Origin of the sequence: Pseudomonas sp. W4I3, from assembly GCF_030816195.1 — a bacterium.
Taxonomy (GTDB): Bacteria; Pseudomonadota; Gammaproteobacteria; order Pseudomonadales; family Pseudomonadaceae; genus Aquipseudomonas.
Map to the genome: position 1 here is coordinate 2,589,353 of NZ_JAUSXS010000001.1, position 57,383 is coordinate 2,646,735.

Here is a 57,383-nt window from a genome sequence, read left to right on the forward strand (position 1 = left end):
CTCCACGCCACGTGCTTCGATTCGGTAGCGAATCACGTTGCCCAGCAGGCTGTGGCTGCGCACCAGCGCGTCGAGCTCGCCGCTGCGGCTCAGTTCGATGGCTTCGGGGCGGATCGCGATGCGCCCGCTGATTGGGCGTTGCAGCAATTGGCTGGCCTTGTCGGCGTCGAGCAGGTTGTAGTTGCCGATAAAACCGGCGGCGAACACATCCACGGGCGCCGTGTAGAGGGTCTCGGCATCGCCGCTTTGTACGATCTTGCCCTGGTTCATCAGGAAGATGCGGTCCGACATGGTCAGCGCTTCTTCCTGGTCATGGGTGACGAAAATCGTGGTCAGCCCCAGTTCGCGCTGAATCTGGCGGATCTGCTCACGCAGGTGCTTGCGAATGCGTGCGTCCAGCGCCGACAGCGGCTCATCCAGCAGCAACAGGCGCGGGCGGGTCACCAGAGAGCGGGCGAGGGCCACGCGCTGACACTGGCCGCCGGACATCTGATACGGGTAGCGGCCGGCCAGGTCCTTGAGTTCCACCAGTTGCAGCACATCCTGTACCCGCTTGTGGCTGTCGTCGGCGTTGACCTTTTGCATGCGCAGGCCGAAGGCGACGTTCTGCTCCACGGTCATGTTGGGGAACAGCGCATAGCTCTGGAACACCATGCCGATGTGTCGTTTCTGCGGGCTCAGGGGGACGATGTCCTGGCCATCCAGCAGGATTTTCCCGCTGTCCACCGAGGTCAGCCCGGCGATGCAGCGCAGCAGGGTCGACTTGCCGCACCCGGACGGGCCGAGCAGGGTGACAAACTCGCCCTTGGCGATTTCGCAGTTGATATCACTGAACACCGGAGTGCCGGTATAGCTCTTTTGCAAATGTTGGACGCTGACGAAGCTCATTGGCTTTTGTCCTTGTTCAAGATATTGGCGGCCCAGGTCAGCACCAGCACAAAAAAGAAATAGGAAATCACGACGGCGCTGGTGAAGTGGCCGCTGCTGTTGCGCATGTTGTTCAGGTACACCTGCAGGGTTTCGTAGCGGGTGCCGACTAGGATGTTGGCGAACACGAATTCACCGAACAGGAACGAGAACGACAGCAGCAGCGCCACCATCAGGCCTTTGCGCAGGTTGGGCAGCACCACCAGGATCGCGGCCTGCCAAGTGCTGGCGCCGAGCAGTTGCGAGGCGTCCATCAAGTCACGCAGGTTGATCGCCTGCAGGTTGTTGGTGATTGCTCGGTACATGAACGGCAACGCCACGGTGAAGTAGCAGCCGATCAGAATCCACGGCGTGCCCACCATCGCCAACGGCCCGGAGCCATACAGTTGCAGCAGGCCCACCGACGACACCACCGGCGGCACTGCGAATGGCAGCAGGATCAGGATGTTCATCAGCGCATCCAGCCTGGGGAAGTGGTAATGCACCACAAACAACAGCGGCAGAATCAGCACCACCGACAGGATCAGCGCGCCGACGCACACCAGCAGCGATTGCCCGAAAGCCATCAGAAAGCGCGGGTCGCTCCAGAGCTGCACATACCATTTAAGGCTGAACCCGGCGGGCAGGATGGTGGCCGACCAACTGCTGGAAATGGAGTAGACAAAGGTGCCTACCAGCGGCAACACCAGGATCAGGAACAGCAGGTATACCACCACCCGATGGTAGAGGGATGCCGGGCCGGCGTCAGCGCGAGACATGGTAGCTCCTCTTGAGCAGCAGTTGATGGACCACCGTGACCACGGTCATCAGCGCCACCAGCACAACGGCCAAGGCGCTGGCCATGTTCGGGTCCAGTGACACATCACCGGAGACCAGCCCTGCGATGCGGATCGGCAGCACGTTGAAGTTGCCGGTGGTGAGGGCGTACACCGTGGCGTAGGCGCCCAGGGCGTTGGCCAGCAAAATGACGAACGTGCCAAGCAGTGCGGGCGTCAACACCGGCAAGCCGATATGCCGCCAGAACTGCCAGCCGTTGGCGCCGAGCAGGGCGGCTGATTCCCGCCAGTCTTCGCGCAACGCATCAAAGGCCGGGTAGAGCAGCAGCACGCCGAGGGGAATCTGGAAGTAGGTATAAAGAATGATCAAGCCGGTCTTGGAGTACAGGTTGAAGTCCTGAATGATCCCCGCCTGCTTGAGCATGATAGTAATGCTGCCGTTGAACCCCAGCAGGATGATGAACGCGAAGGCCAGGGGCACGCCGGCGAAGTTGCTGGTCATGTTGGCGAACGCGGTAACAAAATTGCGCAGCGGCGAATCAACCCGGCGCAGGGAGTAACTGCCCAGCGTGGCGATGAGGATGCCGAAGACGCTGGAGTAGAAGCTGATCTCGAGGCTGAACTGGATCGCCTGCAGGTAGAACTTCGAACTGAAGATGCGCGTGAAGTTTTCCAGGCTCCAACCGGTGTCTTCGGTTTGCAGGCTGTTGATCAGCACCCACACCAGCGGCGCGATTTCGAACACGATAAAAAACAGCGCGAAGGGCACCAGGCACAGCAGGGCCAGCCATTTGCCGCGATTCATGGCATTCACTTGAGCAGCTCCCGGCAGACAGGCTTGTCGTGGGGCACGCCGAGCAATTGGCAGACGGTACCGCACAGATCGGTCTGTTTCGGTGCGGCATTGGCATCCAGGCTGAAGGCATCGCCCAGCACAAACAGCGGCACTTCACGCTCCTCCGGCAGCAGGCCGTTGTGGGAGCGGTCGTTGTTCATGCCGTGGTCGGCGGTGACCAGCACCTGGTAACCGGCGTCGAGCCAGCCTTGCAGGTAGTCGGCAAGGATGATGTCGGCCGAGCGTGCGCTGTTGCGGTATTGAGCGCTGTCGAGGCCGTGTTTGTGGCCGGCGTCGTCGATGTTCATCGGGTGCACCAGCAGAAAGTCCGGCGCGTGCGCAACACGCAGGCTTTCGGCGTCGGCGAACAGGTGAGAATCCGGGTAGTGGTCATTCCAGTAGAAATGCCCATGCTGGATCGCCAGCGTCTTATCGTCGGTATGACGGTCGCGGGCGGGGAGAAAAGGGCTGCGGTTATACAACTCGCTGACCCAATGGTAGGCCGCTGCGGCGGTGGTCAAGCCGGCCTCGGTGGCGTACTGAAAAATGCTGCGCTGGGTGGACAGGCGCGAGACGTTGTTATGGACGATGCCGCTCTGGATCGGCGCAACGCCTGTGAGGATGCATTCATACAGCGGGCGGGACAGGGCGGGCAGTTCACATTCCAGTGTGTAGAGCGTTGCGCGTCCTGCGCCGACATAGGCCTGCAAGTGCCCCATCGCGTGCCGGGCCACCTCGAAGTTCAGGCCGTCGAGCACGACAAGGATGACAGGGTGCTTCATGGGGGCTGGGGCTCCGCAACAGTTAGGGCTTGACTCGAATTCTCGGTAAAAACACCGGGCTCCAATGTGGGAGGGGGCAAGCCCCCTCCCACATCTGGACTTACTTCATTTCTACGATGACCTGCTCGTTCCACAACTGCGGCAGCTTCTTGGAAGTGGCTTCCCACGCATCAGCGTCCTTGATCGGCTGCGGGTTGGCCTTGGTGTACTGCTCGCCCGGGATCAGGTTCTTGGCGATGTCAGCCGGCAGCTTCAAGTCGGTTTCGGCGCGGATCGGACGTGCATTGCCTTTGGCCAGGTTGATCTGGCCCGCGTCGCTGAAGATGTATTCGCGGGTCAGCTTGGCGGCGTTCGGGTGTTTGGCGTACTTGTTGATGATGGTGGTGTAGCCGGATTTCACCGAGCCATCCGATGGGATCAGCACCACGTAGTCATCCGGGTTGGCCATCTTGGCTTTGTAGCTCAGGCCGTTGAAGTCCCAGACGATACCCACTTCGACTTCGCCTTTTTCCATGGTGGCGATGGTCGGGTTGGACAGTGAGAGGCGACCTTGCTGGGCGATCTTGGTGAAGAATTGCAGGCCCGGCGCGATGTTTTTCTCGTCGCCTTTATTGGCGATGGCGGCTGCCAGCACGGCGTTGGAGGCCTGGGCCGCGGTGCTCACGTCGCCCACCGAGACCTTGTACTTGCCGGTTTGCAGGTCGGCCCAAGTAGTGGGCACTTCAGAGCCGTGCAGCAGCTTCTTGTTCACGATAAACGCGATGGTGCCGGTGTAGGCCAGGGCCCAGTGGCCGTCTTTGTCTTTCGCCCAATCCGGCACCTGGGCCCAGGTGGACGGTTTGTAAGGCTGGGTCACTTCCTGCTTCACCGCAATGGGGCCGAAAGCCGCGCCCACGTCGCCGATATCGGCGCTGGCATTGTCTTTTTCGGCTTTGAACTTGGCGATTTCCTGGGCCGAACTCATGTCGGTATCGATGTGCTTGAGGCCATAGGTCTTGGCCAGGTCTTCCCAGGTGCCTTTCCAGTTGGCCCAGTCATCGGGCATGCCGACGCTGTTCACGGCGCCCTCGGACTTGGCGGCGGCTTCCAGGGTTTTTAGATCGGTATCAGCGGCCATGGCTGCGGTGCACATGGCAATGGTCGAGCCTAACAGTGATGCCAGGAAAAGCTGTTTCATCCGAAGCTCCTATGGGCGTTTTCAACGCGGCGTTTTATGCAGGCAGTGTGGTTGGTCTAGGTCAGAGCAATACCTGAGCCAATCTAGACGCGATGGATGACAGTTTCATGTCGATGTCGTTTTTGAAGCGCTGATGTCGCTCGGCGCAGACTCAGCGTAGACCATGCTCAAGTGCCCGTAGTACCTGGACTTGGCCGATGTATTGCAGGGTGTGCTGCAGGAGCATGACGCGGCTGTCATCTGTCGGTCATCTCTACTGCCTAGGCTGGCGCAGTATTGAGGCGGAACGTTTATGCAGCTTTATGTGCACTTGAATGGTGCTGGTCTAGTCCAGATGGGTAACGTTGATGCGTGATGAGGCAGTCAAGGCGGTAACCTCCATCGGGCTGGCGCTGCAGGAGCAGATTGACCACGGCCTGTTGCCGCCGGCCAGCAAACTGCCCGCCGAGCGCAAGCTCAGCGAGTTGTTTGGTACCACTCGGATTACCGTGCGGGAAGCCTTGTTACAGCTTGAGGCCCAGGGCCAGATCTACCGCGAGGAGCGCCGAGGCTGGTTCGTCTCGCCGCCTCGGTTGGCCTACAACCTGATGCAGCGCAGCCACTTTCACGCGATGGTCAGTGAGCAGGGGCGGGTTGCTTCGACGCAGGTGATTTGCGCGCGGTTGCAGCCAGCCTCGGCGGCGGTGTGTGCCTGGTTACAGTTACCGGCGCTGTCCAGCGTGATCCAGATTTGCCGGGGCCGGCGGATCGACGGGCGGCTGGTGCTGTACGTCGAGCACTACCTGAACCCCCAGTATTTTCCAGGGATTCTGGCGTGCGACCTGAATCAGTCGATGACCGAGCTGTATGCCCGCCAGTACGACTTGCACTACGGACGGGTGCGCTTCGAGATTGTGCCGACATCGCTGCCGCTGGAAGCGGCTTCAGCGCTGCGCGTATCAGTGGGCAGCCCGGGCTTGCGGATTGCCCGGGTCAACTATGACCAGCACCAGCGGTTGATCGACTGCGACCTGGAATTCTGGCGGCATGATGCGATTCATGTGGGGGTGGATGTGGTGTGATGCGGTGGCCCGGTACATTCAGGGCATCAGCGCCTTGATCACCTGATCCACATTGGTTTGCAGCTCTGTCACCGGATCGGCGCCGTCGACATTCAACACCACCAACTGTGAACCCCCCGCGGTGACCGCAGCCTTTACTGCGTCACTCGGCTGACGATGATGCAGGACAACGGCGACGTCGTTGGCCTTCAGGTCGGCACTGAGTGTTTGCAATGCCTCGGGCGTCCAGTCGGCGTCTGGTCGCGCATCGTTGCCCAGCACCTCCAGGTTCAAGCTGCTGACCAGATAGGCGAAGTGATCGCTCAGGCTCACAACGGTCAGGTTGTCGGCCTTGGCCAAGCGTGCCTCGCTGTCGGCGGCGAGTTTGAGCAGGCGCTGTTTGAGCGTCGCCAGGTTGGCGTCGATCTGTGGTTTGGCGCCCGGCGCCAGTCGGCTCAGGTCGGCCGCCAGCACATCGGCCATGCGCCCCATATTGTTGCTCGACTGCCATGGTTGGCTGTTCAAGCCATCACTGACGCCCGGCTGCACCGCGATGCCCGGCAAGCCGCCGTCCACCGGGCGTGCGGCGTCGACTTCGACAATGCGGATATTGCTGCGCCGCGCCACGGGGTAGAGCGGGTCATCGGCCCACAGCGAGCGCAGGCCGATGGCGGCGTCGGCATCCTGGGCCAGTTGGCTCAGCGCCGACGCACCGCGCCCGGTGAAATACGACACTTGCCGCGAACCGGGCAGGTTGGCCGGCGCCGCGCGTTCGAGCTGCACATCGGAGCCCTTGAGCAGCACCTCGGCGAGGCCGTAGGTGATCGGCAGCGAGGCGAGCACCTTGACCGGCTTTACCGCGTGGGCCTTGGTCAGCGCCGCATGGCCAAGGCCATGGTTGGCAACGAAGTCCTTGGTTTGAAAGCCATCCACGGCGGCGAACGCCGACGTGCTGATCATGCAGGCAATGGCCAGGGCCAGTGGGCGAAAGTCAGGGCGCATTATCCAAGATTTCCTTTGAGGCTGGGCACCGTACCGCGGGCGATCGCGGCGAGGGCGAAGGCGATACCGGCGACCAGAATAATCGCGGCGCCGGACGGGACAGGCAGGTCGAAGATGATCGGCAGCAGGATGCCGCACAGGGTGCTGAGGGTCGCGATCACCACCGAAACCCAGAAAAACCCTTTGAGCGACTGGCTCAGCAGCCGCGCCGCCGCCGCCGGAATCACCAACAGCGCACCGACCAGAATGGCGCCGATTACCTTGACCGCCGCGACGGTGATCAACGTCACCAGAATCACGAACAAGTAGTCCAGGGTCTTCACCGCCACCCCGCGCACCGCCGCCAACTGCGGGTTGAAGCTGGCGAGCATGATGCGGTTGTACAGCGGCAGCGCCAGGGCCATCACCAGTGAGCCGACCACCGCCAGCACCAGCAAGTCGTTGCCGTTGACCGTCAACACCGAACCAAACAGCACGTTTTCCAGGATGTGCACGTTGATCTTGCCAGCCAGGATCAACAGCAGGCTCGCGCCCAGCGCCAGGGACACCGACAGGAACACACCGATCAGCGTGTCCGGCGCCAGGCCGGTACGGTTGCGCAGGTAATTGAGCAGGATGCCGAACAGCAGGCAGTAGCCGAACAGGCTGCCGTACGGCCCGGTGTAGGGCTCACCCAGCAGAATGCCCACGGCGACGCCGGTCAGCGCGGCGTGGCCGACCGCTTCGGAGAAAAACGCGAAGCGCTTGACCACCACCAGCGTGCCCAGTCCACCCAGCACCGGGCCGATCAGCAGGCCGGCGAGCAGCGCGTTGACCACAAAGCCATAGGCCAGTGCCTCGGGCAGATAACCGGCAGAGGCCCAGCCCTGGACCAACAGGCGAAACGCTTCATAACTCATTGCGCCAGGCTCCGAGGGTGGGTGGAGAACAGGGTCAGCAGGCGATCAGGAGTGAGTGCCTGTTTGGGCGTGGCGTCGAACAGCACGCGGCGGTTCAGGCCGGTCACGTGGTCGGCCAGGCGAGCGACGGCTTCCAGGTCGTGCTCGATCCACAGCACGGTAATCCCGGCCAGGCGCCAGTCGTTGAGCAGCCGCTCGAACACCTGGATACCCGCCTCATCAAGGGCCGACATCGGTTCATCCAGCACCAGCAATTGCGGCGCCGGAATCAGCCCCTGGGCCAGCAGCACACGCTGGCGCTCACCGCCCGACAGCGCCCCCATGCGGCGCTTGCGCTTGTCCTGCATGCCAACCCGCTCCAGCGCCTCGCCGATCGCGCCGGCGTAGTGGCGGGACAGGCCGAGAAATGCCGGGCGCCGCTGGCACATGGCGGCCATGAAATCATCCACAGTCATGGGCAAACCCCGATCAAACTCCAAGGCCTGGGGCACATAGCCAATGGTGCCTGGCGTGGTCGGCCACTCCAGGCTCAATCGGCCCTGGTGCGGCGTTTGCCCGAGCAGGGTCTTGATCAGCGAACTTTTGCCACCGCCATTCGGGCCGACCAGTGCGTGAATGCTGCCGGGGCGTACCTGGAAGCTCACCTCATCGAGAATCACGGTGCGGCCCAGGGTCAGCGAGACCTGGGCAAAGTCGAGGGTCGGGCCACAAGCCAGGTTCAGTTGCTGCGCCGCTGTCATGTTCCCGACTCCTGGATCGCACGGACCACGGTATTGAGGTTGCCGGTCATCTCCACCTCATACTTTTGCGCGCTGTATTCGCCGTAGGAAATATGTGACAGCGGGTACAGCTTGACCCCGGACTCACGCTGGATCGTATCGACATAGGTGGACGGGAAATCCATCTCCGAGAAGATCACTTTCACGTCCAGGGCACGCAGTTCGTCGATGGTTTTCTTCAACTGGCTGGGGCTGGGCTCGATGCCGTGGGCCGGTTCGACCACTGCGGTGACTTCCAGGCCGAACTCGCGCAGCAGGTAGTCGTAGGCCGCGTGCACCGTGGCCACGCGCAGGTCCGGGTTGGGCGCGCTGGTCAGTTTGGCCAGGGCATCGGCGCGCATCTGGCGCAGGCGTTTGCCGTAGGCGCGGGCGTTCTGGGTGTAGGCGCGGGCGTTGTCCGGGTCGAGCTTGCCCAGCTCGCGGGCGATGTTGTTGACCTGGGCAATCGACGCACTGATCGACAGGAAGGTGTGCGGGTTGACCACCTTGCCGGCACCGCGCGCGGCATTGCCGGTGGCGGCCAGCAGGGGCACGTTCTGGTTGGCTTCGATCACCTTGATGTCCGGGCGCTCGCTGGTGGCGATCATTCGGTCGGCAAAGTCGTCATGGCCAACGCCGTTGAGCACGATCACGTCCAGGGTGCTGATGCGCTTGATGTCTTCGGCGCGCGGCTCGTAGGCATGGGGGTTGAACCCGGCCGGAATCAACGGCACCACGTCGGCTTTGTCGCCGACAATGTTGGCCACGTAGCTGTAGTAGGGATGCAAGGTGATGCCGATGCGCAGGCGTTTACCCGCCTCGGCGTTTGCCAGGGGAGCGAGCATCAGGCTGAACAGGCCAACCAGCAACAGGCGCAACAGGGGAGATGAAATGGACATGGGCACTCGGTCTTCTCGTTCAGTGGCGGTGCTGGCGCGTGACGCCAGCATCGAATTGCGCGACCACTTGCTGCCAGCCGGCGGCGATCAGCGCCTGGTCAGAAAGGTCGGAGGGGGCGGCCAGGTCTTTCCCACGGTTGAGCCAGATATCCGGCTCGGTGCCCTGCACGCGCATCAACAGCGAGCCGCTGGTGCCCGTTGCCTGGCTCAGCCCCAGGTAGGTCGAGGGGGCGAGCAGCTGCCAGCGATGATCGCCACGGCTGACGGAACTGGCGTCCTGGGCGAATGGCGCAAAGCCTTCTTCTGCCAATTGCTCCGGCGTCGGCAGTGCGCGCTGCTCCTGCTGCAGCAAATGGATTTCATCCAGGGTCACCCGCAAATCGGCGTAGATGCCTTGTTCGGCGGCGCTCAGGTCGCGTCGGGCATCCAGTTGGTGGCTGGGCAGCGCTGCCACTTCCTGGGTTTCACCGTGCAAGGCAACCACCGTTCCCGCCACCGCAAGGATGATCAGGCACAGCAACAACACATAGAGGGTTTCATGACCCGCGCCGGCCGGGCGCACGACGTTTACGGTACTCATTGCGCCTGGATATCCGCTTGGTCGATTTCCACCACGTGACCGGGGCCCGCATCGAACAGTACATAGAATTCGGACGTCGGTTTCTTGAAGGTCAGGGTCGAATCCTCACCGAGCTTGCCCGGCACCAGGATGGTCTCGTCGTAGCCGATCACATCCAGGGTCACCCCCGGAGCGCCGCTGCCGTCGGAGAAGCCTCCTTTGCATTGGATCTGCTCGCCGGGGATTTCCTTGCATTCGCACATCGGGTTGTGGGCGAGGGCAACGTGACTGAAACCGGCACTGAGCACTAGCACGCAACCGGCGCGCGTCAGGCGTTTGAACATCATGGTTTGACTCCTTGCTTGTTCAGCCAGGCAATGGTGGCAGGCGAGGCCTGGCTCAGCGGGATGGAACCCTGGTGCATGCTGCCGTCCCAGCCTTCCATGGTGACCCACAGTTCGGCGTCGACCGGCGTGCGCTCCGGCACCGGCAACACGGCGCCCATGCGGTAGGGCGTGCCAAAGAAGATCACCCCGGCGGCCCGCAGGCTTCGAGGCTTGCCGATGCGCAGGTAAGTGGCCTTGACCTGCTCGGCGCAGGTGGCGCACAGGGCGGCGTTAAAGGCTTTCATCGGGCCGGCCGGATCAGGGCTCGGGCCTTCGTTGCGAAACTCCGCGAGGGTCAGGCTCCAGGGGCCGACCTGAACGTCCCCGGCGACCCGCTCGCCGATCCCGGCATCGCCGCGAAACAGGGCGGCATCGGCGAAATACTTGGGCATGAACCCCAGCGGCACCAGCAACAGCAGAATGTTGAGATGGAAACGCCACTTCAACCACCAGTTTCGCAAGGGTGAAGAGGGTTGGGTCGCGACCTTGCTCATCAGTGAGTCTCCGAGGTTTCTGCCTGCAAGGCTGGGAGGGGCACCGGCTTGCGCTGGGTCTTGGCCTCGCGCTTGAGGGCGTTGAGCGTGGCCAGGGCGGTGCGCTTGGTCCAGATGAGCAAGCCGCTCAACACCATCATGCTCAGCACCAGGCCGAAGAAGGCCCAGATCAGCTTGATCCACAGGCCGCCAAAGTCACCGGTGTGCAGCGGGCGCATGGACTCGGTGACGAACTCCAGCGTGGTGCGGTCCGACAGCAGATGTGAGACGGCGACTTCACCGCTGTAGGGGTTCAATTGTGCGGTCTGGAACATCAGCGGGTACCAGCCGCGCCCGCCGATCTGCAGGTGGCTGTAGGCATTGAGCGGCAGGAACGCAAACGTGGCCTCCAGTCCCGGGATGCGCTGGGTGGCGATCTTGATTGCTTCGTCCAGGCCGATCATCGGCGCCGGCACGCCGGGTGCGGACAGCGGCACCTTCTCCCGGGCAATCACCGGCACGATGGGCTCGCTGGAGATGGAAATCTGATTGTCGGCCAGGGTCGCCTCGATCAGGAACCAGGTGCCGGTAATGGAAATGACGGCGATGAACCAGATCGACCAGATACCACTCAGGCGGTGGAAATCACCCCAGAAAATGCGCGCGCCATGGCGAATGCGCAGGGTGGGGCGCAGGAAACCTTTCCAGAAACGCTTGTACACCACCAACCCGGTAATCAACGAAGCCAGCAAAGGCAGGCCAAGCAATGACACCAGGTACCAGCCCCAGCTGTAGCCGTTGGTGAACGGCACCAGCCACCAGCCGTGCAGGGCGCGGGTAAATTGCTGGAAGTTGAATGGCGGGCTGATGCCCTGGATGGCGCCCGTGTAGGGGTTGGCATAAGCCTCGACCGAACGCCCGTCGGGATAGCTGAGGCCGACCGTCAACGCGAAGTGCGATTCGTCAGGGCGGATGATCGAACGCACGATGACTTGGGGGGCGTCGCGCTGGATGGCGGCGATCACCTGGTCGAAGCTCAGCGGTTGGGCATCATCCGATGGCTTGCTTGCGCGGATATCCGGGTTGGCGAGCCAGACGATTTCCTGGCTGACCACCGCCAGGGTGCCGGTGACGCAGACGATCAGTACAAAGAACCAGATGGGCAATGCCAGCCAGCTGTGTACGAGAAACCAGAGTTTTGAGCGTGACTTCTTCGACATGTGAATGAGGGTCTTGATCGGAGGGGCGATGGAGGCCCGGAAAAGGCCGGTCGTAGCTTTTGCTGACGCGACGGGCTGTATCTAAATTAAGACGAATGAGAATGAGAAATCCCTAAGGGGGAAATGAAAGAAAATGTTTCGGCTTCACAGAAAACGCGGTCGGCGCGGGCGATGGTCGTCTGGGGATTGCCGCCAGGTTGCGGCTGCATGCGAAACGCACGCCGAAAGCCAAGTTACATCTACCGGGCTACGTAGTTATATAAGTAGTAATAGCGCAAGGGTATAAATCGGATAATGAGAGGTGCAGTGTTATTTACTTTTTAAATGAACGAATTTGAACGATAAAATACCCCTGATTACGGGTGGTTAAGCGCAATCATGATTTAATTTCGGGGAAATTCAGCGGTGTTGTATTGACGGCGTAGAAACCATCCGCTTAAGTGGATGGCGGCCTGGAAGTCAAATAATTCTAAAAAGGAAGTTTAGTGCATGAGCGTTTCAGTCGTTTATCTGCGTCCCCAACTAATAAGTATTCATGCCTGTCCAGCGTGGCTGAACGAATCAGCCATTTAATCGTGACTTAAGTCGATTTTCATTGTTGCGAATACCGCTGTTCCCGCCAGGGAACGGCACGCATTCATATGCCTGAACAGAGAGTACCTACTCATGTCGATGTTTGATCAAGAAATTCACCGCTCGGTACAGTGGCAAGACTGGCGCTGGCAGCAGAAGAATGCCTTGCGGGATGAGCCGACACTTCGCGATGCGTGCGGTGGCTGGGGTGAGGAAACGACCGCGCATATCGAACACAACCTGCAAGGGCGCAAGATGCAGATCACGCCTTACTACATTGATCTGATCAAGCGTTCGCTGACCTCTGGTACGGTCATGGACCACCCGCTGTGGCGGCAAGTGGTGCCGTACTGGAGCGAGCAGATTGAAGGCGATTACGACGGCACCTCCGAGAATTGGGAGCTGGGCCATGAAATGAAGACGCCCATCTGCCAGCACAAGTACGACAATCGCGTCATCCTGCGCACCACTAATACCTGCAATGCCTACTGCCAATTTTGCTTCGAGGCGCTGCGCACGCTGCAGGTGGGCACTGAAAAGGCCAACGCCAGCAAGGACTCCTTCATGGAGTCGGTGGAGTACATCCGCGGCAACCCGGCCATCGAAGAAGTGATCCTCAGCGGCGGTGACCCGTTGATGCTGGCCGACCGCAAGCTCGAAGAGTACCTGGCCGCACTGCGTGGAATCAGTGACGAACTGCTGATCCGTATTCACTCGCGCGCCTTAAGCTTCAACCCGTTTCGCGTCACCGATGAATTGATCGCGATGCTGGAAAAGTACAAGGTCAACGCGTTCGGCGTGCACGTGTGCCATCCGCTCGAACTCAGCCCCGACTTTGCGGCGGCGGTCAAACGCATCCAGGGCGTGGTGCCGATTGTATTTTCCAATATGCCGTTGTTACGCGGCGTCAACGACGATGAAGCCACGCTGCATAAACTCTTCATTGATCTTTATCGTCTGGGTGTAAAGCCGTATTACTTATATCACTTCATGCCGTTTTCACCCGGTGCGTCGGAATACAAGGCGTCGATCAGTCAGGCCATTGCGATCATGGATCGCCTTAAACGGCGGGTGTCCAATATTGCCCTGCCGGAATATGTGCTGCCCCATGCGCAGGGCAAGTTTACGGTGCCACTGCTAGACTTTGAAAAGCCCGAGGATTTACCACACTTCGAAGTGCGCGACGGGAAGCGCCATTACCGTTTCCGTAACTGGGAAGGGCAGTGGTGCAGTTGGCAGGATGCCTGAAAAAACTTACGGACTGAGGCAGTATCGATCATGAAACAAGACGCCATTCTTTTTATTGATGTCGATGACAGTAGTTCCGTTCGTTATAACTACCGAGAGCCGCATTTTGCGGTGGCCCGCGCCCAGGGCCTGGTGTGTTTGACGGCGGGTATAGCCGGGCGCAGGCATGTGCAACGGCTCAGGGATGACAGTGATGGGGTGTTCCTGCTCGCTGCACTCAGCGAGGAGGCCATTCTCGAGGTGGTCGGCCAGCTCGATGAGCACTACCAGATTCGTGGAATTTTCTGTCAGGCCGGTCATCCGTCTGCGCAAGGCGAGGTCGGCTGCATCGTTGCGCGGGCTTGCCAGCGGCTGGGCCTGGTGTACAGCAACCCCGAGGCAGTTGCCGCGTGCAACAACAAGTTCCGGATGCGCAGGGCGCTGAAACAGCACGCCATTCGCTCCGTGCCGTTTGCACTGTGCAACAACGAACAGCAACTGCAGCAGAGTGCCGAGCGGGTGGGTTACCCGCTGATCGCCAAACCGCCGTTTGGTGGCGCTTCTGCGTTTATCAAGAAGTGCTCCAACTGGGTGGAACTGCAGGGCCACTATGCGCTTTTCGTCAGGGATCACGCCGCGGCGGCGTATGCGGACTTCTATGGCTGCGCCCACGCATTGCCCGAACGCGACGGCCAACGGCAGGACTACATTCCCGGACGCAGTATCCTGTTGGAGGGCTACATCCCCGGTATCGAAGGCAGTGTGGAATGCGTGGTGGCCGGCGCGCAGGTCCATCCACTGCTGATCAACGAAAAACTGCTGTTGACCGAGCGCAGTGGCACGGTCCTCGAAAACCTGCTGATTTCTCCACCGACCTCTTTCACTGCCAGCCAGTGCGAGCAGATCCGCGACTACGCCGTAGCGTGCCTGCACGCGGTCGGCCTGACCAACGCCGTGGTGCATTTCGAGTTCCGCATGACTGAGGAGGGGCCGGTGGTGATCGAGATCAACCCGCGTGTGGGCGGGCTCTATGTGAATGCGGCGTTTCGTGACCTGGCCGGTATCGATCCCTATCAGCTGTACCTCGCGTTGTTGATGGGCGAACCGGGTATCACTGCGCAGTTGGAGGCTGGCGCACGCAAGGTTGCGCAGGCGGGGCAACATTACGCGATGCTGGCGATTTACCCGCAGCGCAGCGGCCGGTTCGAGGGCATCGAGGGTGTGGAGTTCCTGGACCGTAATGCCGCGGTGCTGGAGTATGCCCAGCTGGAACCGGGGCACCTGATCGATGCGGATATCGAGGAGCACTATCTGCTCAAGTGCTGGGCCAAAGTGCAAGACGCTGCCCATGCGCGGGCGTTGCATGATGCGGTTATTGAGCAATTGCGCGTTGTCATCGACAACCCAGTGACAGGATAGCGATATGGACATCTCACAGATTTCGGCGCATCTGCGCGAGCATCATTACTGCCATCGCCGTGACTTCGCCGAAGTGGTCAAGGTTGGGGCCGCAGAGGCGCAAAGTTTTCGCGCATACTGGGCCAACCTGGTGCGGGACGAGGCGTTCAAAGCGTACACCCATCGCGAGCGACGTATCCTGCGCTATCGTTTAACAGCCTCACGGCAATTGCAGATCGACAGGAATACTGAATTCAAGTCGCCGGTCACCTACGCCGTCAACTATCGCCAGGGGGTGAATCACTTGAGCTATAGCGAGGAAGGTTTTATCGAACATCCGCTGATGCGCAAGCTGCTGGCCGCTGACCTGGCGGTGATCGATCCGCACTTGGGCGAACACAGCTACACCATCGATATCCACCAGTTCCGCGTGCGTGCGGATGCGCAGGCGTGCAGCCCCACCACCTCGGGAATTCATCAGGATGGCCTGGACTGGGTGTTCATGCATTTTATCGGCGAGCACAACACGGTGCCGGTGGTTTCGGAAGTATTCACCCATGAAACGGAGCAGAGTCGGGTGCTGAATGTGCCCATGGAGCAGTTCCTGGAAACCATCGTGGTCAACGACCGGGACCTCTACCATCGCGCCGGGGATGTACGGCCCAAGGTCGATTCGACACCGGCCTGGCGCGACATGCTGTTGGTCAGCCTGCGCAGCGTGCCCTCCAATGACGAGGCGCGGACTGCATGAGCCACGACCAACAGTTGCGCCTGTCGACTCGCAACGCCCGGCTGATCATTTTTGCGCGGGGCGTTTCCGACTTTGGCGCCTTTCTCAACATGGTGGCGTTGTCCACCTATGTCTACTGGCTCAGCCAAAGCGTGGTGTTCGTCAGTATCTTCCTGGCGTGCCGCGTAACCGGCGGCATTGTCGCCAGCCTGTTTGGCATCCCGTTTTTCAGGCGCTTCGCCGGGCGCGGCACATTGGCGGGGCTGGACCTGGCGCGCGCGCTGTTGCTGACACCGCTGTTGTTGCTGATCCCCACGCATCAACTCAGCCTGCTGCCATTTATTGCCTTTGGTATCGGCCTGTGCAATTCGCTGTTTGCCATTGGCCTCAACAGTCAATTGCCCACCTGGGTTGCCCTGGAGCAACGGGTGAACACCAATGCCTGGATCACCTCGGCGGCCGCCACCGGCGCCGTGTTCGGCAGTTTGCTCTCGGGCTTGCTGATTGCCACCGGGGGATTTGAGGCCGTGTTCGCGGTGAACATCGGCACCTATGTAATAGCCGCGTGCCTGGTCCTGCCGTTGCGTGCGTTGTACAGCGTCGCGGTCGCCGCGCATCGCGGGCTCTCGGCCGAATGGCATGAGTTGACCAAGGGGCTGCGAGGCGCGCCGGTGTTGGCCGCCATGTTGTTGATCAGCATGCTCGACACCCTGGGCAGCGCGGCGCATAACGTCGGTTGGCCGGTGCTGTCGCAGTACATTTCGCCAGATACGGCTAAAACGGTGATGGGTTATCTGCTGGCGGTGTGGGCCTGTGGCAAGTTCATCGGGGCACGCCTGGCCAGTGCGCTGTTGAAAGGCCGGGGCACATCCAGCATGGAGCGCCTGTTCATGTTCGGCGTCGCGCTGATGTCCAGTGGCTTTATCCTGACCTTCCAGCAAACCGAACTGTGGCTGGCGTTGCTGTTGGTGGTGTGGGCGGGGCTGGGGGATGGGCTGTCCGAGGTGGCGCTGGTCTCCCGTGCGCAAAGTGAACCGGATAGCTTGCGCCTGCCACTGTTCAGCTTGTTGACGCTGATTCAGATGGCGGGCTTCGGTGTGGGGATGCTGGTGGTCGGGCCGTTCTACGTGACCTGGACGCCGGCCCAGGTGATCGTGCTGTTCCATGGGCTACCGCTGACGGCCTTGTTGGTGATGACGCTCTGGCTGGGGTGCATGGCTTACCGGGGCAGGCCAAACGTGTCGGATACGCCTCCCACCGGTTAACCGCACCCGGTGGGAGGGAGCAGTCCCTCCCACCGCTGAGATGTAGCAGCCACCGGTAATCAGCCTCGGGCAAAAATCTGTATCTCAGTCAAAGGCTACGCGCGTTTGTGACGGGCAGATCAACCGGGCTCCAGCAACTGCGCCCCCGGCCCACGCTCACCGAGCTGGTCACCCAGGTTGCGCAACGGGCAGGCGTCCATCGACAAGCACCCACAGCCAATGCAGCCGTTGAGCTTGTCGCGCAGCAGCACTAATTTGTTGATCCGCTCATCCAGGTCTTCGCGCCAGCGGGCCGACAGGCGTGCCCAATCCTTGGCGGTGGGCGTGCGGCCATCGGGCAGTGCCTGTAACGCCTCGCCGATGGTTGCCAGTGGAATGCCCAGGCGTTGAGCGACTTTGATCACCCCCACACGCCGCAGCACATCCCGTGGGTAGCGCCGCTGATTGCCAGCGTTGCGATTGCTTTTGATCAGCCCTTTGGTTTCGTAGAAATGCAGTGCCGTGACCGCCACGCCGCTACGGGCAGCCAACTGGCCAACGGTGAGTTCCTTGTTGAGCATACACACTCCGATTCATCACTTGACCTTGACTTAACTGGAGGTTTTACCCTGCATGGCACTGGATCGCAAGATTCTGCTTACAGAGAAAGGGGAGTGTTCATGCAGGCATCAGAGAAAAATCGCAGCTTCACGCAGTTGATCGAATTCCAGATCGACCCCCGCCAGCAATCCGCCCTGGTCGCCGCCTTGACCGTCCAGAGCGAGCGACTGGCCGAGAGCCAAGCCGGCTTTGTGAGTGCAAGCGTGCAGGTCAGCGATGATGGGCGACGGGTACTCAACTACTTGCAGTGGCAATCCCGCGAGGCTGGCGAGGCGGCCTTCAGGCGCTTCGAGCAGGGTGGCGAGGATTTCTGGACGCTCATCCGGGTGCACCAGGCCAAGGCGGTGATCTTCGATTCGTTCCAGGTGTTGCGCAGTTTTGAGCGCAGCCATGACGATGCCTTGCACTGCCGCTTAAATGGATAGGTGCAGCATCCGCTCGCCCTGCAGGTTTTCTCCAGGTCGACGCTTGTTTACCGCCAACTCACCGATCTTGATCAGGCGCGTGCGCGTGACGTTGCGGCTCAAACCCAGCAGGCTGGCGGTGTGCACCTGGTTGTAATGACTGAAGCGGTAAGCCGCGCGTAACAGCGCATCCTCGACCTTTTCATGCAGGGCGCCGGCCTGTTCCTCGAACAGCTTCTGAAAGGCGCGCGCCAGCAATGCTTCGGCGCTGTTGTCGATGCCGTGCTGGCTGTCGTCCTGGCGCTCGATGCGCAGGTTGGACAGGCGCAAGTCGTCGCGTTCGATCACGCTGTTGCGGCAGATCAACAAGGTGTGGTGAATCACGTTCTCCAGCTCGCGAATATTACCGGGCCAGCTGTAGCTCTTGAGTTTGTGTTCGGCTTCACGGCTGATAGCGATCGGGCCATAGCCCAGGCGTTGGCTATAGGCTTCGATGAAGTGTCGGGTCAGCGGCAGGATATCGCCGGGGCGCTCGCGCAGTGGGCTGAGTTCCAGGCTGACCACGTCGAGACGGTAATACAGGTCTTCGCGGAAGTGCCCGGCGTTGATGGCTTTTTCAAGTTGTACGTTGGTTGCGGCCAGTACCCGGACATCGATAGGAATGCTCTTGCGCGAACCCAGGCGCACCACTTCGCGTTCCTGCAGCACCCGCAGCAGCTTGACCTGAATGGCCATCGGCAGATCGCCGATTTCGTCGAGGAACAAGGTGCCCCCGTCCGCCTCCTCGAACCAGCCCGCTTTGGCGCTGAGGGCGCCGGTAAAGGCACCTTTTTCGTGGCCGAACAGTTCGGCTTCGACGAGTGATTCAGAGAACGCTCCGCAGTTCACTGCCACGAACGGTCGGTTGCGCCGCGCACTGAGGTTATGGATATGCCGCGCCACCAGTTCTTTACCGGTACCGGTCTCACCGATGATCAGTACGCTGGCTTCGCTGGGCGCCACTTGCTGGATATGGTCGAGCAAGGCCTGGGATTTCGGGTCTTCAAACACCTGTGCCGTGGCGCGAATCGAGGTCGCGAGGGCGGGCGAGGGGGGGAGGGTCAACAACTGCATGGGCACCTCTCTTAGGAATAGAACGTGGGAATCGGCAGGGTCTGGTTCAGCGCCCAGTCACCCAGTTCGTGGAGTTTGTAATCCAGCGGGTCGTGCAGGGTTTGCGTGCGCAGGTTGCGCCAGTGGCGGTCCAGGCGCAGTGACGCGTGGGTGGAGCGCGCGCCGGTGACTTCGAATAGGCGGGTGCACAGATCCAGCCCCTGGCGCGTCGCGGCAACTTTTGCGGTAGCGATTGCAATAGCCAGTTTGCCGCGTTCCTGTTCGCTGAGGTTGGGCCCTTTGGCCCATGCCTGGTCGAACAGCTCGGCGGCGTGTTCCACCAGCAGGCGCACGCTTTGCAGCGCGACCCAGAAGTCGCCGTAGTGGTGCAGCACGTAAGGGTCCTGGCGCACGTCCTGGGCCATGGATTTATGCCACGCACGGGTTTCGGTCAGGGTGTAGTGGCGCGCCTCTTCGAAGGCGCCTTCGGCAATGCCTAAAAACAGATGGGTGAAGGTGAGCTGCGCGATCAACGGCCGCAGGCAGGCGAACGGCGTACTCAGGGGGCCTGGATCGAGCAGTAATTCGGACTCCCTCTACGCGCACCCGTTCGAAGCTGGCGCTGCCACTGTCGGTCTGGCGCTGGCCGATCGTGTTCCAGTCATCGTGCAAGGTGATCCCGCTGCGCCCGCTGGGGATGGCGGCAATCAGCAGCTTGCCCCCAGCGCGCTCATCCACGGCCGAGGCGATGAGCATTTCTGAATCGTTGGCGCCGGAGCAGAAACTCTTCTTGCCGGAAAATTCCCGCCAGCCGCCGAAGTCCTTGACCACCGTACGCGTGTCCAGCGGGTTGAGGGCATTGCCCCAGAACCAATTCTTACGCGCAGTTTGTTCGAACCACGGTTGCCATTGGTCCGGCCGCGAAAACAGGCGCACGGTAGCGAGCATCAGGTGATGAAAACCAAAGACATGGGCGATGGAGCTGTCGACCTTGGCGAACTCGCGCACGACATCCAGCGTCTCGCTCCAGCGCGCACCTAGCCCGCCGTACTGGCCGGGAATACTCAGCGCGAGCAGGCCACTTTGGCGCAGAGCGTCGCGTTCAGCTTTGGGTGTGCCGCCGCGTTCGTCACGCTCCACGGCGGTGAGCGCGAACTCGGCGGCCAGCAATTTGGCGGTCTGCAGTGCAGAAAGTGGCACGCTGTGGGGGTTAGCGGTCACGGGGGAGAACCTCAGTCGTGTGTGGCAATGCAATTGAAGGGTGGCGAGGGGCCTCATCGGTCTCAAGTGTTTGGCGCGCAGCGTTGGGGTGTTTATAGAGGGATTCTTATATTCCGTAAATTAATCGATTAACATATTTATAGATCTTAAAAGAATATAAGGCGTGCCTATCGGGCATGTCGCAACGGTTGATAGCAACTATCGAGGGCGGTGATTTTTCACTGGGAAGGCTCGGGAGTAGCCTGTGTTCATTGACTCGAAACCTCCTTTGCAGGGCCACCGCCATGAACCGCTTACTCGCTATCTCGCTCTTGATTGCCACCTCTGTCCTCGCCGGATGCGCGACTCATCCCTCGCCTGAATTGCGCCCTTATACCGCGCAAGAAACCAAGCAGTTGGCCCTGGAAGCGCTGAGCCGCCGTGGCTTGTCATTTGATGAGTATCAACAGCAGCGCGCGGCGTTGAACGGCCAGCCACAGAAGTCTTTCGGCTTTGATCATCAGGGCGAAATGAATGCCGAGCGCAGTGTGGCCTTGAAGGATCGCCCCAGTTGAGCGGTGCTGTTGCGGTGAAAAACCCGGGTTTCCCTCACAGGAATCTCGGGTTTTTTGTTTTCCATGGCGTGACTTCAGCCTGTTAAGCTGAATTTCAGGAGCGTTCCTACGCACATTTTCATAAAGTGGTCCTTCTTTAATGGCACTCGATCAGTTAAACCTGACGACCTCTGTTCTGTTCGATGCCCCCGCGACATTGCTCGCGGGAACACGCTCTGCGAGTTTCTAACGTCATGAATAAACGTCCGCTGTATTTCGACTATGCCGCCACCACACCGGTGGATGAGCGGGTCATTCAAGTGATGGTCGAGTGTCTGGGCTTCAATGCCAATTTCGGTAACCCAGCCTCCAGTTCCCACGCGTTCGGCCAAGCGGCCCGGCAAACGGTTGAGCAGGCGCGTCATCAGGTGGCCGAACTGGTTGGCGCCCAGCCCGAGCAGATCGTCTGGACCTCCGGCGCCACCGAATCCAACAACCTGGCGATCAAGGGCGTGGCCCAGGCGCGTGGCGTGGCGGGTGGGCATATGATCACCAGCCAGATCGAGCACAAGGCCACGCTCGACACCGCGCGGCAACTGCAGGAAGCCGGGGTGGCGGTGACGTATCTGGTGCCTGATGCCGATGGCTTGATCAGTGTCGAGGCCGTCAGTGAAGCGCTGCGTGAAGACACCTTTCTGGTGTCGCTGATGCTGGTCAATAACGAACTGGGCACGTTGAACGACATCCCGGCCATCGGCGCCCGGGTGCGTAAGCAGGGTGCGTTGTTTCACGTGGACGCGGCGCAAGGGGCGGGCAAGGTGGCCATCGACCTGGCGCAGTGGCCGGTGGATTTGATGTCGTTTTCCGCCCACAAGCTTTACGGTCCGAAGGGCATCGGCGCGTTGTACGTAGGACCTCGGGCGCAACAGAAGGTATTGGCGCAAATTCATGGCGGCGGTCATGAAGGCGGCTTGCGTTCAGGTACCCTGGCGACTCACCAGATTGCGGGCATGGGCACGGCGTTCGCCCTGGCGGCGGCGTCCTTTGCCGAAGAGAAGGCGCAGATCGTGGCCTTGCGTCAGCGTCTGTTGGATCAGTTGGGCCCGATTGCAGGTGTGCGCCTCAACGGCAGCCTTACACAGCGAATCCCTCATACGCTTAGCCTTACGTTCAGCGAAGGCGAATTCAATACCGGTGCGTTGAGTGCCGGGATTGCCTTCTCGGCGACTTCAGCGTGCAATTCGGCGAGCAATGCGCCGTCCCATGTGCTTCTGGCTTTGGGGCATGACGCACGCAGCGCCAGCCGTACCATTCGCTTAAGCCTGGGCCGGTTTACCACCGAGCGGGACATCGACGAAGCGGTACAACTGATCAAGTCGGCACTGGCCAGCGCACCAGCGTTCTGGGCCGTCTGAAATTCGATTCGCAGTCCATAACAATTATTAGTGGTTAGCAGGAGACACAATGAGTACGCAGCCTTTGACCCATGGAACGGTTCCCCAGCGCCTGGCGCATACCCGTGAGCTGATGAGCCGAGAGGGGATCCACGCCCTGTTGGTGCCGTCTGCGGATCCGCATTTGTCCGAGTACTTGCCGGGATACTGGCAGGGGCGCCAATGGTTGTCGGGGTTCCATGGTTCGGTGGGGACGCTGATCGTCACGGCGGATTTTGCCGGTGTGTGGGCCGACAGCCGCTATTGGGAACAGGCGACCAAGGAGCTCAAGGGCAGCGGTATCGAACTGGTGAAACTGCAACCGGGCCAACCCGGCCCGCTGGAATGGCTGGCTGAACAAACACCGGAAGGCGGTGTAGTGGCCGTGGATGGCGCGGTCATGGCCGTGGCATCGGCACGTACGCTGGGTGGCAAGCTGGCGGAGCGCGGCGCGCGCTTGCGCACGGACATCGATTTGCTCAACGCCGTCTGGCACGACCGCCCGGCGCTGCCGAACCAGCCGATCTATCAGCACTTGCCGCCGCAGGCTACCGTCAGCCGTGGCGAAAAGCTCGCGGCCCTGCGTGCCAGCCTGAGCGAAAAAGGCGCTGACTGGCATCTTATCGCCACCCTGGATGATATCGCCTGGTTGTTCAACCTTCGCGGTGGCGATGTGTCGTTCAACCCGGTGTTCGTGTCGTTTGCCTTGATCAATCAGCAACAGGCCACTTTGTTCGTGGCGCTGAGCAAAGTCGATGCCGAGCTGCGGGCTGCGCTTGAGCGCGATGGTGTGACCGTGCGCGACTACAGCGACGTGGCTGATGCGCTGCGAGCCGTACCGCCAGGGGCCAGTCTGCACGTTGATCCGGCACGCGTGACGGCGGGTTTGCTGGAGCACCTTGATGCCGGTGTGAAGCTGGTGGAAGGCTTGAACCCGACCACGCTGGCCAAGTCCCGCAAAAGCCTGGCTGACGCCGAGCATATCCGTCAGGCCATGGAGCAGGATGGCGCCGCCTTGTGCGAATTTTTCGCCTGGCTGGAGACGGCCTTGGGGCGTGAACGCATTACTGAGCTGACAATCGATGAGCACCTCACGGCAGCGCGTACCCGCCGTCCGGGTTATGTATCGCTGAGTTTCAACACCATTGCTGCCTTCAACGCCAACGGCGCGATGCCGCATTACCACGCCACGCCAGAAGAACATGCCGTGATTGAAGGTGATGGCCTATTGCTGATCGACTCCGGTGGCCAGTACCTGGGCGGTACGACCGATATCACGCGGATGGTGCCCATCGGTACACCGAGCGAGGAGCAGAAACGCGACTGCACGCGGGTGCTCAAGGGGGTAATTGCCTTATCCCGCGCTCATTTCCCCAAAGGCATCTTGTCGCCGTTGCTTGACGCCATCGCACGCGCGCCGATCTGGGCCGAGGGTGTGGATTACGGCCATGGCACGGGACACGGTGTCGGGTATTTCCTCAACGTGCACGAGGGCCCCCAAGTGATCGCCTACCAGGCGCTGGCCGCACCGCAAACGGCGATGCAACCGGGCATGATCACTTCGATCGAGCCGGGCACCTACCGCCCTGGGCGCTGGGGCGTGCGCATCGAAAACCTGGTGCTGAACCGTGAAGCGGGGAAAACCGAATTTGGTGAGTTCCTCAAATTCGAAACCCTGACCTTGTGCCCGATCGACACGCGTTGCCTGGAGCCTTCCTTGCTCACCGCGGATGAGCGCGAATGGTTCAACGCTTATCACGCCCAGGTACGTGAACGCTTGAGCCCGTTGCTCAGTGGCGATGCGCTCACGTGGTTGCAGGTGCGCACAGCGGCTATTTGACTGCGGGTTGACTGAGGGCTTCACGCACGAAATCCAGACGGTCCTGACCAAAAAACAGCGTGTTGCCTACAAACATGCTGGGCGCGCCGAATACGCCGCGTTTAATGGCTTGTTCGGTTTTGTCCTTGAGAGCGGCTTTTACGGCCTCCTCGTTGGACAAAGCCAGAACTTGCTCTGGGTCGAAGCCCTGCTCCGCCAGTACAGTAGCCACGACGGCAGCGTCTCCCAGATTGCGCCCGTCGACCCAGAGCGCAACGAACAGGCAATCTACGAACGCCTGGAAACGCTCAGGTTGATGCATCTGGATGCCGGTGGCTGCGCGCATCAGCGTCAGGGTATTGATGGGGAAGTTCGGATTGAATCGCAGCGGCACGTCATAACGCTGGGCGTAGCGTGCGAGGTCAGCAAACATGTAACGCCCTTTGGCGGGGACAGTGATCGGTGAGGCATTGCCGGTAGCCTTGAATACGCCACCCAGCAACATAGGTTGATACACCAACGCGGTGCCAGTATCAGAGCACAGCTTCGGTAACTGGGTGTGCGCCAGGTACGTAGCGGGGCTACCGAAATCAAAGAAGAACTCCAGGGTTTTGGTCATGGCCGGTACTCGCTGCTTGGTTGTTATCGGGCGTGCTTACCAGGTTTCATTCCAGGGACGCAGGTCCAGTTCGAATGTCCAGGCGTCCCGTGGCTGGCTGTGCAAATACCAGTAGTTATCGGCGATGTGGTCGGGGTTAAGAATGCCGTCTTGATCTTTGAGGGCGTATTTCTGCGGGAAATTGTCGCGAATGAAGTCGGTATCGATGGCGCCGTCCACCACTACGTGGGCGACATGGATGTTCATCGGCCCCAACTCCCGCGCCATGCTTTGCGCCAAAGCGCGTATCCCATGCTTGGCGCCGGCGAAGGCGGCAAACCCCGCGCTTCCGCGCAAACCAGCGGTAGCGCCGGTGAACAGGATGGTGCCGCGCTTTCGCGTGACCATACGCTTGGCAACTTCACGGGCATTTAGAAAACCTGAGAAGCAGGCCATTTCCCAGATCTTGAAGTACTTGCGCGCGGTCTCTTCCAGGATGCTGCAGGGGACGTTGGCGCCGATGTTGAAGACGAAGGCTTCAATGGGCCCGAGCGTGGTTTCAATCTGCTCGATCAGCGCGATCACGTCATCTTCTTTGCGCGCATCGCAGGCAAAGCCATGGGCTTCACCGCCGGCCAATTGGATGCTGTCTACCAAGGGCTGCAGTTTGTCCGCGCTGCGACGCGTGACACAGGCGATGTAACCTTCGCGGGCGAAGCGCTTGGCAATGGCGCCGCCAGTCGCGTCGCCGGCGCCCACTACCAATACGACTTTCTTGTTGTGCGTCATGGGGACTCCGTTGGCTCGATGGTCGAGCAGGAGTTTAGCCGCAACGCCGCACATGGCTGGTTCTATCAGCGAGATTGATCGTGGGCAATCAGGACAGCATTGCCCAGGTGTCTATTTGCAAATGACGATCATGCTGCGACTGGTGTAGCCGGCAGGGTTGAGGCCGAAGGGGTAATCCCCTGGCTCTTCGGAGTTGTCGCCGGATTTGGCGATCACCCGATAACCCTTGGCGCCACATGAGTTGGCCGCGCTGGTGTAGCACTGGTCCCAGGAGGAGGACAGGCCCGAACAGTTGATATGCAGCCCTTTCTTGCCCCGTTTCACTTCTGTCTTCGTGGTCGCAGCACAGCCAGCAATGCCTATGACCAGCAACAGTATAAAAATTCGTTTCATTCCAGTCCTTAAATAGCCGCTTCGCAAAAGGATCGAAGCCGGCCTTTACTCGCTATCGAGCGTAGCGTTCATGCGGTCCGTGTCGAAATTCTCCATGAAAGACGTTCATTTACAGGCTAAACATGGCCTAAATGAGCGGTAAATACCAGAGCTGCCTTTAAAGAGTGTCAGTCGGCAGGCACCAGCGGCTTCGATTCGTTGCGCATGGTCAGTGTGGCGCCGACGGAGGCCAAAATGATGCAGATGATGGCGAGCCATTGCGCGAGCGTCAGGTGTTCATTCAGGAAGAACAAGCCGGAGAGGGCGCCGAACGCTGGCTCGATACTCATCAAGGTGCCGAAGGTGCGAGCTGGCAAGCGGGTGAGGGCAACCATTTCCAGTGTGTACGGCAGGGCCGTGGACAAAATGGCGACACCGATGGCGACGGGAATCAGGGCAGGGGTCAGCAACGCGGTACCGGCGTGTACGATGCCGATTGGCGCGACGAACAGAGCGGCAATCATTACGCCGAGCGCGGCGGTCTGCACACCGTTATCGTTGCCTGCCTTCTGGCCGAACAGAATATAAAGCGCCCAGCAGACACCGGCGCCGAGTGCGTAGGCGGCGCCGACCAAGTCGATGCTGCTGCTGGCTTCGCCCGTTGGTATCAGCAGGAGCAAACCGATGACCGCGAGTGCGATCCACAAAAAGTCCACTGCTCGACGCGAGGCATAGAGGGCGACGGCGAGCGGGCCGGTGAACTCCAGGGCTACCGCAATACCCAGGGGAACGGTACGCAACGACATATAGAAGAGAAAGTTCATGCCGCCCAGGGCCATGCCGTAGACGATCACTGTGCGCAGGGACCTGGCCGTCAGTTTCGCGCGCCACGGGCGTAATAGAAGCAGCATGATCACGCTGGCGAAAATCAGGCGCAGGGTTGTGGTGCCTTGCGCGCCGATGATCGGAAACATGCTTTTGGCCAGCGACGCGCCGGACTGAATGGAGGCCATCGCGATCAACAGCAGGCCAACGGGGAACAATATGGAGGCCAGGCCGCGGGGTGGAGTGGTCATTGAAGGTGTTCGTCCGAAGTCATAGTAGAAGGGAAGTGGGGCTATGATGCTTAAGTGTTATGTGATGAGCAATATATTGCTCAATTGGAGAGGGTTTAAGGGGGTTGTGGGTTTTTGATAGAAAAATCACATTAAACATTGACGGCGAATTTTATCTGTCTATAATTCGCCCCACTTCCGGCGCAGTCGAAACGGAAAACTCCTTGGTAAACAATGAGTTAAGTAAGTTTCGGCAGCAGGTTGCTTCAGTTCATCGAAGCCAAAAGGAAGTTGAAAAAGAGGTGTTGACAGCAGCGTGTAACGCTGTAGAATTCGCCTCCCGCTTACGAGAGATCGCAAGCGCAAGTGGTTGAAGTTGTTGAAGAAATCTTCGAAAGCTTCTGAAAATAACCACTTGACAGCAAATGAGGCTGCTGTAGAATGCGCGCCTCGGTTGAGACGAAAGATCTTAACCAACCGCTCTTTAACAACTGAATCAAGCAATTCGTGTGGGTGCTTGTGGAGTCAGACTGATAGTCAACAAGATTATCAGCATCACAAGTTACTCCGCGAGAAATCAAAGATGTAACCAACGATTGCTGAGCCAAGTTTAGGGTTTCTTAAAAACCCAAAGATGTTTGAACTGAAGAGTTTGATCATGGCTCAGATTGAACGCTGGCGGCAGGCCTAACACATGCAAGTCGAGCGGTAGAGAGAAGCTTGCTTCTCTTGAGAGCGGCGGACGGGTGAGTAATGCCTAGGAATCTGCCTGGTAGTGGGGGATAACGTTCGGAAACGGACGCTAATACCGCATACGTCCTACGGGAGAAAGCAGGGGACCTTCGGGCCTTGCGCTATCAGATGAGCCTAGGTCGGATTAGCTAGTTGGTGAGGTAATGGCTCACCAAGGCGACGATCCGTAACTGGTCTGAGAGGATGATCAGTCACACTGGAACTGAGACACGGTCCAGACTCCTACGGGAGGCAGCAGTGGGGAATATTGGACAATGGGCGAAAGCCTGATCCAGCCATGCCGCGTGTGTGAAGAAGGTCTTCGGATTGTAAAGCACTTTAAGTTGGGAGGAAGGGCAGTTACCTAATACGTGATTGTTTTGACGTTACCGACAGAATAAGCACCGGCTAACTCTGTGCCAGCAGCCGCGGTAATACAGAGGGTGCAAGCGTTAATCGGAATTACTGGGCGTAAAGCGCGCGTAGGTGGTTTGTTAAGTTGGATGTGAAATCCCCGGGCTCAACCTGGGAACTGCATTCAAAACTGACTGACTAGAGTGTGGTAGAGGGTGGTGGAATTTCCTGTGTAGCGGTGAAATGCGTAGATATAGGAAGGAACACCAGTGGCGAAGGCGACCACCTGGACCAACACTGACACTGAGGTGCGAAAGCGTGGGGAGCAAACAGGATTAGATACCCTGGTAGTCCACGCCGTAAACGATGTCAACTAGCCGTTGGGAGCCTTGAGCTCTTAGTGGCGCAGCTAACGCATTAAGTTGACCGCCTGGGGAGTACGGCCGCAAGGTTAAAACTCAAATGAATTGACGGGGGCCCGCACAAGCGGTGGAGCATGTGGTTTAATTCGAAGCAACGCGAAGAACCTTACCAGGCCTTGACATCCAATGAACTTTCTAGAGATAGATTGGTGCCTTCGGGAACATTGAGACAGGTGCTGCATGGCTGTCGTCAGCTCGTGTCGTGAGATGTTGGGTTAAGTCCCGTAACGAGCGCAACCCTTGTCCTTAGTTACCAGCACGTAATGGTGGGCACTCTAAGGAGACTGCCGGTGACAAACCGGAGGAAGGTGGGGATGACGTCAAGTCATCATGGCCCTTACGGCCTGGGCTACACACGTGCTACAATGGTCGGTACAGAGGGTTGCCAAGCCGCGAGGTGGAGCTAATCCCACAAAACCGATCGTAGTCCGGATCGCAGTCTGCAACTCGACTGCGTGAAGTCGGAATCGCTAGTAATCGCGAATCAGAATGTCGCGGTGAATACGTTCCCGGGCCTTGTACACACCGCCCGTCACACCATGGGAGTGGGTTGCACCAGAAGTAGCTAGTCTAACCTTCGGGAGGACGGTTACCACGGTGTGATTCATGACTGGGGTGAAGTCGTAACAAGGTAGCCGTAGGGGAACCTGCGGCTGGATCACCTCCTTAATCGACGACATCAGCTGCTCCATAAGTTCCCACACGAATTGCTTGATTCATTGAAGAAGACGAAAGAAGCAGCCCGAAATTGGGTCTGTAGCTCAGTTGGTTAGAGCGCACCCCTGATAAGGGTGAGGTCGGCAGTTCGAATCTGCCCAGACCCACCAATTTTGTGTGGGAAACGCCTGTAGAGATACGGGGCCATAGCTCAGCTGGGAGAGCGCCTGCCTTGCACGCAGGAGGTCAACGGTTCGATCCCGTTTGGCTCCACCACTACTGCTTCTGTCGGTATAAAGCTTAGAAATGAGCATTCCATCGTTGTGATGGTGAATGTTGATTTCTAGTCTTTGACTAGTTCGTTCTTTAAAAATTTGGGTATGTGATAGAAAGATAGACTGAACGTTACTTTCACTGGTAACGGATCAGGCTAAGGTAAAATTTGTGAGTTCTCTTAACTGAGAAATTCGAATTTTCGGCGAATGTTGTCTTCACAGTATAACCAGATTGCTTGGGGTTATATGGTCAAGTGAAGAAGCGCATACGGTGGATGCCTTGGCAGTCAGAGGCGATGAAAGACGTGGTAGCCTGCGAAAAGCTTCGGGGAGTCGGCAAACAGACTTTGATCCGGAGATGTCTGAATGGGGGAACCCAGCCATCATAAGATGGTTACCTTACACTGAATACATAGGTGTATGGAGCGAACCAGGGGAACTGAAACATCTAAGTACCCTGAGGAAAAGAAATCAACCGAGATTCCCTTAGTAGTGGCGAGCGAACGGGGACTAGCCCTTAAGTGGCTTTGAGATTAGCGGAACGCTCTGGAAAGTGCGGCCATAGTGGGTGATAGCCCTGTACGCGAAAATCTCTTAGTCATGAAATCGAGTAGGACGGAGCACGAGAAACTTTGTCTGAATATGGGGGGACCATCCTCCAAGGCTAAATACTACTGACTGACCGATAGTGAACTAGTACCGTGAGGGAAAGGCGAAAAGAACCCCGGAGAGGGGAGTGAAATAGATCCTGAAACCGTATGCGTACAAGCAGTGGGAGCCCACTTTGTTGGGTGACTGCGTACCTTTTGTATAATGGGTCAGCGACTTATTTTCAGTGGCGAGCTTAACCGAATAGGGGAGGCGTAGCGAAAGCGAGTCTTAATAGGGCGTCTAGTCGCTGGGAATAGACCCGAAACCGGGCGATCTATCCATGGGCAGGTTGAAGGTTGGGTAACACTAACTGGAGGACCGAACCGACTACCGTTGAAAAGTTAGCGGATGACCTGTGGATCGGAGTGAAAGGCTAATCAAGCTCGGAGATAGCTGGTTCTCCTCGAAAGCTATTTAGGTAGCGCCTCATGTATCACTGTAGGGGGTAGAGCACTGTTTCGGCTAGGGGGTCATCCCGACTTACCAAACCGATGCAAACTCCGAATACCTACAAGTGCCGAGCATGGGAGACACACGGCGGGTGCTAACGTCCGTCGTGAAAAGGGAAACAACCCAGACCGTCAGCTAAGGTCCCAAAGTTATGGTTAAGTGGGAAACGATGTGGGAAGGCTTAGACAGCTAGGAGGTTGGCTTAGAAGCAGCCACCCTTTAAAGAAAGCGTAATAGCTCACTAGTCGAGTCGGCCTGCGCGGAAGATGTAACGGGGCTCAAACCATACACCGAAGCTACGGGTATCACGTAAGTGATGCGGTAGAGGAGCGTTCTGTAAGCCTGTGAAGGTGAGTTGAGAAGCTTGCTGGAGGTATCAGAAGTGCGAATGCTGACATGAGTAACGACAATGGGTGTGAAAAACACCCACGCCGAAAGACCAAGGTTTCCTGCGCAACGTTAATCGACGCAGGGTTAGTCGGTCCCTAAGGCGAGGCTGAAAAGCGTAGTCGATGGAAAACAGGTTAATATTCCTGTACTTCTGGTTATTGCGATGGAGGGACGGAGAAGGCTAGGCCAGCTTGGCGTTGGTTGTCCAAGTTTAAGGTGGTAGGCTGGAATCTTAGGTAAATCCGGGATTCTAAGGCCGAGAGCTGATGACGAGTCATCTTTTAGATGACGAAGTGGTTGATGCCATGCTTCCAAGAAAAGCTTCTAAGCTTCAGGTAACCAGGAACCGTACCCCAAACCGACACAGGTGGTTGGGTAGAGAATACCAAGGCGCTTGAGAGAACTCGGGTGAAGGAACTAGGCAAAATGGCACCGTAACTTCGGGAGAAGGTGCGCCGGTGAGGGTGAAGGACTTGCTCCGTAAGCTCATGCCGGTCGAAGATACCAGGCCGCTGCGACTGTTTATTAAAAACACAGCACTCTGCAAACACGAAAGTGGACGTATAGGGTGTGACGCCTGCCCGGTGCCGGAAGGTTAATTGATGGGGTTAGCTAACGCGAAGCTCTTGATCGAAGCCCCGGTAAACGGCGGCCGTAACTATAACGGTCCTAAGGTAGCGAAATTCCTTGTCGGGTAAGTTCCGACCTGCACGAATGGCGTAACGATGGCGGCGCTGTCTCCACCCGAGACTCAGTGAAATTGAAATCGCTGTGAAGATGCAGTGTATCCGCGGCTAGACGGAAAGACCCCGTGAACCTTTACTATAGCTTTGCACTGGACTTTGAATTTGCTTGTGTAGGATAGGTGGGAGGCTTTGAAGCGTGGACGCCAGTCTGCGTGGAGCCAACCTTGAAATACCACCCTGGCAACTTTGAGGTTCTAACTCAGGTCCGTTATCCGGATCGAGGACAGTGTATGGTGGGTAGTTTGACTGGGGCGGTCTCCTCCTAAAGAGTAACGGAGGAGTACGAAGGTGCGCTCAGACCGGTCGGAAATCGGTCGTAGAGTATAAAGGCAAAAGCGCGCTTGACTGCGAGACAGACACGTCGAGCAGGTACGAAAGTAGGTCTTAGTGATCCGGTGGTTCTGTATGGAAGGGCCATCGCTCAACGGATAAAAGGTACTCCGGGGATAACAGGCTGATACCGCCCAAGAGTTCATATCGACGGCGGTGTTTGGCACCTCGATGTCGGCTCATCACATCCTGGGGCTGAAGCCGGTCCCAAGGGTATGGCTGTTCGCCATTTAAAGTGGTACGCGAGCTGGGTTTAGAACGTCGTGAGACAGTTCGGTCCCTATCTGCCGTGGACGTTTGAGATTTGAGAGGGGCTGCTCCTAGTACGAGAGGACCGGAGTGGACGAACCTCTGGTGTTCCGGTTGTCACGCCAGTGGCATTGCCGGGTAGCTATGTTCGGAATAGATAACCGCTGAAAGCATCTAAGCGGGAAACTAGCCTCAAGATGAGATCTCACTGGAACCTTGAGTTCCCTGAAGGGCCGTCGAAGACTACGACGTTGATAGGTTGGGTGTGTAAGCGCTGTGAGGCGTTGAGCTAACCAATACTAATTGCCCGTGAGGCTTGACCATATAACACCCAAGCAATTTGCGACTCGAGAGAGACCAGATTGCGGTGTGTGAAGACGAGATGAACCGAAAGTTCGACGCTTGCAAAACACCAGATTCTATTACATACCCAATTTGCTGAAGCGAGGCCAACTGGCCACGACTCAGTACCCGAATTTCTTGACGACCATAGAGCATTGGAACCACCTGATCCCATCCCGAACTCAGCAGTGAAACGATGCATCGCCGATGGTAGTGTGGGGTTTCCCCATGTGAGAGTAGGTCATCGTCAAGATTAAATTCCAGAACCCCTGTTTGCTAACGCAGACAGGGGTTTTGTTTTGGACGGTCGAAAATACGGCGCCTCTCCCAATGCGCGCTATCACGTGCGCTCGGCACCCAGACCTCGTTTTCTGGATGATGAAATAACCCGCCGTTGAGGGAAATCGATGCAAAGTGTTTCTGCATTTTTGGTATGGTGCAGCACATTTTCACAAGGATTGATCTGTATCCGCAGGACGCGACGTCGACCTTCTTCAACGAGATGCTGTAGAAATGCCTGAACCGATACCGATCAAGGACCACGAAAAAGAAAACCGTCTGGTCAACAAGCGTTTGCTCGCGTGCGCACTCTTGGTGATTGGCATCACCTGCGCTCTGGTGGGGCGGATGTACTTTCTGCAGGTGGTGCAATACGACTATCACTCCACGATTTCGGAAAACAATCGCGTCCACGTACTGCCCATCACCCCAACCCGGGGCTTGATCTATGACCGCAACGGCGTGGTTTTGGCAGACAACCGACCCAGCTACAACCTGACCATTACCCGCGAGCGCACCACCGACCTCAAGGGTGAATTGGACGCCATCGTCAGTCTGCTGCACCTGCCCGCCGAAGATCGTGCCGTGTTCGACAAAGCGCTCAAGCAGGCTCGCCATCCGTTCGTTCCCGTCACGCTGTTCTACGAGCTGAACGAAGAGCAAATCGCCGTTTTGGCCGTCAACGAGTTCCGTCTGCCGGGTGTGGACGTTGAGCCTCAGTTCGTCCGCCATTACCCGCTAGGGGCGCACTTCGCTCACTCCATCGGCTATGTCGGGCGTATCAACGAGAAAGAGTCCAAAGCCCTCGACTCAGTGGAGTACCGCGGTACCCAGTCCATCGGCAAAACCGGCATCGAACGCTTCTACGAGTCTGAGCTGCACGGTCACGTGGGTTATGAGGAAGTCGAAACCAACGCACAGGGCCGAGTATTGCGCGTGCTCAAGCACACGGATCCGATCCCCGGCAAAAACATCGTCCTGAGCCTGGACGTGAAGCTTCAGGAAGCCGCCGAAGAAGCCTTGGGTGATCGTCGTGGCTCGGTGGTTGCCCTGGACCCGCAAACCGGTGAAGTGCTGGCGATGGTCAGCAAGCCAAGTTTCGATCCGAACCTGTTCGTCACCGGTATCAGCTTCAAGGAATATGCCGCGCTGCATGATTCCATCGATCGACCGCTATTCAACCGCGTGCTGCGCGGGCTGTATGCGCCAGGCTCGACCATCAAGCCAGAGGTGGCCATCGCAGGGCTCGACAGCGGCGTCGTCACCCCACAAACCCGTGTATTCGATCCGGGTTACTACCAGTTGCCAGATTTTGATCACAAATACCGCAACTGGAACCACAGCGGCGACGGTTGGGTAGATATGGACGCCGCCATCATGCGCTCCAACGACACCTACTTCTATGACCTGGCCCACAAGCTTGGCATTGATCGTTTGCATGATTACCTGGCCGAATTCGGCCTGGGGCAGAAGGTGTCCCTGGACATGTTCGAAGAATCCGCCGGCCTGATGCCTTCCCAAGCCTGGAAGCGCGCGACACGCCGCCAGCCCTGGTTCCCGGGCGAAACCGTGATCCTGGGCATCGGCCAGGGCTATATGCAGGTCACGCCGCTGCAACTGGCCCAAGCCACTGCGCTGATCGCCAACAAGGGTGTATGGAACCGGCCGCACCTGGCCAAGACCATCGACGGCGCGCCACCGGTAGACGAGAATCCGATGCCCAACGTAGTCCTTAAAGACCCGCGTGACTGGGAGCAGGTCAACCACGGCATGCAACTGGTGATGCACGACCCGCGCGGTATCGCCCGTGCTGCCGCTCAGGGTGCCCAATATCGCATTGCCGGTAAGAGCGGTACCGCGCAGGTGGTGGCGATCAAGCAGGGTGAGCGCTACAACCGCAATAAGACCCTTGAGCGTCATCGCGATAACGCCTTGTTTGTCGGCTTTGCGCCAGCCGAACATCCGAAGATCGTGATCTCAGTGATGATTGAAAACGGTGAAGCCGGTGGCCGTGTGGCAGGTCCGGTGGTGCGTCAGATCATGGATGCCTGGCTGCTTGACCAGGAAGGTCACCTGAAGCCGCAATATGCGACGCCAGCCAAAGCCCCTGGCGATCCACACGTTTAAGTCACTTCCCACTCGTCCCAGCGCTCCACGCCGTCATAGGCCAACCAGGGCACATCACGGGCCGTCCAGATATGCGCGGTGGGCCTGGCGCCCGGATCATCGTCCAGCGTCGCCACCCGCACGATGACGTGGGGCTGGTGCGCGCGTTCGGCGATCAGATGCGAGCCGCAGCGCGAACAGAAGTGGCGCTGTTTGCCCGGCGATGACTCAAACGAGGACAGCAATTCCTCACCGTGCGTCCAGCGAAAGTGCTTACGCATCACCCCAGCCGTAGCGACAAAGGCTGCCGCATGCGCCTTGCGGCAGCTGTCGCAATGGCAGTGACTGATGGGCATGTCCAGGCGGTCCACTTGGTAGCGCACACCTTTGCACAGGCAACTTCCATTCAACGGTTCAGTCATAACCTATGGCCAGGTCAAGGATGGGGTCATCATCATCGCGCATAACCCAAGGTTGCGCATTGGTCGATGTCGCCTAGTGTTCAATGGAGGAGGTGACTTATGCACGTATTAGATCGCATCGAACGAAAAGTCCTGCTCAACGCATCACGTAAACAGGTCTGGGAAGCGCTCACGAATGCTGAGCAATTTGGCGACTGGTTCGGTATCGCCCTCAAGGGAAAAACCTTTGCTGTCGGAGAAACCATCGAAGCGCCGATCACTTACCCAGGCTACGAACATGTCGTGTGGAAGGCCAAGGTCGAAGGGATTCTGCCGCAGACCCTGTTTTCTTTCTGGTGGCATCCCTTTGCGGTAGACGACAGCATCGACTACGACAAGGAAACCCCGACGCTGGTGGAGTTCACCATCGAGGATCGCGCGCCGGGGATCCTGCTGCGGGTGGTCGAGTCCGGTTTCGACAAAGTGCCCCAGGCGCGGCGCCAGAAAGCCTTCAAAATGAACTCCCGCGGCTGGGATGAGCAAATGGGCAATATCGAAAACTACCTGAACAAGCCCCGGCGGGCCTGACCCGAACGGGCATCACGGCGGATGCCCGTACTCAACCGGCGTGATTTAGAAATCAATCGTCGCCGACAGCTTCGCCACACGCGGATCACCCTGGCTCAGGAAGCCACCCTGAGCCGATTCCCAATACTTTTCGTTGGCAACGTTTTCCACCGTCGCGCCGAGTGTCACCTCGCGCTGGTCCAGCGCGAAGGTGTAGCGCGCGCCCACGTCAAAGCGGTTCCACGCCGGCAGGCTCAGGTTGTTCGCCGCGTCGGCATACTGGCCGCCGGTGCGTAGCATGCGACCATTGAGGGTCACGCCTTGCAGGCCGGGCACGTCCCAATCCACGCCGGCGTTGAGCTGGAATGAAGGAACCCCGATGGCGCGGTTGCCGTCGTTGGCGCCGTTGAGGGTACCCTTGAGTTCAGTCTTCATCAGCGTCACCCCACCCAACAGACGCAGGCCATTTACCGGTTCGCCGAACACGTTCAGTTCGACGCCTTTATTGATCTGCTGACCTTCACGCACATAGCGCGCCGTGGTGGCGTCGATCACTTCGGCATAGCCCGCGCCAGGCTGCTCGATACGGTACACACCAAGGGTTGCGCCGTAGGTACCCATGTCGACCTTGACGCCCGCTTCGATCTGCTTGGAGCGAGCGGGGGCATAGGCTTGCCCGCCACCGATGACCGTACGGTCGCCGGATTTGAGTGGCGAGGTCGGGCCCTGGGCCAGGCCTTCGATGCGGTTGGCGTACAGAGACACGTGCTCCCACGGCTTGAACACAATGCCGTAGACCGGCGTAGTAATCGACTCGTCGTAGTTGGCCGTGCGCGTACCGCTCATGTAGTTGTAAGCCTGCACCACCATTTGCTGGCGACGTGCGCCCACCGTGACCAGCAGACGGTCATCGAAGAAGCCGAACGTGTCGGAAACTGCAGCGCTGCGCACGAATGTCTTGCCGGTAATGGTCGGGTCGCTGAAGTCGGTGCCAGGGGTGTTGCGCGGCGTATTGAGCGTAGGTGCTGCGCCGGTCACCGGATTGTAGATGTTGGTCGCGCTGGGCGAGCCGTTGAACACATAGGCGTTGCGCGCCTGGGTCCAGATGCCGGCGAGGCCAAGGTTGAGTCGATGGCTGACGGGGCCGGTCTGGAATTTGCCGTTCAGGCCGGTCATCAAACTGGAGTTGTCTTCTTCGTGCGCGATGGTCGAGCGGCTGGAGGTGGCATTGCCCAGGTTATCGGTCAGGGTAATCGAAGAGTATCGACCCATTTCTCGGCTGTGTTTGACACCGCCTGCTGCGTAAGCCGTCCAGTTTTCATTCAGGTCGTACTCGGCGCGCAGCATGCCGAAGGTGTCCTCAAGGTTGGTGCTGCTCCAACTGGGCGCATAGTTGGTATCCGCTGAAGGCGCGTCCGGGACGTGGGTCGCGGTACCCAGGAACACCGAGTTTCGCCCGCCATTGATGCGCTGCTTCTGGTACACAAAATCGCCCGACAAACGCAACGCATCGCCACGGTAATCCAGGCCGACCGCAAACAGTTTCGAACGCTGGTTTTCATCGTCAATGCCGGTATCGCCTTCGCGCTGGGACAGGTTGACCCGAGCGCCAAACCGATTGTCTTCACCGAACCGTTGCCCGATATCCAAGTGCTCGCCCACCCGGCCATCGTTGCTGATGTCCGTGCTGAACCGACGCAGCGGCATGTCACCGGCGCGCTTGGGTTGCAGGTTCACACCGCCGCCGATTCCAGAGCCGGTCGGCGTTACGCCGTTAATGAATGCGTTGGGCCCCTTGAACACTTCCACACGCTCCAGCGCGTCTGTGGACATGATCTGGCGTGGAAGGATGCCGTACAAACCATTGTAGGAAATATCGTCGCCGTTCAAGGGTAAGCCACGGATCATGAACGTCTGGGCCTGGTTCGCAAACCCCGATGCCTGGCGCACGGATGAGTCGTTAAGCAACACGTCGCCGATGGTTTCGGCTTGCTGGTCGCGAATCAATTGCTCGGTGTAGGAGGACATGCTGAACGGTACGTCCATGATGTCCTGGTTGCCCAGTACGCCCAGTTGGCCACCGCGGGCAACCTGCCCGCCGGCATACACCGCAGGCAGCGCATCGGGCGCGGGGGCCTGGGCATCGATGCGCGTTGCATCCAGCTCCAGCGTGTTGCCCGTGTCGGCATGCGCGGTAACGCTCAGGGAGCAGCAAAGGGCCAGCAGAGTAGGGCGAAAGGGCACAGCGAGTCGGGCACAGAAGGGCATGATCGGTCCTGACGGCGAACCGTCAACTATGAGGAAGGGGCAACAATCGATGCGCTTCCTCACTGCGCGGATACGACTCCGGTGCAAATGATAGTAATTGTTATTAATGTCTTGCAACAAGTTTGTGAGATCGCAGTTAACGTGCCGCCTTTATCCGGATGCCGAGTAGAATCACGCCCTGAACGCGAATCTTGAGGTGCGGTACGGTGGATTTACAGCAGGGGTTTGTCCTGACCCGGCATTGGCGCGACACCCCGGCGGGTACGGAGGTCAGTTTCTGGCTGGCGACCGACCAAGGGCCTCGGTGTATTCGTCTACCCGTGCAAACCTCGGTGGTGTTTATTCCCGAGGTCCATTGCAAGCCGCTGGATTGGTTGCTCAAGGGCGAGCGCGACATTGAATTGCGTGCGTTGCAGCTGTGCGATTTCCATCACCGACCGGTCCTGGGCCTCTACGCCCGCCAGCATCGCCAGTTGATGGATATCGAGAAGCGCCTGCGCGCCGCCGGAGTGGATGTCTACGAAGGCGATGTGCGCCCGCCTGAGCGCTACATGATGGAGCGTTTCATCACCGCCCCTGTCTGGTTCGGCGGTACGCCGGATGCCAGCGGTACGCTGCTCGAGGCGCAGATGAAGCCCGCGCCTGACTACCGCCCGGCCTTGAAACTGGTCTCCCTGGATATCGAAACCACCGCCCAGGGCGATCTCTATTCCATCGCCCTCGAAGGGTGCGGCGAGCGCCAGGTGTACATGCTCGGTCCGCCCAACAAGACCTGCGCGGTGGATTTCAAACTCGACTACTGCGACACCCGCGCCCAACTGCTCGAACGCCTCAACCAATGGTTGGCCACCCATGATCCGGATGCGATCATCGGTTGGAACGTGGTGCAGTTCGACCTGCGTGTACTGCATGAACACGCTCAGCGTCTGAACGTGCCACTTCTGCTGGGGCGTGGCGGTGAAGCCATGACCTGGCGCGAGCACGGCAGCCGCAACCATTACTTTGCTGCGGCAGCTGGCCGGCTGATCATCGACGGCATCGAGGCCCTGCGCTCGGCCACGTGGAGTTTCGAGTCGTTCAGCCTGGAGAACGTCGCGCAGACCCTGCTCGGTGAAGGCAAGGACATCTCCACGCCGTACCAGCGAATGGATGAAATCAACCGCATGTTCGCCGAGGACAAGCCCGCACTGGCGCGCTACAACCTCAAGGACTGCGAGTTGGTCACGCGGATTTTCGAGAAGACCGAACTGCTCAAGTTCCTGCTGGAGCGCGCCAGCGTCACCGGGTTGCCGGCCGACCGCAATGGCGGCTCGGTTGCCGCGTTCACCCACCTCTACATGCCACTGATGCACCGCCAGGGCTTCGTCGCCCCCAACCTCGGCGACAAGCCGCCCCAGGCCAGCCCCGGTGGGTTTGTCATGGACTCGCGGCCAGGTCTCTATGAGTCGGTGCTGGTACTGGACTACAAAAGCCTGTACCCGTCGATCATCCGCAGTTTTCTGATCGATCCGGTGGGCTTGATCGAAGGCCTCAAACATCCCGACGACAGCGACTCGGTGCAAGGCTTTCGCGGTGCGCGTTTCTCCCGCACCCGGCATTGCCTGCCGTCTATCGTCACGCGGGTTTCCGAAGGCCGCGAAGTGGCCAAGCGCGAACACAATGCACCGCTGTCCCAAGCCCTGAAGATCATCATGAACGCCTTCTACGGCGTGCTTGGTTCCAGCGGCTGCCGGTTCTTCGACACCCGGCTCGCGTCCTCCATCACGATGCGCGGGCACCAGATCATGCGTCAGACCCGGGAGCTGGTAGAGGCCCAGGGCTATGAAGTGATTTACGGCGACACCGACTCCACCTTCGTCTGGCTCGGCAGCGCCCATTCGCTGGAGGACGCCAGCCGCATCGGCAAGGCGCTGGTGCAACACGTCAACGATTGGTGGCGCAGCCATCTGCTCAAAGAGTACGGCCTGCACAGCGCCCTTGAACTGCAATACGAAACCCATTTCAGCCGCTTCCTGATGCCGACCATTCGCGGCGCGGAGGAGGGCAGCAAGAAGCGCTACGCCGGCCTGGTGGTGCGCGACGATGGCAGCGAAGAGATGGTCTACAAGGGGCTGGAGACCGTGCGCAGTGACTGGTCGCCCTTGGCGCGGCAATTCCAGCAGGAACTCTACCAGCGCATCTTTCATCGCCAGCCGTATCAGGATTATGTGCGCGATTATGTGCGCCGTACCTTGAGCGGCGAACTTGATGAGCTGCTGATCTACCGCAAGCGCCTGCGCCGACCGTTGCATGACTATGAACGCAACGTCCCACCCCATGTGCGCGCCGCGCGCCTGGCCGATGAGTACAACGACCGCCTCGGGCGCCCGCGCCAGTACCAGCGTGGCGGCTGGATCAGCTACGTGATCAGCGTCAACGGCCCGCAGCCGCTGGAAGTGCGGCAAGCGCCTATCGACTACGATCACTATGTGACCCGCCAATTACAGCCTGTGGCTGACGCCATCCTGCCGTTCGTGAACGACGATTTTGGCACCCTGGTGGGCGGGCAGATGGGCCTGTTCTAAGCCATCGGCCACACTGCCTGTAAACCCCGCAGCTTTGGAGGAAACGCCGATGTATACGCTTTATGGCACTGACGAATCCGGCTCGTGCATGATCGAAATCGCGTTGCAGCGTTGCGCTGTGCCGTGGCATCGCGTGGACGCCAGCTCCTGGCACGACGGCGAGGGTAGCGAAGCCCTGGCGCGCATCAACCCGCTCAAACAGATCCCCACCCTGGTCACCCCCGATGGTCAGGTGCTGACCGAGAGTGCCGCCATTCTGATCCACCTGGGCCTCGAGTTTCCCGCTGCCGACCTATTGGCTGGCAACCGCGCGCAGATCCTGCGTGGCCTGCTGTACATCGCAGCCAATTGCTACAGCGCCATCGGCATCATCGACTACCCGCAACGCTGGCTGGGTGATGCCGATCAAACCCTGCAAGCGCAACTGGCGACCGGCACGCGGCGCTATCTGCATCAGGCCTGGGTCGTGTTCGCCGATCAGTTTGCCGACCAACTGTTCGCGCCCGACAACGGACCCAATGCACTGGGCATCATGGCCGCGGCGGTATCGCGTTGGGATGACGCCCGCGGGGTGCTCCGCAACCTGGCGCCGGGCTTTGCCCAAACCCTGGAGCGGGTGGATGCCGATCCGGTCGTGGCGCCTGTGTTCGCCCGTCACTGGCCGCAATGGCAGGTCCCGTAATCAGAAGAAACAATGACCCACGCCACCCGCCAATCCCTTGCGCCGCGGGCATCCTGACCTACGCTTCTCAATGCGGCGTAGGAATCATCCTTGAATTTGACTGTCGCAGACATGAAACTCAAGAACCCTGCATGGAATTCAAAGGAGGTGCGCATGCTCATCCGGTCGCTGACCCTGGCTACCTTGATGGCTTTTACGGGGCCGTTGTTGGCTGCTGATGATAATCCGCTCAAGCTGGAGTTGGGCAAAACCCGCCCTCTGGTGGTGGTGGAACTCGATGCGGGTAACCCGACGTTGGCCACGCTCAGGAAACAACTGGAGGAGCCTGCCAACAAGCAGTCCTTCGAAGAGCGCAGCATGGTGTTCTACACCGTGAAGTTCGGCAGCATCGGCGCCGAAGGCGAGAAGTTCGCCAAGGACCCCAAGGACAGCAAAAAGCTCACTCCGCCTGAAACCAATGCCCTGATCCGCGCCCTCAAGCTCGGTGTCGGCAGCGGCACCAAGGTGATTTTGGTCGGCAAGGACGGTGAGAAGAAACTCGAGAAGACCGTGCCGCCCGATAGCCTTGACCTCAAAGAGTTCTTCAGTGCCATCGACCAGATGCCGATGGCCGAGAAAGAAGCCGCTGCCGCGTCAGAACCCGAGCCCGCCGCGCCTGCGCCGGCCAAGGGTGTCAAACCCGCCAAGCCTGGCAACAAGTCCGCACCGCAACCACTCGACGATTGAAATCCATAACCCTGTAGGAGCGAGCTTGCTCGCGAAAAACGTTCAGGCCCCGCGTTCATTCTGGATAAACGTGAGAGCCCCTGAGTTCTTCGCGAGCAAGCTCGCTCCTACAAGGGATTAGGGCAGGCCACTCCACGTTAGTCAGCCGCGCACTTCAGGCTTTGGCGTCTTGCGCACCGGAAACGGAAAGTAGAAAAACCGCAGGAATGCCACCCGCTTGATCACTTCCCCGATCAGCAACGGCACCACCACCGCCACCACAAAACCCACGCAGGCCGCCATGAAAGGATGCAAGCCCAGACGTTCCATCAGGTCGAAGGTCTTGTGCTGGATCTCGCCGTGGAAGATCAACACGATCAACGTCGACTGGCCAATGTAGGTCATCGCTCGGGTCAGCAAGGTCGACACCATCAACAGCCGTGCCAGCGCCCAGCACGCGTACACGCCGATCACCGCCAGCAGGCTGGTCCACAACCAGTGGTCGTAGCGGCGTTGGGCCAGGTCCATGGTGTCGTGGCTGTAGATAAATACCGCAGCGAACAGCACCAGCGAGATCAGCAGGGTCAGCAGCGAGCCTTCGTGCCGGCGCAGCCAGTCGCGCAGCAGGTAGCCGTAGATGAAGTAGGTGCTGCTGATCAGGGTCACGTCGAGGCTGAAGGGCAGACCGGGCAGGGTCCAGGTCTGTTCGCCGACGGTGACCGGCACTTGCCAGAACCAACGCAGCATCCAGATGCCGAGCAGCAATTGCGCGCCGATCAGCAGGCAAGCGGCCAGCAACGGCAGCTTCAGGCGCTGGATCAGTCGCAGCATCAACCAGCTGAACAGGATGGCTACCCAGAAGTGCGGCAAAAACCACAATGCCTGCCAAGGGATGGTGTCCACGGAGGCGTACAGCACGCCGCCGATGTCCGGCAGCAACGGTTGCCCGCGCAGAACATCGCGCACGATCACGTACACCAGCATGGTGAAAAAGAACGGCTTGAGCAGGCCATCGGCCTTGCGCACAGCCATTTCCACGAAGGGCTGCTCGGGCTTGAAGAACACCCCGGATAAAAAGAAAAACAACGGCAGCACGAACGACGCCAGGATCGGGTACATCAAGTCCAGCGAGTTGGCGACAAACCAACTATGGCCAAACACGATAATCAGGATACCGATGCCTTTGGCGATATCCATTTGAATCCAACGATGTTTCATTTAAGTCTTCCCGAACGATCATTCACGCCTTGCGCCATGGCTTGAGCCACAGCCCCATACCCAACAACACCACGGCGCCAGCCAGGGTGCTCAAGCCCAATTGCAGCCACACGTCTTCGATTCGAAACAACATCAGCGCCGCCAGCCCCAGCAGCCCCGCGCTGAGCAGCCATTGCCGCGCCCAGGGCAGGGCACCGAGCAAGGCCTGGCGCTGCATCAACAGCAGCGCGGTGCAGAGCACGCCCGCCAGCGCCGCCAAGGGGATACCGGCCAGGCCGAACGCAAACGGCAGCACGCCCAGCAACAGCACGTTGACCAGGCTGCCGAGCAGCTCGCAGCGCAGTGGCTGGCGCGTATCGCCGGCGGCGTAGGCATAACGCGCGAGCAGGGCGTTCCACGCACCGAACACCAAAGGCACGGCAAACCCTGCCAGCAACAGCGGCAGCGGCGAGTCCGCCGATTGAGTGGGCAGCAGCAGCACCACCAGGCTCGGTGCCGCCGCCACCAGGCCGACGCCGGCCGGCAAGGTCAGCACGCTGGCGGTTTCCAGGCCGCGCTTGAGCAGGGCCAGGCGTTCATCGCCCTGGCGTCGGCTCATCATGCCGAGCAGCACTTGATTGAGGCTCATCAACGCAATCAGGGGCAGATTCATCAGCTTGCGCGCCAGGTTGACCCAGGTCACCGCGCCTTCGCCCAGCAGCGACGCCACCAGCCGTTCGATCAACGCCAGGCCCTGGCTGGCGCCATTGCTCAGCAACAGCGGGCCGATGCGCTGGCCCAGCTCCCGCAGAGGCGCGAGCGACAGCTGCACGCGCCACGGTCGCCAGCCCAGGCGCCAAATCGACGGCAGCAGCGCCAGCGGCATCAAGCCACTGCCGATCAAGCACGCCAGCGCAAGGGTATGCGGCTGGCTGGCAGTGCCGGCCAGCGCGAGGTAAATCACCGGTGGCAGGTTGAACAGCAGCGAACCCAGCCCCGCCAACACAAAACGCTCGCTGGCCTGCAATGGCACACTGAACAGCGCATGCAGCAGCAGACCCGGCACACACCACGCCACAATCTGCAGATTGCTGGCGGCCAGCGACGTAGCGCTTGCCGCCAACCCCGGGCCGAGCACTTGCACCAGCCAGGGCGCCAGAAGCATCAGCAGCAGGCTGGTAAGCAGCGCGATCAGCATCAACGCGGGGAACAGCACCGCCAGCCAGCCCAGGCGTTCGCCATCCTGGCGTTGCAGGTACAGCGGCAGCGCGGCGGCACTCAACACGCCGCCGGCCAGCGACATGCGCAGCGCCTCGGGCAAGAACAGCGCGATCAGGAACGCATCACTGCGCTCTCCCGCGCCCCAGGCCGCCACCAGCAACCACTCGCGCGCGAACCCCAGGCACAGGCCCAGCAGGGTCGCCACGGTCAGCCATACGGCAGATCCGAGCATCAGGGGCGCGCGCCATCAAGCAGCGGCTTGCGAAACACCACCGCTTTGACCTGAGGCAGACGTGCCGGAAACAAGCGGCGCGCCTCCAGTACGTTAATTCCCACCATCAGCCAGAACAGCGCCACCATTACCACGGCAAAACTGAAGTAGTGGTCAAACAAACCGCTGACCAGCGCCGACAGAATCCCCGCCGTGCTGCCCAGCCACAGGGCATTGTCCTTGGTCAGGCGGATCGGGCCCTTTTCCGGCCGGGCTTCACGCCACCAGCGCACGGTCACCGCGATAAACAAGAGCATGCCGACCACGCCGGTCTTGTAGATGAAGTTCAGCCACAGGTTGGAGATCCCCAGCAAGTGCGTGCCCGGTACCGGCGGGTCGACTTTGAAACCGATGCCGAACGGATAGGCCGCCACGGCCTGCGGGAACATGCGGTATTCGTCGAAACGCACTTCGGTACTGGCGTTGCTCGACGAGAAAATAGTCGCCAGGCGTTCCTGCAGCGGCGGGTAAGCCATCACCAACGCCACGGTCAACGCCGCGCCGATCATCAATAACCGCCCGGTGTAAGGCACGCGTCGCGTGGCCAGCCAGATCAGCACCAGCGCCAGGCTGACCATCGCCCCCCGGCTGCTCGCCAGCAGCAACGCCGCCGCCCCCAGGCAGGCCACGCCCAGGCCCAGTGCGCGCTTCCAGCCCTGCTCGGTCATGCCATAGCAGAAGGCCAGGGGCAGCAGCAGCGCCATGATTCCGCCGATGGCGTTCGGGTGCATCCACGGCGAGCCCATACGCGAGGACATGGCTTCCAGGCCGAATTTCAACATGTCGAAGTTGCCGTAGTTGAGCAGCGCCAGGATCGGCGCAATCCCCGCCCCGGAGCGCGTGCGCACGAACACCGCGATCGACATCACCAGCATCGCCAGGGTGCCCAGCAGCAAGGCGATCACCAGGCTTTCGCGGCGCTTGTAGTCCACCAGCAGCTTGGCTGTGAGAAATACCCCCGACAGGTTCAGCAACCAGCGCAGCCAGTTGGCCACGCCGCTGCTTTCGGCGTGGATGCTGACCTGGCCGACGATAAACGGGAACACGCTGAACAGCATCAGCCACAGCAGCATCTGGTCGGTGGGGCGGCGCGCCAGGCGCGGCGCGTCCGGCAGGCGTGACAGAAAACTGTGCCACAGCACCGCCCCCCAGGTCAGCGCGAGAATGGCTTCGCTCACCGTACTGCGGATGCCCAGATTGAGCGTGGAGTAGGGCATGAACGTGGCGACCAGGGCGAACAGCAGCAAGCCCCAGAATGGAAAGCGCAGGATGGTCACGGCCGCCGCCAGTCCGATCACGGCAAGAAACGCCTTGGCCGGTGACAGCGCCAGGGCGACCACGCCAAACAGCACGCCGAAGAGGATTGCGACGAGGCTTGCCAGGGAGAGTCTCATTTCAGTTCCTCGATCAGTTCGGCCAGGCGTCGGCGATAGGCGTGTTGGTTAAAGCGTTCGGCCCATTGGCGGTGTTGTTCGGGCGTGGCTTCATCACCGTGCTCAGCCAGGTTCAGCATCAGCTGTACCAGTGCGGGGCCATCGGTGGGCGAAAAGCGCGGCGCCGACGGCGGGGTGATTTCGTCCAGGGAGGTGCCACTGGCCACGGCTACAGGGGTGCCAACGCTCAGCGCTTCAATCACCGGCAAACCGAAGCCTTCAGCATAGGACGGCTGCCACACGCGTGACGCCTGGCGGTACAGCCCCTGCAACTCGGCGTCGGAAACGCCACTCAATGCGCGAATGCCCGGCAGCGTGCGCTGGGCTTCAGGCAAGTGCTCAAGGCTGCCCACCAGCACCAGTTCCGGCACGCCGGGGGATTGGCGCCGCGCCTGTTGCCAGGCATCCACCAGGAACGGCACGTTCTTGCGCAATTCACGGGTGCCGACCAGCAGCCAGAACCCCGTGGGCAATTGGCGCGCGGACAGGTCCGCCGCAGGTTCGTTGAAGCCCTCCACCTGATTGGGCAGCACGCGAATTTTGCCCGCCGCGTGGGGAAACAACCGCGCGGTTTCGTCGGCGCTGTAGTGCGACGGCGTCCACACCCGGTCGGCACTGCGCACGGCATAGGCGATCGACAGGCGATCGGTGGTCTTGTACACCCGCGCCTTCAGGCGGCTGGCGTGGTAGTTGTCCAGCGTGATCTGAAACAGGTCGTGCAGCAGCACCACGGTGCGCAAGCCCTTGGGCTTGGGCGGCAACGGCAGGCCCATATTGAAGGTGCTGATGTACAGGTCGATGTGCTGTTCGCGCAGGGCACGGGGCAGGAAACCGGCTTCGAAACGCAGGCGATTGTGTGGCTGGTGCATCGCTGTTTTCGCACAGCCCCAGGCCGGGCAGTGTGCCTGCAAGCGAGTCTCATCGCCCAGGGGCGCCACGGTAAACCGCTCCAGCTCGATGTCCGGCACGCTGCGCAGGGCGCTTTCCAGCGCATACACCTGGCGGCTGATGCCCGATTGCGGTGAGGTGCCGACGGTGCGGTAATCCAGGCCTACGCGCATGCGGGCTCCTTTTGATTGAGCGGCGAGAGGCTGGCGTACACCTGCTCCAGTTGGCTGGCGGCAACGCTCCAGTCATGGGCCCGCCGCACGTAGGCACGCCCGGCTTCACCCATCGGCGCGGCGGTTTCGGGCGACTGCAGCAGGCGCACCACGGCGTCCGCCAGGCCGACGGCGGTTTGCCCGCCGAGATAGTCCAGGCCATCGACCAGGTCCAGGCCCGACACGCCTTGTTCGGTGCTGGCCAGAGGCAGGCCGGCGGCGAGTGCTTCGAGTACTTTGAGCTTGGAGCCGCCGCCGTGGCGCAACGGCGCGAGAAACACCGAGCAGGTCGATTGCAGGGTCAACAGGTTCGGCACAAAACCTTGCCACTCGATGCGCGGGTCCTGCCAGCGTTCGCGCCAACTGCCGGGCATGCCGAAGCCACACACGCTCATGCGCGCCTCGGGGCAACGCTCCCAGACTTTGGGCAGTATTTCATCCAGGGCCCACTCGATGGCATCCACATTGGGCGCGTATTCATAGTTGCCCAAAAACAGCACGCGGCGGGCGGACGGGTCGGGGCGGGCGCCGGCAAAATGGTCGCAGTCCACGCCATTGACCACCACCGGCACCGGCTTGCCGGCAATCTTTTCCAGCACCTGCGCGTCGCTGTCGGTTACCGCCACCACCTGGGTGGCCTGGCGCATCACGCGCCGCTCCCAGCGCGTGTAGCGCCATTGGTCATAGCGAATGAACGGCAGCGCCCAACGTGGCAGGCGGTCGTAGGTCGCCGCGCCGAGCGCCGACTCAACGTTGTGTTCGGTCAGCACGAAGGGTTGGGATTTGCGCACCAAGGCATCTTCATAAGGCTGGAAGGTGTAGGTGTGTTCAATCTGCACCACGTCCCAGTGTTCATTGAGCAATTGGTTGAACCTGTCCTGCAGCGCCCCCGACAGACCATTCACGCTGGCCAGCAGTGGGTAAGGCGCAAACAGCCCGGCCACCAGGGTTTTCACGCTGCGCAGTGGGCGGCGGGGCAGGATGATCAACTGCTCGAGAAACGCTTCCAGTACCTGGCGATCGGTCAGCGACACCGCCTGCTTGTCATGCAGCAGCAAGGTGATCCGGTGCCCGCGCGCGGCCAGGCTGCGCAGCAGGTGGAACTGGCGCGTCTTGCCGCCGCTGGTGGCGGGCCAGGGCGAGTAGGGCAGGATCCATAAAATGCGCATGGCGGACTTCAATCCCATAACAGAATTTGCAGGTTCGACTTGACCGGCACGGTCAGCCCATTGGTACCGCTGACCGGTGTTTGTGTGCCGCGCAACGGGTCGTACAGGGTGGCGCTGGTCAGGCCCGGCAAGTGCGCGTTGCCGCCACGCGCCGACCAGAAAAACCACAGCTTGCGGCCATCGGCGCGGGTCCAGCCGATGCTGAACAGGCCGTCGGGCGACTGGTCGGCGGCAGGCGGGTCGCCGGGGGTCAGTTGCGGCCCACTGACGTCGAGGAAATTTTTCAAGGCGGTGTAGACGGGCTTGGGCTTGGCGTCGATATCGAGCAAGCCATAGGAACGGTCGCGCACGCTGGCGCGCTGGTCGAGGTCGCTCAGGGTGAACAGGAAAATCTTGTCGAAATCCAGCGCGCTCATCAGTGCCAGGCGGCGTATCACGTAGTCGGCCTGGCCCTGTTGGGTGATGATGTCCTGGGCTTCCTTGGGCCCGGTGTAGTTCGACCAGCCCCACTCGGTGCTCCACAGGGTTTTCACGCCGCTGGCGCGCAGCTTCTGGTTGAGCGCGGTGGTCTTGGCCACGAAGTCGAGGTTGGCCGGGTCGTTGCCTTCGGGCAGTTGGGTATAAGGGTGGTAGGACATCACCGTATTCAGGCTCGGCACGCCGAGTGCGCCAAGGGCGTCGAGCATGGTCTGCCCGTTGGGCATTTCGCTGAAAAACGCCATGCCGGCCGCCACCACCGGTTTGTTCGGGTTGACCGCGCGCAGTGCGGCGGCGGTGGTGCTCAGCAGCCTGGCATAGCCGGCCGGGTCCGCCGCCGGGCGCCAGAAGCCCAACAGGTTCGGCTCGTTCCACACCTGCCAGGCGTCGACGCTGGGGTAGCGCTGGGCCAACAGGGCCATGCGAGTCGCAAATACATTCGGGTCCTGCGGCGGGTACTGGTCCTGATAGGGGGCACCCGCCGGCGCGGTGGTGATGAACGGCGCCGAGCCGACCAGATAGAACACCGACTTGAGCTGGTTGTCTTTGAGCTTGGTGACTAACTCATCCAAGGTTGCCACTTGGTATTGGTCGGCGGCGGGCTCCAGCCGGTCCCAATGCAGGTCCAGGCGCACCCACTCCAGGCCCAGTTCTTTGAGGCGGTCGATCTGCAGTTGGTAACGCTCGGGGCTGAACCACAAAAACTGCGCATTCACCCCCAGGAAGTCTTTCCACACCACCACCTTGTTGCCCTTGAGCACATGGTTCTCGGCGTCGGCCGGGCGCCCCCAGATAAAGGCGGTCAGGCCCAGGGCCGCGACCAGCGCAAGGGTGGCGAAGTAGGTACGTTTACGCGCCATACGGGGCTCCCTCTATGGCTTGCTCGAACAACTGCTTGAAGCGCTGCGCGGTCAGCGGCCAAAGGCGTTCGCGGCCGATGGCCGCGGCGCGTTCGGCCCAGTCCTGGGCCAGTGTCGGCGTATGGGCCAGGCGCAGCAATTGCTCGGCCAGCGCGGCCACATCGCCTTCGCGGAAGATCGCGCCGTTACCGCTGGCGACTTCTTCGGCAAACGCCCGGGCATCGGAGGTAATCGCTCCGCGCCCACACGCGGCGGCCCAGGACAAGGCGCCACTGGTGCCGCGCTGACGGCCGAGCAGGCCGAGTTTTTTCGATTCGCGATACGGCAGCACCATCACATGGTGGGCCTGGATCGTTTGGGCAATTTCGTCGGCCGGCAAGTTGAGCCGCCAGTCGATGGAGCCGGCCAGGCCGAGGTCGGCGATCTGGCGGTTCAACTGCTCCAGGTAATTACCGCCCGCGCCAAACGCCATTTCGGCGGCAGTGCCACCGGCCAGGGTCAGGCGCACACGGTCACGCAATTGAGGGGCTTGCTTGAAGACAGCGGCCAGGGCCTGCAACAGGTCTTCAATGCCTTTGCCACGGTAGATAAAACCAAAATACAGCAGGTGCAGCGTATCCAGCGGTGGCAGCGCCACGGCTGCGATGGCCAGGTTGGCGTGGTTGATCACCGCCACTTTGCCGGCAGGCAGTTGCATGCGCTGGCTCAGACAGTCAGCGCCCAGGCGGGTGAGGGTGATCAGCCTGGTCAGGCCACGGGCGACATGGCGTTCTTCGCGCAGGGTCAAGGGGTCTGCCAGCACCACTGCCGCCTGCGGCAATGGGCTGGGCAGGCGCTCCAGCAGGTTGAGCGGGAAGGGCAGTTGCTCGCGCCGCCATACGATGCGTTCGGGGTCATGCACGGTGGCGGTCAGCGGCAGCTTCGGGTAGGCCTTGCGCAACTCGCGCAGGGCCAGGAACTCTCCCAGGCGCCCGCCGCCCAGCTCGGCGTGGACCAGGTCCACGCCGCGCCAGTCGAATGCGGCGATGGCCTGCTTGATCGCCGCGCTCGAGCCTTCCACGCCATTCAACGGTGTCACCACCGTCACGCCCAACTGCTCCAATGCCGTCTTGAAATGGTTCGCGTAATCGGCGATCCCATTCTTTTCCGGTGGCAAAGGCGCGAGCAGGGCGATGCGCATCAGAACGCCCCCCGGTATTTGGCGATGGTCTGCAGCACCTTGGCCGGCACTTCGAATTTACGCCGGTTGATGATGATGCCATCGACTTTGCCGAAGGCTGTGTTGAGGATCGACAGCGCGTGCTCCACCACGGGTACCGTGCTTTTCTGGGCTTCCACCACCAGCGCGATCAGGTCGGCGCGCCGCAGGTTGACGAACGCATCGCGGTTGTCCAGCAGCGCGGAGGCATCCAGCAGCACCACTTCGCCCGGCTCGGCGGGAGCAGCCCCGCCGACGCGCACGGTGATGCCATTTTCCTGGAGCAGTTGGCGCAGTTGCTCGACCACGAAGGTCACCCCTTCACCGTGGCGCGCCGAGGTCAACCCGAGGGTCAGGCCGCGTTCGGCCACGCGGTCCAGCTGCAGCAGGCCGTACAACCGGTAGATGCTCGCATTGAACGCATTGGTGCCTTGCGCGGTGCTGGTGTCCAGCTCCGGCAGGGTGGTCCACAGCGGCAGGCCGAACTTGCGTTCCACCAGGCCGCCATCGTGAATGCGCTGGTCGAGCAGGTAGCACAGGTAGATCACCAGCAGGCCGACGACGATGGCGAACGGAATCGCCAGCAAGAGCATCAGCAGGGTTTTGGGGAAGATACGGCCTGGGTTCAGGGTGGCTTCCTCGATCACCGCGATGTTGCTGATCTGGCTGTTATCCAGCTCACGGTCGATACGCGATTTTTCCAGGTTGTCCACGTACAGCGCGTAGTTCCGCTCGGTGGCACTCAACTCACGGGACAGGCGCGCCAGCTCCGGTTCAATCTCCAGGGCCTCCTTGCGTTGCGCTTCGAGGTTGACCAGTTGTTTCTGCTGTTGCACCAGTTGGGTACGCAACGCCAGGTTGTTGCTGGATTCATCGAGCAGCACGCGCTGCAAGTGAATTTCCAGGGTGTTCGGCGCGCGGTTTTCCGAGCTTTGCACGGTGTTGCTTTCACTGGCGACCTGGGCCTGCATTGCCCGAATCGACGCATCCAGGGCTTTGACCGGCGGCGCGTTATCGGTGTAGGTGCGCATCATGTCGGCTTTTTCCAGCAGCTTCTGGTTAAGCAGACGACGCAGATCCTGCTGCTGTGGGTTCAGCGCGATCTGGCGAACCGTGGTCACTTCCTTGGGCTGCGTCTTGAGCTGGGTACGCGTGCTATCAAGGGCGCTGTCCGAGGAGGCGATCAAGCGCGTGGTGTTGAAGGTCTCGCCGCGCAGCACGTTGATGCGCTCGGACAAGTCTTCCAGGCGGTCGGTGATGCTCGCCGCGCCGATCTGGTTCAAGTGGGCAAGGATCTGCTCCTTGTAGCTCTTGATTTCGGTGGCGCTGTTGGACACCTGGCCTTCATAGAAGGCGTAGAGGCTTTTGCGCCCCAGGGCCTGGGTGCGTTCGTTGATGTAGGTTTCGACCCAACTCTTGACCACCGCCTGGGCGATCTCGGGGTCGCTCCACTTGAAGCTGATGTCCATCACGGTGGACCCGGCCGCGTGGCTGACTTCGAAGTTCTTCTCCAGGCTCGCGGCGAGGCGCTCCACTGGTGTGGTCTGTTCAATGACGCCCACGGTTTCCAGCACCACGCGCACCCCGTCGAACACCGCGCCGATGCCGTTTTTGACGTAGTACTTGGTGCGTTTCCAGATGCCTTCCGGCGGCGGCATTTTGTCGATGACTTCCAGGTAATGCTCAGCCACCGCACGCACGATCGGGCGACCGGTCAGCAGGCGTTCCTCATCGACAATCGGGTCGCGCTGGGTGCTGGGCATGACCAGCGCCTGGCGGTTGCTGATCTCGATCGGCAGCGTCGAATCACGCCCCGGCTTGACCAGCAGACGCGCGGTGGATTCGTACTTGGCGGGCAGCAGGAAGGCCCCCAGCAGAATGATCACCAGCGCCGCGATGGCCGCCAGCTTGAACTCATGCCGGAAGATGAAGAACAGGCGCAGAAGATCGCGAAAAGAACGGATCTCGATCATGGGATGTCGCTCCTTTAGTTACTGCCGCCGCTGGTTCGGGTGTAGTTGTAGCCAACCCCGATCGACTTGGTGAATGGGATCAGTTGGTTCAGGTAGGTATCCACGCCCTGGATGCGCTCGCCCACATTGGATTTGGGCACGAACACCACGTCACCGCGTTGCAGAGGCACTTGTTTGCGCCCGTTGGGACCGGTCTTGAGGTATTGGCTGAAGTCCAGGAAGTAGGCGCGGTAAGTGCCCTGGTTATCCTCGCGCAGCAGCGCAACCATGCTGGCGTTGCCCGCCGGGTTGACCCCGCCGGCGCCGACAATGGCTTGCTCCAGGGTGTTGGCCGAGGCGATCGGCACCGTGGACGGGTTGTTCACCGCGCCGCCGACGATGATCGAATTGCCCGGCGCCTGGTTGATGTTCACCGTCACCCGCGGCTCGCGATACACCGGCGCGAGCTTGTTGCTCAGCTCGTTCGCCACTTCCCCCGGCGTGCGTCGGGCCACCTGGATCGGGCCCAGGAACGGGTAGTTGATCTTGCCGTCGGTCTGCACCGTGTACAGCGTCAGCTCATAGATCGTGCTGACGTTGAACGCCGACAGTGTCGGCATTTCCCCGGCATCGCGCACGATGCGCAACTGATCGCCGATGCGGATGCGTTCCACCGCCGGCGGTAGCTGGGCCAGTTGGTCGAGGGCGCGCTTGCCGTCCTCGACGGTCTTGCCGTCAGGCGCGACGATGCGTGCGGGTGTATTGCAGGCGGCCAGGGCCATCATGGCCAGGACGAGCAGGGTTCGTTTCATCAAATAGGACTTCCTGTAGGTCATGATGCTCACCTCCAATAACCGGGGAACATGCTGATGCGCCGCTTGAGGGCGAGGGGTAGCCGACGTTCCTGATGGCCCAGCCGATAGCCGAGCAACTTGAACGCGCTGCGCACCAGTACTTCGGGTACGCGGTGCAATGCACCGGCTGCGCGCAACGCCGCGAGTTCAGCCAGTACATAGCGTTTACCTTCACCGCCGGCATCGCCAAAGGCCTGGCGTATCCACGGTTCGCGACCGTAGAACACGCCAATGTCGAAGTAACGGTGAAACTCATCCATGAGTCGGTAATCGTGGGAGTGGTACACCTGCGCGGAGGCGGCGTAGCGCACGGTGTAGCCTTCGATCAGCATGCGTGCCGCGACGTAGGCGTCTTCGCTGCCGATGACATCGGCGGGGAAGCCACCCACGGCGTGCAAGGCGCTGCGCCGGTACGCGGAAAACGAGTCGGAGCTGAAACAGGTCTTGATCCCCAGTTCCGGCGCATCGGCCAGGCGCTTGCTGCGGCTTTGGGCCGGGTAATTGAAATGTCGCGACTGCGCGCCCAGCACACCGGCATCGGGGTGTGGCAGCTGGCGTCCATAGGCGACGCCGTTGAGCGGATCCTGCTGCAATTCAGCGATCAGGTTGGCGAAGGTCTCGGGAGTGGCGGGAATGGCGTCCTGGGTCATCACGATCAGGGCATCGCCGCTCACCTGCTCACTGGCCCAGCGTCGCGTACCGCCGTGGTTGAAGGTGCGGGCGTCGATCACCTCGACCCGTGCGCCGTAGTCGCGAAAGCGCGCCACGGTGTCATCGCTGGACGCGCTGTCGACCACCAGCATCTCGTCCGGTTGCAGGGTTTGCATCTTCAGCGCAGGCAACAGCCGCGCCAGATGGCTGGATGCATTGCGGGTCGGAATGATCAGTGAGGTGCGCATGTCACTTCTTCACTTCGGCAGGCGCACGCCCATAGATGTCATCGAAACGCACAATATCGTCTTCGCCCAGGTACTCGCCGCTCTGCACCTCGATCATCACCAGGTCGATGATGCCGGGGTTGGTCAGGCGGTGTTTGTGCCCGGCCGGTATATAGGTGGATTCGTTGGCGTTGATCAGGAATTCTCGCTCGCCGTTGGTGATCTGTGCTGCGCCGCTGACCACCACCCAGTGTTCGCTGCGGTGATGGTGCATTTGCAGCGACAGCGACGCCTGGGGCTTGACCACGATGCGCTTGATTTTAAAGCGGCTGCTTTCCTCCAGCACGGTGTAGGTGCCCCACGGCCGGGTGACGGTGCGGTGCAGGCTGAAGGCCGGATGGTTCTGGCGCTTGAGTTCGGCCACGATGTAGCGCACGTCCTGGCTGCGGTGAGCGTCGGCGATCAGCAGCGCGTCGGGCGTGTCGACAATGATCAGGTCACGCACGCCGACGGCGCCGAGTACGCGCTTGGGCGAGTCGATGTAGCAGTTGTGCACGTCATGCAAAATCGCTTCGCCATTGACCTGGTTGCCCTGGGCATCGCTGGGCGTGAGTTGGCGCAGGGCTTCCCAGGAACCTATATCGCTCCAGCCGATATCGCACGGCACCACGGCCACTTGGCTGGATTTCTCCATCAGCGCCACGTCAATGGAAATGTCCGGCGCACTGCCGAATGCGTCACTGTCCAGTTCGCGCTGGCGCGAGGTTTTGTTTTGCAGGAGCTGGCTGTGCTCAAGGGCTGCACGTGCGGCGATCAGCACGTCGGGCGCATGGGTGTCCAGTTCATCCACCAGCGTGCTGGCCTTGAAGCAGAACATGCCCGCGTTCCATAGGTGTTTGCCGCCGTCGAGGTAGGCTTGCGCGGTGGCCAGGTCGGGCTTTTCGACAAAGCGTTTGACGCGGTTGCCCAGGCGCAGTGCTTCGCCTTTTTCGATATAGCCAAAACCGGTTTCCGGGTGGTCGGGTTGAATGCCGAAGGTCACCAGGTAGCCCGCTTCGGCCAGGTCGCGGGCCTGGGCGACGGCGTCGGCAAATGCGGTTTCATTGAGCACCAGGTGGTCGGCGGGCATCACCAGCAGTTGCGCGTCGCCACCGAAATGCTCCTGCACATGCAGCGCCGCCACGGCAATCGCCGCTGCGGTGTTGCGCCCGAAGGGCTCGAGCAGCAGGTCCAGGGGGAGGTGGGCCTTGTTGACTCCACGGTAGTCATCCAGGGTGCGAAACAGCAGGTCGCGGTTGGTCACCGTGAGCACGTTCTCCACACCGGGTAGGCGGGCGGCGCGCTGAAAGGTTTTCTGCAGCAGGCTCTGGCCGTCGCGCATGCGCATGAACGGCTTGGGCATGTTCTGCCGCGATACCGGCCACAAGCGCGTGCCCGAACCACCGGAAATGATGCAGGGAATTAATCCGTTGAGGGTATTCATCAATAGACTTCCTTGGTGGAAAGGACGGCCGGGACCGTCATGAAAACGATGTACAAGTCAAACCACACCGACCATTTGGAGATGTACTCCAGGTCGTACTCGACGCGTTTTTGAATTTTGAACAAGGTGTCGGTTTCGCCCCGGTAGCCGTTGATTTGCGCCCAGCCGGTGATGCCTGGCTTGACCCGGTGCCGAGAGCTGTATTCGCTGACCGCCACTTCGAAAGGGATGCCCGCCGCCTTGGTTGCGGTGGCGTGGGGGCGTGGGCCGACCATGGACATGTTGCCCTGCAGTACGTTGAACAACTGCGGCAACTCGTCGATGCTGGTTTTGCGAATGATGCGCCCGACGCGGGTGATGCGCGGGTCCTTGCGGGTGGTCTGGCGTTCGGCGGTGAAGTCGCTCTGGTCGGTGAACATCGAACGGAACTTGAAGACGCGGATTTCATTATCGTTGTAGCCATAGCGGTTCTGGCGAAACAGCACCGGGCCCTTGGAATCGAGCTTGATCGCGATGGCCGTCAACAGCATCACCGGCGACAGCACCACCAGCGTGATGCTGGCCAGCAGCAGGTCTTCGCAGCGTTTGATAAAGGGCGACCAGCCGCGCAGCGGCAGCTGTGAGGTGTTGAACATGAGGATGCCGCCCACATCGGTGATGCGGCTGTGGCCGTAGCGCAGAGCGGCCATGTCCGGCACCAGCATCACGTTCACCGACATCTGCCGCAGGCGATTGACCAACCCATGGATACGCTGCTCGGCGGCCCAGGGCAGGCAGATCATCACTTGGTTGACCTGCTCGGCGCGGATCAGCTTTTCCAGGTCGCGGGTATTGCCCAACAAGGGCAGGCTGCTCAATTCCTTGGGAATGCGTTCGGTGCGGTCGTCGATGAAGCCAATGAGGCCGGAGCGGATATCGCCATTGCGTTGCAGGTGGTCGGCGACGTGCACGGCCGTGTCGGTGAAGCCCAGGATCACCGTGCGTTGCAGGAATTTGCCCTTGCGCATCAGGTTGCGGTACAGGCGCAGCATCACCAGGCGCTCCAGGCAGAACAGGCCAAGGCTGGCGAAGTACCACACCACCAGATTGCGCGGGTTCAACTGCGGAAACACCTGCAGAATCTGGTACATGAACAGCAGGATGCAGAACGCCGATGACCAGGCCACGATGTTGGCGCGCAGGCGCAAGCGGTTGCTGAACAGCTCTTCGGAATAGATGCCCAAGGCCTGGAACAGAATAATCGTCAAGACCGCGAAAAACAGCAGCAGCCCCAGGAAG

47 protein-coding genes, 2 tRNA genes, 3 rRNA genes and 1 pseudogene (2 of these 53 running past the window's edge) are annotated in these 57,383 nt (G+C 60.4%); 19 read left to right on the plus strand and 34 right to left on the minus strand.

Translation table 11 applies throughout. From position 1 onward, the window contains the following. From QF045_RS11980 to QF045_RS12000, 5 genes are all read right to left on the minus strand, one after another. Positions 1 to 888, minus strand: partial view of an ABC transporter ATP-binding protein gene (locus QF045_RS11980; protein WP_306492359.1) — the 5' portion only. Its footprint begins 102 nt before the window's first position; only the first 888 of its 990 coding nucleotides appear in the window; the start codon lies at positions 886 to 888; its stop codon lies off the left edge, out of view. Continuing rightward, positions 885 to 1,685, minus strand: a complete 801-nt coding sequence (locus QF045_RS11985; RefSeq protein ID WP_306492360.1) for an ABC transporter permease — start codon at positions 1,683 to 1,685, stop codon at positions 885 to 887. Before QF045_RS11985 ends, QF045_RS11980 begins: the two co-directional genes overlap by 4 nt. After that, positions 1,672 to 2,508, minus strand: a complete 837-nt coding sequence (locus tag QF045_RS11990) for an ABC transporter permease subunit (protein WP_306494885.1) — start codon at positions 2,506 to 2,508, stop codon at positions 1,672 to 1,674. Before QF045_RS11990 ends, QF045_RS11985 begins: the two co-directional genes overlap by 14 nt. Positions 2,509 to 2,513: 5 nt before the next feature. Next, positions 2,514 to 3,320, minus strand: a complete 807-nt coding sequence (locus QF045_RS11995; RefSeq protein ID WP_306492361.1) for an alkaline phosphatase family protein — start codon at positions 3,318 to 3,320, stop codon at positions 2,514 to 2,516. Positions 3,321 to 3,420: 100 nt separating this feature from the next. After that, positions 3,421 to 4,497: an ABC transporter substrate-binding protein gene (locus QF045_RS12000; protein WP_306492362.1), complete on the minus strand. Its 1,077-nt coding sequence runs from the start codon at positions 4,495 to 4,497 to the stop codon at positions 3,421 to 3,423. A 347-nt stretch (positions 4,498 to 4,844) separates the two neighbouring features. Between QF045_RS12000 and QF045_RS12005 the strand changes: the two genes are divergently transcribed. After that, a complete protein-coding gene (locus QF045_RS12005; RefSeq protein WP_306492363.1) occupies positions 4,845 to 5,558 on the plus strand; it encodes a UTRA domain-containing protein in 714 nt (237 codons plus the stop codon). 18 nt (positions 5,559 to 5,576) lie between these two features. Here the strand turns inward: QF045_RS12005 and QF045_RS12010 are convergent, their stop codons facing one another. From QF045_RS12010 to QF045_RS12045, 8 genes are read right to left on the minus strand one after another with little or no spacing between them, the layout of a single operon-like run. Beyond that, positions 5,577 to 6,539, minus strand: coding sequence for a metal ABC transporter solute-binding protein, Zn/Mn family (locus QF045_RS12010; RefSeq protein WP_306492364.1), 963 nt, complete (start codon positions 6,537 to 6,539; stop codon positions 5,577 to 5,579). After that, complete coding sequence (locus QF045_RS12015) at positions 6,539 to 7,438, minus strand: metal ABC transporter permease (RefSeq protein WP_306492365.1); 900 nt, start codon at positions 7,436 to 7,438, stop codon at positions 6,539 to 6,541. The genes QF045_RS12010 and QF045_RS12015 overlap by 1 nt, the downstream gene beginning before the upstream one ends. Further along, positions 7,435 to 8,178 (minus strand): metal ABC transporter ATP-binding protein, encoded by a 744-nt coding sequence (locus QF045_RS12020; RefSeq protein ID WP_306492366.1) that lies wholly within the window; start codon positions 8,176 to 8,178, stop codon positions 7,435 to 7,437. Before QF045_RS12020 ends, QF045_RS12015 begins: the two co-directional genes overlap by 4 nt. Then, positions 8,175 to 9,095, minus strand: a complete 921-nt coding sequence (locus QF045_RS12025; protein ID WP_306492367.1) for a metal ABC transporter substrate-binding protein — start codon at positions 9,093 to 9,095, stop codon at positions 8,175 to 8,177. Before QF045_RS12025 ends, QF045_RS12020 begins: the two co-directional genes overlap by 4 nt. 19 nt (positions 9,096 to 9,114) lie before the next feature. Further along, positions 9,115 to 9,675, minus strand: coding sequence for a DUF6162 family protein (locus tag QF045_RS12030; protein WP_306492368.1), 561 nt, complete (start codon positions 9,673 to 9,675; stop codon positions 9,115 to 9,117). Further along, a complete protein-coding gene (locus QF045_RS12035) occupies positions 9,672 to 10,001 on the minus strand; it encodes a hypothetical protein (RefSeq protein ID WP_306492369.1) in 330 nt (109 codons plus the stop codon). Before QF045_RS12035 ends, QF045_RS12030 begins: the two co-directional genes overlap by 4 nt. After that, a complete protein-coding gene (locus tag QF045_RS12040; protein ID WP_306492370.1) occupies positions 9,998 to 10,534 on the minus strand; it encodes a thiamine pyrophosphate-binding protein in 537 nt (178 codons plus the stop codon). Before QF045_RS12040 ends, QF045_RS12035 begins: the two co-directional genes overlap by 4 nt. Further along, positions 10,534 to 11,733 carry a PepSY domain-containing protein gene (locus tag QF045_RS12045; RefSeq protein ID WP_306492371.1) on the minus strand — a complete coding sequence of 400 codons (1,200 nt, stop codon included), beginning with the start codon at positions 11,731 to 11,733 and terminating at the stop codon, positions 10,534 to 10,536. Before QF045_RS12045 ends, QF045_RS12040 begins: the two co-directional genes overlap by 1 nt. A 666-nt stretch (positions 11,734 to 12,399) precedes the next feature. Between QF045_RS12045 and QF045_RS12050 the strand changes: the two genes are divergently transcribed. Genes QF045_RS12050 through QF045_RS12065 form a run of 4 tightly spaced genes read left to right on the plus strand, consistent with a single transcriptional unit; the run spans position 12,400 to position 16,926 of the window. Next, positions 12,400 to 13,554, plus strand: a complete 1,155-nt coding sequence (locus QF045_RS12050) for a KamA family radical SAM protein (protein WP_306492372.1) — start codon at positions 12,400 to 12,402, stop codon at positions 13,552 to 13,554. A 30-nt stretch (positions 13,555 to 13,584) separates the two neighbouring features. Beyond that, a complete protein-coding gene (locus QF045_RS12055) occupies positions 13,585 to 14,952 on the plus strand; it encodes an acetyl-CoA carboxylase biotin carboxylase subunit family protein (RefSeq protein ID WP_306492373.1) in 1,368 nt (455 codons plus the stop codon). A gap of 4 nt (positions 14,953 to 14,956) precedes the next feature. After that, positions 14,957 to 15,682 (plus strand): 2OG-Fe dioxygenase family protein, encoded by a 726-nt coding sequence (locus QF045_RS12060; RefSeq protein ID WP_306492374.1) that lies wholly within the window; start codon positions 14,957 to 14,959, stop codon positions 15,680 to 15,682. Further along, on the plus strand, positions 15,679 to 16,926 hold the full coding sequence (locus QF045_RS12065; protein ID WP_306492375.1) for an MFS transporter: 1,248 nt from the start codon (positions 15,679 to 15,681) through the stop codon (positions 16,924 to 16,926). The genes QF045_RS12060 and QF045_RS12065 overlap by 4 nt, the downstream gene beginning before the upstream one ends. Before the next feature lie 119 nt (positions 16,927 to 17,045). Here QF045_RS12065 and soxR read toward each other — a convergent pair whose 3' ends face one another. Then, positions 17,046 to 17,486, minus strand: a complete 441-nt coding sequence (soxR, locus tag QF045_RS12070; protein WP_306492376.1) for a redox-sensitive transcriptional activator SoxR — start codon at positions 17,484 to 17,486, stop codon at positions 17,046 to 17,048. Between the two features lie 99 nt (positions 17,487 to 17,585). On the opposite strand from soxR, the gene QF045_RS12075 reads away from it, so the two are divergent. Then, a complete protein-coding gene (locus tag QF045_RS12075; protein WP_306492377.1) occupies positions 17,586 to 17,951 on the plus strand; it encodes an antibiotic biosynthesis monooxygenase in 366 nt (121 codons plus the stop codon). Here QF045_RS12075 and QF045_RS12080 read toward each other — a convergent pair. Both QF045_RS12080 and QF045_RS12085 read right to left on the minus strand, forming a co-directional pair. Continuing rightward, positions 17,940 to 19,043 carry a sigma-54-dependent Fis family transcriptional regulator gene (locus QF045_RS12080; RefSeq protein WP_306492378.1) on the minus strand — a complete coding sequence of 368 codons (1,104 nt, stop codon included), beginning with the start codon at positions 19,041 to 19,043 and terminating at the stop codon, positions 17,940 to 17,942. The genes QF045_RS12075 and QF045_RS12080 overlap by 12 nt on opposite strands. An 11-nt stretch (positions 19,044 to 19,054) precedes the next feature. Continuing rightward, positions 19,055 to 20,243 (minus strand): annotated as a pseudogene (locus tag QF045_RS12085) (acyl-CoA dehydrogenase family protein). 284 nt (positions 20,244 to 20,527) lie between these two features. Here QF045_RS12085 and QF045_RS12090 point away from each other — a divergent pair. From QF045_RS12090 to QF045_RS12100, 3 genes are all read left to right on the plus strand, one after another. Next, a complete protein-coding gene (locus tag QF045_RS12090; protein ID WP_306492379.1) occupies positions 20,528 to 20,797 on the plus strand; it encodes a hypothetical protein in 270 nt (89 codons plus the stop codon). A 233-nt stretch (positions 20,798 to 21,030) separates the two neighbouring features. Then, on the plus strand, positions 21,031 to 22,191 hold the full coding sequence (locus tag QF045_RS12095) for a cysteine desulfurase family protein (RefSeq protein ID WP_306492380.1): 1,161 nt from the start codon (positions 21,031 to 21,033) through the stop codon (positions 22,189 to 22,191). Positions 22,192 to 22,240: 49 nt separating this feature from the next. Beyond that, a complete protein-coding gene (locus QF045_RS12100) occupies positions 22,241 to 24,049 on the plus strand; it encodes an aminopeptidase P family protein (protein WP_306492381.1) in 1,809 nt (602 codons plus the stop codon). Here QF045_RS12100 and QF045_RS12105 read toward each other — a convergent pair. The 4 genes from QF045_RS12105 to rhtA form a co-directional block, all read right to left on the minus strand. Beyond that, positions 24,042 to 24,647 (minus strand): 2-hydroxychromene-2-carboxylate isomerase, encoded by a 606-nt coding sequence (locus QF045_RS12105; protein WP_306492382.1) that lies wholly within the window; start codon positions 24,645 to 24,647, stop codon positions 24,042 to 24,044. The two genes, QF045_RS12100 and QF045_RS12105, sit on opposite strands and share 8 nt — an antisense overlap. A 36-nt stretch (positions 24,648 to 24,683) precedes the next feature. Beyond that, entirely contained in the window at positions 24,684 to 25,415 is a 732-nt protein-coding gene (locus QF045_RS12110; RefSeq protein WP_306492383.1) for an SDR family oxidoreductase, read from the minus strand. 111 nt (positions 25,416 to 25,526) lie between these two features. After that, positions 25,527 to 25,808: a hypothetical protein gene (locus tag QF045_RS12115; protein WP_306492384.1), complete on the minus strand. Its 282-nt coding sequence runs from the start codon at positions 25,806 to 25,808 to the stop codon at positions 25,527 to 25,529. Positions 25,809 to 25,975: 167 nt separating this feature from the next. Further along, the gene (rhtA, locus tag QF045_RS12120) at positions 25,976 to 26,863 is read right to left on the minus strand and encodes a threonine/homoserine exporter RhtA (protein WP_306492385.1); all 888 of its coding nucleotides are present in this window, start codon (positions 26,861 to 26,863) and stop codon (positions 25,976 to 25,978) included. 619 nt (positions 26,864 to 27,482) lie between these two features. Between rhtA and QF045_RS12125 the strand changes: the two genes are divergently transcribed. From QF045_RS12125 to mrdA, 6 genes are all read left to right on the plus strand, one after another. Further along, a 16S ribosomal RNA gene (locus QF045_RS12125) occupies positions 27,483 to 29,019 on the plus strand. 81 nt (positions 29,020 to 29,100) lie between these two features. After that, positions 29,101 to 29,177 (plus strand) — tRNA-Ile (locus QF045_RS12130). Positions 29,178 to 29,207: 30 nt separating this feature from the next. Next, positions 29,208 to 29,283, plus strand: a tRNA-Ala gene (locus QF045_RS12135). Between the two features lie 247 nt (positions 29,284 to 29,530). Beyond that, a 23S ribosomal RNA gene (locus tag QF045_RS12140) occupies positions 29,531 to 32,422 on the plus strand. A 155-nt stretch (positions 32,423 to 32,577) separates the two neighbouring features. Beyond that, positions 32,578 to 32,693: ribosomal RNA gene (gene rrf, locus QF045_RS12145) — 5S ribosomal RNA — on the plus strand. Together the 16S, 23S and 5S rRNA genes with 2 tRNA genes alongside form the textbook arrangement of a ribosomal RNA operon. Before the next feature lie 260 nt (positions 32,694 to 32,953). Next, positions 32,954 to 34,846 carry a penicillin-binding protein 2 gene (mrdA, locus tag QF045_RS12150; RefSeq protein WP_306492386.1) on the plus strand — a complete coding sequence of 631 codons (1,893 nt, stop codon included), beginning with the start codon at positions 32,954 to 32,956 and terminating at the stop codon, positions 34,844 to 34,846. Here the strand turns inward: mrdA and QF045_RS12155 are convergent. Continuing rightward, positions 34,843 to 35,247 (minus strand): GFA family protein, encoded by a 405-nt coding sequence (locus QF045_RS12155; protein WP_306492387.1) that lies wholly within the window; start codon positions 35,245 to 35,247, stop codon positions 34,843 to 34,845. The genes mrdA and QF045_RS12155 overlap by 4 nt on opposite strands. Before the next feature lie 99 nt (positions 35,248 to 35,346). Here QF045_RS12155 and QF045_RS12160 point away from each other — a divergent pair, with 99 nt between their 5' ends. Next, entirely contained in the window at positions 35,347 to 35,814 is a 468-nt protein-coding gene (locus QF045_RS12160) for an SRPBCC family protein (protein WP_306492388.1), read from the plus strand. A gap of 45 nt (positions 35,815 to 35,859) precedes the next feature. Here QF045_RS12160 and QF045_RS12165 read toward each other — a convergent pair whose 3' ends face one another. Then, positions 35,860 to 38,061: a TonB-dependent siderophore receptor gene (locus QF045_RS12165; protein WP_306492389.1), complete on the minus strand. Its 2,202-nt coding sequence runs from the start codon at positions 38,059 to 38,061 to the stop codon at positions 35,860 to 35,862. A 206-nt stretch (positions 38,062 to 38,267) separates the two neighbouring features. Between QF045_RS12165 and QF045_RS12170 the strand changes: the two genes are divergently transcribed. The 3 genes from QF045_RS12170 to QF045_RS12180 all read left to right on the plus strand — a co-directional run bounded on the left by QF045_RS12170 (position 38,268) and on the right by QF045_RS12180 (position 42,033). Then, positions 38,268 to 40,625 carry a DNA polymerase II gene (locus QF045_RS12170; RefSeq protein ID WP_306492390.1) on the plus strand — a complete coding sequence of 786 codons (2,358 nt, stop codon included), beginning with the start codon at positions 38,268 to 38,270 and terminating at the stop codon, positions 40,623 to 40,625. Positions 40,626 to 40,674: 49 nt separating this feature from the next. Beyond that, on the plus strand, positions 40,675 to 41,307 hold the full coding sequence (locus QF045_RS12175; RefSeq protein WP_306492391.1) for a glutathione S-transferase family protein: 633 nt from the start codon (positions 40,675 to 40,677) through the stop codon (positions 41,305 to 41,307). A 153-nt stretch (positions 41,308 to 41,460) separates the two neighbouring features. After that, positions 41,461 to 42,033: a DUF4174 domain-containing protein gene (locus QF045_RS12180; RefSeq protein ID WP_306492392.1), complete on the plus strand. Its 573-nt coding sequence runs from the start codon at positions 41,461 to 41,463 to the stop codon at positions 42,031 to 42,033. Between the two features lie 141 nt (positions 42,034 to 42,174). On the opposite strand, the gene QF045_RS12185 is transcribed toward QF045_RS12180, so the two are convergent. The 12 genes in view from QF045_RS12185 to QF045_RS12240 are tightly spaced (at most 29 nt apart) and all read right to left on the minus strand, a layout consistent with a single transcriptional unit that may run on beyond the window. Further along, complete coding sequence (locus QF045_RS12185; protein WP_306492393.1) at positions 42,175 to 43,230, minus strand: acyltransferase family protein; 1,056 nt, start codon at positions 43,228 to 43,230, stop codon at positions 42,175 to 42,177. 22 nt (positions 43,231 to 43,252) lie between these two features. Then, complete coding sequence (locus QF045_RS12190) at positions 43,253 to 44,662, minus strand: lipid II flippase MurJ (RefSeq protein WP_306492394.1); 1,410 nt, start codon at positions 44,660 to 44,662, stop codon at positions 43,253 to 43,255. Continuing rightward, positions 44,662 to 46,095, minus strand: coding sequence for an O-antigen ligase (locus QF045_RS12195; protein ID WP_306492395.1), 1,434 nt, complete (start codon positions 46,093 to 46,095; stop codon positions 44,662 to 44,664). The genes QF045_RS12190 and QF045_RS12195 overlap by 1 nt, the downstream gene beginning before the upstream one ends. Next, positions 46,092 to 47,195 (minus strand): glycosyltransferase family 1 protein, encoded by a 1,104-nt coding sequence (locus QF045_RS12200; protein WP_306492396.1) that lies wholly within the window; start codon positions 47,193 to 47,195, stop codon positions 46,092 to 46,094. Before QF045_RS12200 ends, QF045_RS12195 begins: the two co-directional genes overlap by 4 nt. After that, positions 47,186 to 48,403 (minus strand): glycosyltransferase family 4 protein, encoded by a 1,218-nt coding sequence (locus QF045_RS12205; protein WP_306492397.1) that lies wholly within the window; start codon positions 48,401 to 48,403, stop codon positions 47,186 to 47,188. The genes QF045_RS12200 and QF045_RS12205 overlap by 10 nt, the downstream gene beginning before the upstream one ends. Positions 48,404 to 48,411: 8 nt before the next feature. After that, on the minus strand, positions 48,412 to 49,740 hold the full coding sequence (locus QF045_RS12210; protein WP_306492398.1) for a cellulase family glycosylhydrolase: 1,329 nt from the start codon (positions 49,738 to 49,740) through the stop codon (positions 48,412 to 48,414). After that, complete coding sequence (locus QF045_RS12215) at positions 49,730 to 50,920, minus strand: glycosyltransferase (RefSeq protein WP_306492399.1); 1,191 nt, start codon at positions 50,918 to 50,920, stop codon at positions 49,730 to 49,732. Before QF045_RS12215 ends, QF045_RS12210 begins: the two co-directional genes overlap by 11 nt. Next, positions 50,920 to 52,911 carry an exopolysaccharide transport family protein gene (locus tag QF045_RS12220; RefSeq protein WP_306492400.1) on the minus strand — a complete coding sequence of 664 codons (1,992 nt, stop codon included), beginning with the start codon at positions 52,909 to 52,911 and terminating at the stop codon, positions 50,920 to 50,922. Before QF045_RS12220 ends, QF045_RS12215 begins: the two co-directional genes overlap by 1 nt. A 14-nt stretch (positions 52,912 to 52,925) precedes the next feature. Beyond that, entirely contained in the window at positions 52,926 to 53,702 is a 777-nt protein-coding gene (locus tag QF045_RS12225; RefSeq protein ID WP_306492401.1) for a polysaccharide biosynthesis/export family protein, read from the minus strand. Between the two features lie 29 nt (positions 53,703 to 53,731). Then, a complete protein-coding gene (locus QF045_RS12230) occupies positions 53,732 to 54,643 on the minus strand; it encodes a glycosyltransferase family 2 protein (protein ID WP_306492402.1) in 912 nt (303 codons plus the stop codon). Position 54,644: 1 nt separating this feature from the next. Further along, positions 54,645 to 56,105 (minus strand): mannose-1-phosphate guanylyltransferase/mannose-6-phosphate isomerase, encoded by a 1,461-nt coding sequence (locus QF045_RS12235; RefSeq protein WP_306492403.1) that lies wholly within the window; start codon positions 56,103 to 56,105, stop codon positions 54,645 to 54,647. After that, positions 56,105 to 57,383 carry the 3' portion of an undecaprenyl-phosphate glucose phosphotransferase gene (locus QF045_RS12240; protein ID WP_306492404.1) on the minus strand. Its footprint extends 161 nt past the window's final position, so only the last 1,279 of its 1,440 coding nucleotides appear in the window; its start codon lies beyond the right edge, outside the window; it ends in the stop codon at positions 56,105 to 56,107. The genes QF045_RS12235 and QF045_RS12240 overlap by 1 nt, the downstream gene beginning before the upstream one ends.

Coding starts and splice junctions, on each gene's coding strand:
- QF045_RS12005 (WP_306492363.1), top strand. CDS start 4,845: ATGCGTGATGAGGCAGTCAAGGCGGTAACCTCCATCGGGCTGGCGCTG.
- QF045_RS12055 (WP_306492373.1), top strand. CDS start 13,585: ATGAAACAAGACGCCATTCTTTTTATTGATGTCGATGACAGTAGTTCC.
- QF045_RS12030 (WP_306492368.1), bottom strand. CDS start 9,675: ATGAGTACCGTAAACGTCGTGCGCCCGGCCGGCGCGGGTCATGAAACC.
- QF045_RS12190 (WP_306492394.1), bottom strand. CDS start 44,662: ATGCTCGGATCTGCCGTATGGCTGACCGTGGCGACCCTGCTGGGCCTG.
- QF045_RS12090 (WP_306492379.1), top strand. CDS start 20,528: ATGAACCGCTTACTCGCTATCTCGCTCTTGATTGCCACCTCTGTCCTC.
- QF045_RS12000 (WP_306492362.1), bottom strand. CDS start 4,497: ATGAAACAGCTTTTCCTGGCATCACTGTTAGGCTCGACCATTGCCATG.
- QF045_RS12115 (WP_306492384.1), bottom strand. CDS start 25,808: ATGAAACGAATTTTTATACTGTTGCTGGTCATAGGCATTGCTGGCTGT.
- QF045_RS12040 (WP_306492370.1), bottom strand. CDS start 10,534: ATGAGCAAGGTCGCGACCCAACCCTCTTCACCCTTGCGAAACTGGTGG.
- QF045_RS12180 (WP_306492392.1), top strand. CDS start 41,461: ATGCTCATCCGGTCGCTGACCCTGGCTACCTTGATGGCTTTTACGGGG.
- soxR (WP_306492376.1), bottom strand. CDS start 17,486: ATGCTCAACAAGGAACTCACCGTTGGCCAGTTGGCTGCCCGTAGCGGC.
- QF045_RS12195 (WP_306492395.1), bottom strand. CDS start 46,095: ATGAGACTCTCCCTGGCAAGCCTCGTCGCAATCCTCTTCGGCGTGCTG.
- QF045_RS12095 (WP_306492380.1), top strand. CDS start 21,031: ATGAATAAACGTCCGCTGTATTTCGACTATGCCGCCACCACACCGGTG.
- QF045_RS12075 (WP_306492377.1), top strand. CDS start 17,586: ATGCAGGCATCAGAGAAAAATCGCAGCTTCACGCAGTTGATCGAATTC.
- QF045_RS12160 (WP_306492388.1), top strand. CDS start 35,347: ATGCACGTATTAGATCGCATCGAACGAAAAGTCCTGCTCAACGCATCA.
- QF045_RS11995 (WP_306492361.1), bottom strand. CDS start 3,320: ATGAAGCACCCTGTCATCCTTGTCGTGCTCGACGGCCTGAACTTCGAG.
- QF045_RS12230 (WP_306492402.1), bottom strand. CDS start 54,643: ATGCGCACCTCACTGATCATTCCGACCCGCAATGCATCCAGCCATCTG.
- QF045_RS12045 (WP_306492371.1), bottom strand. CDS start 11,733: ATGTCGAAGAAGTCACGCTCAAAACTCTGGTTTCTCGTACACAGCTGG.
- QF045_RS12065 (WP_306492375.1), top strand. CDS start 15,679: ATGAGCCACGACCAACAGTTGCGCCTGTCGACTCGCAACGCCCGGCTG.
- QF045_RS12015 (WP_306492365.1), bottom strand. CDS start 7,438: ATGAGTTATGAAGCGTTTCGCCTGTTGGTCCAGGGCTGGGCCTCTGCC.
- QF045_RS12035 (WP_306492369.1), bottom strand. CDS start 10,001: ATGATGTTCAAACGCCTGACGCGCGCCGGTTGCGTGCTAGTGCTCAGT.
- QF045_RS12060 (WP_306492374.1), top strand. CDS start 14,957: ATGGACATCTCACAGATTTCGGCGCATCTGCGCGAGCATCATTACTGC.
- QF045_RS12105 (WP_306492382.1), bottom strand. CDS start 24,647: ATGACCAAAACCCTGGAGTTCTTCTTTGATTTCGGTAGCCCCGCTACG.
- mrdA (WP_306492386.1), top strand. CDS start 32,954: ATGCCTGAACCGATACCGATCAAGGACCACGAAAAAGAAAACCGTCTG.
- QF045_RS12155 (WP_306492387.1), bottom strand. CDS start 35,247: ATGACTGAACCGTTGAATGGAAGTTGCCTGTGCAAAGGTGTGCGCTAC.
- QF045_RS12020 (WP_306492366.1), bottom strand. CDS start 8,178: ATGACAGCGGCGCAGCAACTGAACCTGGCTTGTGGCCCGACCCTCGAC.
- QF045_RS12010 (WP_306492364.1), bottom strand. CDS start 6,539: ATGCGCCCTGACTTTCGCCCACTGGCCCTGGCCATTGCCTGCATGATC.
- QF045_RS12210 (WP_306492398.1), bottom strand. CDS start 49,740: ATGGCGCGTAAACGTACCTACTTCGCCACCCTTGCGCTGGTCGCGGCC.
- QF045_RS12225 (WP_306492401.1), bottom strand. CDS start 53,702: ATGAAACGAACCCTGCTCGTCCTGGCCATGATGGCCCTGGCCGCCTGC.
- QF045_RS12025 (WP_306492367.1), bottom strand. CDS start 9,095: ATGTCCATTTCATCTCCCCTGTTGCGCCTGTTGCTGGTTGGCCTGTTC.
- QF045_RS12100 (WP_306492381.1), top strand. CDS start 22,241: ATGAGTACGCAGCCTTTGACCCATGGAACGGTTCCCCAGCGCCTGGCG.
- QF045_RS12205 (WP_306492397.1), bottom strand. CDS start 48,403: ATGCGCATTTTATGGATCCTGCCCTACTCGCCCTGGCCCGCCACCAGC.
- QF045_RS12235 (WP_306492403.1), bottom strand. CDS start 56,105: ATGAATACCCTCAACGGATTAATTCCCTGCATCATTTCCGGTGGTTCG.
- QF045_RS12200 (WP_306492396.1), bottom strand. CDS start 47,195: ATGCGCGTAGGCCTGGATTACCGCACCGTCGGCACCTCACCGCAATCG.
- QF045_RS12175 (WP_306492391.1), top strand. CDS start 40,675: ATGTATACGCTTTATGGCACTGACGAATCCGGCTCGTGCATGATCGAA.
- QF045_RS11985 (WP_306492360.1), bottom strand. CDS start 1,685: ATGTCTCGCGCTGACGCCGGCCCGGCATCCCTCTACCATCGGGTGGTG.
- QF045_RS12110 (WP_306492383.1), bottom strand. CDS start 25,415: ATGACGCACAACAAGAAAGTCGTATTGGTAGTGGGCGCCGGCGACGCG.
- QF045_RS12215 (WP_306492399.1), bottom strand. CDS start 50,920: ATGCGCATCGCCCTGCTCGCGCCTTTGCCACCGGAAAAGAATGGGATC.
- QF045_RS12050 (WP_306492372.1), top strand. CDS start 12,400: ATGTCGATGTTTGATCAAGAAATTCACCGCTCGGTACAGTGGCAAGAC.
- QF045_RS12165 (WP_306492389.1), bottom strand. CDS start 38,061: ATGCCCTTCTGTGCCCGACTCGCTGTGCCCTTTCGCCCTACTCTGCTG.
- rhtA (WP_306492385.1), bottom strand. CDS start 26,863: ATGACCACTCCACCCCGCGGCCTGGCCTCCATATTGTTCCCCGTTGGC.
- QF045_RS12185 (WP_306492393.1), bottom strand. CDS start 43,230: ATGAAACATCGTTGGATTCAAATGGATATCGCCAAAGGCATCGGTATC.
- QF045_RS12220 (WP_306492400.1), bottom strand. CDS start 52,911: ATGATCGAGATCCGTTCTTTTCGCGATCTTCTGCGCCTGTTCTTCATC.
- QF045_RS11990 (WP_306494885.1), bottom strand. CDS start 2,508: ATGAATCGCGGCAAATGGCTGGCCCTGCTGTGCCTGGTGCCCTTCGCG.
- QF045_RS12080 (WP_306492378.1), bottom strand. CDS start 19,043: ATGCAGTTGTTGACCCTCCCCCCCTCGCCCGCCCTCGCGACCTCGATT.